Genomic DNA, 57,671 nt, shown 5'->3' on the forward strand with positions numbered 1-57,671 from the left:
CACCACCAGGGCGCTGGCCTTGTGTGGGTGGTCGGGCACGGTGTCGTAGGTCACGGCGCTGATAAAGCCCAGGGTGCCTTCGGAACCCACCAGCAAGTGTTGAAGGATATCCAGCGGCTGGTCGTAATCCACCAGTGCGTTGAGCGACAGACCTGTGGTGTTTTTCAGCCGGTATTTGTGCCGGATGCGCTCGGCCAGTTCGGTGTTGGCGCGGGTCTCGCGGCCCAGGCGGGCCAGCTCGGCGAGCAGCGCCGGGTGGCTGTGCTCGAAGGCGGCGACGCTGGTTGGGTCTTCGGTGTCTAGCCGGGTGCCGTCGGCCAGCACCAGGCGCAGGCCGGCGAGGGTGTGGTAGGTGTTCTGCGCGGTGCCGCAGCACATGCCGCTGGCGTTGTTGGCGACGATGCCGCCGATCTTGCAGGCGTTGATCGAGGCGGGATCGGGACCGATCTTGCGTCCGTAGGGGGCCAGCCAGGCATTGGCCTGGGCGCCGATGACGCCCGGTTGCAGGCGGATCTGTGTGCCTTGGCTGCGGATCTCGCGGCCGTTCCAGTTGTCGCCGAGCACGATCAGCACCGAGTCGCTGATGGCCTGGCCCGAGAGGCTGGTGCCCGCGGCGCGGAAGGTCACCGGCACGCGGTCGCGCTGGGCCAGCTTGAGCAGCGCCACCACTTCGTCCTCGGATTCGACGCGCACCACCAGCTTGGGAATCAGCCGGTAGAAGCTGGCGTCGGTGCCGAAGGCCAGGGTCGAGGTGGCGTCGTCGAAGCGGCGGGCGGCGGGAATCACGTGCGCGGCATCGCGCAGGAACGAGGCGGGCAGGGTCATGCAGTCTCCTCGCGGGCTGCAGCGTCTGACGCGCTGCATGTCCCGACAATCAGGCAGTAAACAGGCGAGCGCCTCAGGCGCTGAGTTCGCGCACCAGCGAGTCGCGGGTGATCTCGCTGACCGATTTGGCGCCGGTCAGCACCATCGCCACACGCATTTCTTTTTCGAACAGTTGCAGCAGGTTGGCGACGCCGGCTTCGCCGTGGGTGGCCAGTGCATAAAGGAAGGCGCGGCCGATCAGCACGCTGTCGGCGCCGAGGGCGATCATGCGCACGACGTCGAGGCCACTGCGAATACCCGAATCCGCCAGAATCTTCAGCTCGCCTTTGACCGCATCGGCAATCGCCGGCAGGGCGCGGGCACTGGACAGCACGCCATCGAGCTGGCGGCCGCCGTGGTTGGAGACGACGATACCATCGGCGCCGAACTTCACCGCATCGCGGGCGTCATCCGGGTCGAGAATGCCCTTGATGATCATCGGGCCGTCCCAGAAGTCGCGAATCCATTCCAGGTCTTTCCACGAGATCGACGGGTCGAAGTTGTTGCCCAGCCAGCCGATGTAGTCGGCAAGGCCGGTGGGGTTGCCGCGGTAAGTGGAAATATTGCCTAGATCGTGCGGGCGGCCCATGACGCCGACGTCCCACGCCCATTGTGGGTGGGTCATGGCTTGCAGCATGCGCCGCAGTGGGCCGTTGCTGCCGCTCATGCCTGAGTGGGCGTCGCGGTAGCGGGCGCCGGGCACTGGCATGTCGACGGTGAACACCAAGGTCTTGACCCCGGCGGCCTTGGCCCGCTCGAGGGCGTTGCGCATGAAGCCGCGGTCCTTGAGCACGTAGAGCTGGAACCACATGGGCCGATTGATGGCCGGGGCCACCTCTTCGATCGGGCACACCGACACTGTCGACATGGTGAACGGAATACCATGCGCAGCCGCAGCGCGTGCGGCCTGCACTTCACCGCGGCGGGCGTACATGCCGGTCAGGCCGACCGGGGCCAGGGCCACGGGCATGCTCAGGGTTTCGCCGAACAGTTGGGTTTCAAGGCTCAGCTCGGACATGTTCTTCAGCACGCGCTGACGCAAGGCAATGCTGGCCAGGTCTTCGACGTTGTGGCGCAGGGTGTACTCGGCGTACGCACCGCCGTCGGCGTAGTGGAAGAGGAAGGGCGGCAGCTTGCGCTGGGCCGCGGCGCGGTAGTCGGTGGAGGCGGAAATGATCATGGTTTCTCGCAGCGTGGGTGGCCGGGACACCGGGCGCTGACGAGCGCCCGGTCCCTTTCACTTTAGTGTTGGACCAGCATGCCGGTCAGCCAATAGGCCTGAACCAGAGTGATCAGGCCAACGATGGTGGCGAAGAACAGGCTGTGCTTGACGGTGAAGCGGAACAGGTCCGATTCCTTGCCGACCAGGCCGGTGGCAGCGCAGGCGACGGCAATCGATTGCGGCGAGATCATCTTGCCGGTCACGCCGCCACTGGTGTTGGCCGCCACCAGCAGGGTATCGCTGACGCCGATCTGGTGCGCGGTGGTGGCCTGCAACGAGCTGAACAGGGCGTTGGACGAGGTATCGGAACCGGTCAGGAACACGCCCAGCCAGCCGAGGAACGGCGAGAAGAACGGGAACGCCGCGCCAGTGCCGGCCAGGACCAGGGCCATGGTCGACGACATGCCGGAGTAGTTGGTGACGAAGGCGAAGGCCAGCACCATGCCGATGGACAGAATAGGCCAGCGCAGCTCCCACAGGGTCTCTTTCAAAGTGGTAAGACCAGTTTTTACACTGACCTTGAGTACCCACATCGACAGCAGCGCGGAAATGAAGATCGCCGTACCGGTGGCCGAGATCGGGTCGAACTTGAACACCGCCGGCATGGCCGTGGCAGTGGTGACGATCGGCGCGGTCTTGATCACCAGTTGATCGAGGTGCGGGATGGCGAAGTTGAACACGAAGTTGTACATCGCCCCGCCCGGTGCGAAAGCCGCCTTGAAGGGCTTGAGGGTCCAGATGGTCACCAGCACGGTGAGGATCAGGAACGGCGACCAGGCTTTGAAGATTGCCCCGAAGCTGTACGGCGTAGGTTGGCTGCCACCGACGCTCAGCACCGCGGCGGCGCTGCTGCCCTGGGCCTGGGTCATCGAGCGCTTGGGCTGCCAGACCTTGAGGAACAGGGTCAGGGCAATCAGGCTGGCCAGGGCCGAGGTGATGTCCGGCAGTTCCGGGCCGATGAAGTTGGAGGTGAAGTACTGGGTCACGGCGAAGCTCAGGCCGGCCACCAGTGCAGCAGGCCAGGTTTCTTTCACGCCGCGAACGCCGTCCATCATGAACACCAGCCAGAACGGCACGAACAGCGACAGCAACGGCAGCTGGCGGCCGGTCATGGCCCCGATGTGGAAGGCGTCGATGCCGGTGACCTGGCCGGCGACGATGATCGGAATGCCCAGGGCGCCGAACGCCACTGGCGCGGTGTTGGCGATCAGGCACAGGCCCGCAGCGTACAGCGGGTTGAAGCCCAGGCCCACCAGCAGGGCGGCGGTGATCGCCACCGGCGCACCGAAGCCGGCGGCGCCTTCAAGGAACGCACCGAAGCAGAAGCCGATCAGCAGCACTTGCAGGCGCTGGTCGTCGGTGATCGACAGCACCGAGCTGCGGATGACCTCGAACTGGCCGCTCTTGACCGTGAGTTTGTAGAGGAACACCGCCGCGACGATGATCCAGGCGATCGGCCACAGGCCATACATGAAACCGTAGCCAGCAGCGGCGAAGGCCATGTCGGCAGGCATGTTGAAGGCAAAGATGGCAATCAGGATCGACAGGCCGAGGGTGATGCTACCGGCCACGTGTCCTTTGAGGCGGAACACCGCCAGCGCCAGGAAGAAGAAGATGATCGGGACGACAGCGGCCAGGGCAGACAGGCCGAGACTGCCCAGTGGGGCGTAGATTTGTTGCCAAGTTTGCATATGGGGAAACCCCTAATTGTTGTTGGTCAGCAATGGCATTGGGTAATTGGTAATACCAATCTACAATGGCTGGTCGCTAGGTTAAAAGCCTCCTCGTGGGTGTGTCAATTTGTCTCGCCGCCAACTTTGGTCGCATGCCGATGAATGGCGCGCTGCCAGGTGCAGAATTTCCTCATCTGCCGAGTGTGGTCAGCCGGCGGATCGGCGAGAATAGAGCGCTTCGGGATCAGCCCGGAGTCTGTGGAGAGCATGTGATGGTTTTTGATCAGGTCCGCCAACGGCGCCTGTCCGACGATATCGTCGAGCGTCTTGAGGGAATGATTCTCGAGGGCACGCTCAGTGCAGGGCAGCGTTTGCCGGCCGAGCGCGCACTGGCCGAGCAGTTCGGCGTATCGCGTCCGTCGCTGCGTGAGGCGATTCAGAAACTGGTGGCGCGGGGGTTGTTGATCAGTCGTCAGGGCGGCGGTAACTACGTCGCTGAATCGCTGGGCTCGACCTTCAGTGACCCGCTGTTGCAACTGCTCGAGCGCAACGGCGATGCCCAGCGCGATTTGCTGGAGTTTCGCCACACCCTTGAGGCGTCATGTGCCTACTACGCCGCGCAGCGGGCCACGGGGCCTGATCGCGAGCGTCTTACTGCCGCCTTTGCCACCTTGCAGGATTGCTACACCCGGGTCGATGAGGTCAGCCGCGCCGAGGAGGGCGTTGCCGATGCGCGGTTCCACCTGGCGATTGCCGAAGCCAGCCATAACGCGGTGCTTTTGCACACCATTCGCGGCCTGTTCGACCTGCTCAAGCGCAACGTGGTGACCAACATCGGTGGCATGTATCAGCAGCGCCCGGAAACCCGCGACATGCTGATCGGGCAGCACCGTGAGTTGTATCAGGCGATCATGGACGGTCGAGCGGATGAGGCGCGGGAGGTGTCGAGTCGGCACATCATGTATGTGCAGGAGGTGCTGGCCGAGGCTCAGCTAGAGGCGCAGCGCGTGGCGCGGGCCGAGCGGCGCAACGGGCGTTGAGGTGAGGGGAATAGGTTGAAGAGCAGGCAAGCCCGCCGGGCGGCGGCAGGCTTTTCAGGCTGACCTTTAGTCTTCCTTGCCCTTGTTGCGCACTGCCCGCTGCAGTTCGCGGTTGGAGTCGCGTTCGCGCACGGTGTCGCGCTTGTCGAACTCCTTCTTGCCTTTACCCAGGGCAATCTCGCACTTGATCAGGTGCTTGCTCCAGAACAGCGCCAAGGCCACGCAGGTGTAGCCTTTCTGCGCCACGGCTGCTTCCAGGCGCTCGAGTTCGCGCTTGTTGAGCAGCAGCTTGCGGGTGCGCATCGGGTCGGCGATGACGTGGGTGCTGGCGGTGGTCAGCGGGGTGATGTGGCTGCCGAACAGCCAGGCTTCGCCATCCTTGAGCAGCACGTAGCTGTCTACCAGATGTGCCTTGCCGGCCCGCAGGCTCTTTACTTCCCAACCGGACAGGACCAGCCCGGCCTCGAATTTGTGTTCGATGAAGTAGTCGTGACGCGCTTTCTTGTTCTGCGCGATGGTCCCGGTCGGATGTTTCTTTTGTTTAGCCATAGGGGCGGCATTATAGGCAAGTCATTGCGCGGTCGGCTACGGGATTTCGGTGTGCTTGAGCCACTGCAATGAATACCGGACAATGCAGGCACTGTTCTCTACGCAGAACCCGTTATCGGCATGCTGCGAAGTGCCGCCGCCCAGCCTTGGAAGTGACGCCTGGATGACTACCCATATTCAACGCTCCGCCCTGCTGCCGTATCCTGCCCAGGCGCTTTACGATCTGGTCAACGATGTCGCCAGCTACCCCGATTTTTTGCCCTGGTGTTCGGCGTCGACAGTGCTCGAAGCCAGCGAAACCCATATGCGCGCCAAGCTGGAAGTGGCCAAGGGCGGAGTCAGCCAGCAGTTCGTGACGCGCAATGTGCTGGTGCCGGGGCAGTCCATCGAAATGAACCTTGAGGAAGGGCCGTTCACCCAGCTGCATGGCGTGTGGGTGTTCAAGGCGTTGGGCGAGAAAGCCTGCAAGATCAGCCTCGATCTGTCGTTCGATTATGCCGGGCCGATCATTCGCGCCACCCTGGGGCCGCTGTTCAACCAGGCTGCCAACACCCTGGTCGATGCGTTCTGCCAGCGGGCCAAGCAACTGCATGGTGCAGGCAGTTGAGCGGGCTTGAGCGATAGCTGATCGCTCACCGTCAAGACGAAAAAAAACCGCTCAAGGAGCGGTTTTTTTGTGCTTACTGCGGCGCTGTTTCCAGCGGCGCCGGAGTCGGCACCGGCGTGGTCTCGACATCGTCGATTTCGCGCTGGATCGACTCTTCCACAGAGCCTGGCTTGGCCGGCCGTTCCTGTGCATCAGGTGCGGATGGCGTCTGCTCGGTGCCTGGGCTGACGCTGGTTTCGCTGCCGCCGCCGAGGATCTCCTGGTCGCGGCTCACGCCTGGCATGAAGTCGCCCGACAGGCTGACGAGTTGATCGCTTTCGTTGAAGAAGATGCTCATGCGCTCTTGCTGGCGCTTACCGCCGCCAGGCTGAAGGCTGTAGAGGTAATCCCAGCGATTGGTATTGAAGGTGTCCTGGAGCAGGGGGTTGCCCATGATAAACCGCACTTGCCGTCGGGTCATTCCCGGCCGCAATTGGTCTATCATGTCCTGCGTGACGACATTGCCCTGCTGGATGTCGATTTTGTAAACCCCGGGAAACGAGCAACCGGCGAGTGCGAGCAGTCCCACGAGGGTGAGGCTGGTTAGCAAGAGCTTGGTGTTTTGCATCGGTGGGCGACTTCCACTATCTTGGCTGGACAACGTAAACCCCGATCATACCCGTATTAAGAGAAGCTGCGAAGCAGCATCGGCGAGAAAGCTGACCATGGTTGAAAATAGCGAATTGCGCAAAGCCGGTCTCAAGGTGACTCTACCTCGAGTGAAGATTCTTCAAATGCTCGACTCCGCCGAGCAGCGTCACATGAGTGCTGAAGACGTTTACAAGGCACTGATGGAGGCTGGCGAGGATGTCGGTCTGGCAACCGTGTATCGCGTCCTGACCCAGTTCGAAGCAGCGGGTCTGGTGGTTCGCCACAACTTCGACGGCGGTCATGCGGTATTCGAGCTGGCGGACGGTGGCCACCACGACCACATGGTCAACGTGGAAACCAGCGAAGTCATCGAGTTCATGGATGCTGAAATCGAGCGTCGTCAACGTGAGATCGTGGCCGAGCATGGCTACGAATTGGTGGACCACAATCTGGTCCTGTACGTACGTAAGAAGAAGTAACGAGCTAGTCGTTACCTGCAAAAACGGCGACCTTCAAGGTCGCCGTTTTTGTTTGTGCGGGTAGGTGGCTGTTCAGGTTTTACCGGTGACCACCATCTTGCGCGCATGGGCCAGGGATTCCTTGGTCAGGTCGATGCCGCCAAGCATGCGCGCCACTTCCTCGACACGCTCACGCCGGCCCAGGTGCGCCACGGCGGTATGGGTGCTGTCATCCTTGCGCACTTTATGCACGAACAGATGGTGATGCCCTTGTGCGGCCACTTGCGGCAGGTGGGTGACGGTCAGCACCTGGCCCCTTTCGCCAAGGCGGCGCAGCAGCTGGCCGACGATTTCGGCGGTAGGCCCGCCAATCCCGACATCCACCTCGTCGAACACCAGGGTCGGGATGCGCGAAGTCTGAGCAGTGATGACCTGGATCGCCAGGCTGATACGCGACAGCTCGCCGCCAGACGCCACCTTGGCCAATGCCTTGAGGGGCTGCCCAGGGTTGGCACTGACCAGAAGTTCGATCTGCTCCAGGCCATGGGGCGACAGATCGTGGTTGCCCAAAGGCGTGAGCTCGATGCGAAAGCGCCCGCCGGGCATGCCCAGGCGCTGAATCTCTTGCTCGACCGCCCCCGCCAGCTGCACCGCTGCAGTGGCACGTAGCTCACTCAGTTGCTTGGCCTTTTCCTGATAGTGCTTGGCGAAGGCTGCGAGTTCTTCGCCCAGGCGCTCGAGGGATTCGTCACTGGCATTGAGCCCCTCGAGTTCCTCCAGCAACCGCTGCTGCAGGTGCGGCAGTTCGGTGGGGTGGACGCGGTGTTTGCGAGCGAGGGTATAAATAGTGTCGAGACGTTCTTCCAGAGACTGTAGCCGCGCAGGATCGGCATCGAAGTTGTCGAGGAAGCGGTTGAGCTCGCCGACGGCTTCTTCGACCTGGATTTGCGCGCTCGACAGCAGATTCACCGCTTCGCCCAGTGCATGCGGCGCGTTGGACACGGCGCCCAGGCGATTGAGGCTGCTGGTCAGTGCGCTGAGCACATTGCCCGAGTCGCTTTCGCTGCACTGGTCGATGACCTGGCGGCAAATACCGAACAGGGCTTCGGCGTTGGTGAGGTTCTTGTGTTCCTGCTCGATTTGCTCGAGCTCGTGTTCACCCAAGCCGAGGTTGTCCAGTTCTTCGAGCTGGTAGCTGAGCAATTGCTGGCGGGCGCGCTGCTCGTCGCCTGAGTTGGACAGGCGCTCGAGCTCCTGGCGAGTCTGGCGCCAGCGTTGCGCGGCCAGCTGAACCTGGCGGGCAAGATCGATGGCGCCGGCATATTCGTCGAGCAGGCGGCGGTGGGTGTCGGCCTTGAGCAGCGACTGGTGTTCGTGCTGGCTGTGGATATCGATGAGCAGCTCGCCCAGGGCCTTGAGATCTGCAAGCGGGCAGGGCGTGCCATTGATATAGCCGCGGCTGCGCCCCTCGGCGGTGATGACCCGGCGCAGAATGCACGGGCCGTCATGCTCGAGGTCACGGTCGGCCAGCCAGCTTGCGGCTTCCGGAATGTCGACCAGGTCGAAGGTGGCGAGGATGTCGGCCTTGTCGGCGCCCGGTCGTACCACGCCGTTGTCGGTACGGTCACCTAGGGCCAGCCCCAGGGCATCGAGCATGATCGACTTGCCCGCGCCGGTTTCGCCGGTGATCACCGACATACCGCGCGCCAGCTCGAGATCGAGGTGTTCGACGATGGCGTAGTTGCGAATGGAAAGATGCACCAGCATGGGGGGCTGCTCCCGAGTGTCAGGTCTGGTTATTTATACAGTGTTATTCCAGGGCCTGACAATGCCCTGTTCGTCGGTGCGCTGGGGCAATCCTGGTAACGTCAGCCCTTGAAGGTGATTTTTCCGGCCCCATATAGCCAGCAGACCGTCGAGCCCTGCTCGAAGAACACAAATTGCCCAGGAGAGAACCGATGGCTGACGAACAGCTGAACGAAAAAGACCTCAACGTCGAGCAGGCCGGTGCAGAAAACACCGCCGATGCCCGAGTGCTGGAGCTCGAGGAGCAGCTGGCCGCCGCCAAGGATCAATCGCTGCGTGCCGTGGCCGACCTGCAGAACGTTCGCCGGCGTGCCGATCAGGATGTCGAGAAGGCGCACAAGTTCGCCCTCGAGAAGTTCGCCGCCGACCTGCTGCCGGTGATCGACAGCCTGGAGCGCGGTCTGGAGTTGTCGAGCGCCAACGATGAAGCCATCAAGCCGATGCGTGACGGCATCGAGCTGACCCTGAAAATGTTCAGCGACACGCTCAAGCGCTATAACCTCGAAACCGTCGACCCGCACGGTGAGCCGTTCAACGCCGAACATCACCAGGCGATGGCCATGGAAGAGAGCGCCGAGGTCGAGCCGAACAGCGTGCTCAAGGTGTTCCAGAAAGGTTACCTGCTCAATGGCCGCCTGCTGCGCCCTGCCATGGTCGTGGTCAGCAAGGCGCCGACAGCCGCTCAACCTTCTATCGATGAAAAGGCTTGAAATCTGTCAGGGCATCCCCATTTAGGTGTCAAGCCTTCAAGTATTTCCGCAGTTGGCCAGAGCTAGTCGCTGCTACCTAATTCAAGTTTCGGGAGAGTAAACATGGGCAAAATCATCGGTATCGACCTGGGGACCACCAACTCGTGCGTCTCCATCCTCGAAAACGGTAAGGTCAAGGTCATCGAAAACGCCGAAGGCGCGCGCACCACGCCGTCGATCGTCGCTTACGCCAATGACGGCGAAATCCTCGTCGGTCAGTCGGCCAAGCGTCAGGCAGTGACCAACCCGCAGAACACCCTGTTCGCGGTCAAGCGTCTGATCGGCCGTCGCTTCGAAGAAGATGTCGTGCAGAAAGACATCAAGCTGGTCCCTTACAAAATCGTCAAGGCCAACAACGGTGACGCCTGGGTCGAAGCCTCCGGTAAGGAAATGGCGCCGCCGCAAATCAGCGCCGAAGTCCTGAAGAAGATGAAGAAGACCGCCGAAGACTACCTCGGCGAGGCTGTTACCGAAGCGGTGATCACCGTTCCGGCCTACTTCAACGACAGCCAGCGTCAGGCCACCAAGGATGCCGGTCGCATCGCCGGTCTCGACGTCAAGCGCATCATCAACGAGCCGACCGCTGCCGCCCTTGCCTACGGCATGGACAAAGCCAAGGGTGACCACACCGTCATCGTCTACGACCTGGGCGGCGGTACCTTCGACGTATCGGTCATCGAAATCGCTGAAGTCGACGGCGAGCACCAGTTCGAAGTACTGGCTACCAACGGCGACACCTTCCTGGGTGGCGAAGACTTCGACATGCGCCTGATCGACTACCTCGTCGACGAGTTCAAGAAAGAGTCCGGCATGGACCTGAAGAACGATCCCCTGGCCCTGCAGCGTCTGAAAGAAGCTGCCGAAAAAGCCAAGATCGAGCTGTCCTCGGCCCAGTCGACCGACGTCAACCTGCCGTACATCACTGCCGATGCAAGCGGTCCGAAGCACTTGAACGTCAAGATCAGCCGCGCCAAGCTCGAATCGCTGGTCGAAGATCTGGTCAAGCGCACCATCGAGCCTTGCCGCATCGCACTGAAAGATGCCGGTATCGACGCCAGCAAGATCAACGACGTGATTCTGGTCGGTGGCCAGACCCGTATGCCGCTGGTGCAGAAATCGGTTGCCGACTTCTTCGGCAAGGAAGCACGCAAGGACGTCAACCCGGACGAAGCCGTGGCCATGGGTGCTGCGATTCAGGGCGCCGTTCTGGCCGGTGATGTCAAAGACGTTCTGCTGCTCGACGTCAGCCCGCTGACCCTGGGTATCGAAACCATGGGCGGTGTGATGACCGCGCTGATCGAGAAGAACACCACCATTCCGACCAAGAAGTCGCAGGTGTTCTCCACGGCCGATGACAACCAAGGCGCGGTGACCATCCACGTGCTGCAGGGTGAGCGCAAGCAAGCGGCGCAGAACAAGTCGCTGGGCAAGTTCGACCTGGCCGATATTCCGCCAGCACCGCGCGGTGTGCCGCAGATCGAAGTGACCTTCGACATCGACGCCAACGGCATTCTGCACGTCGGCGCCAAAGACAAGGCAACCGGCAAGACCCAGTCGATCGTGATCAAGGCCAACTCCGGTCTGTCCGACGACGAAATCGACCGCATGGTGCGTGATGCCGAGGCCAACGCCGAGGAAGACCGCAAGTTCGAAGAACTGGCCGCTGCCCGCAACCAGGGTGATGCGCTGGTGCACTCGACTCGCAAGATGGTCGCTGATGCTGGCGACAAGGTCAGCGCTGACGAGAAGAGCGCCATCGAAGCTGCGGTTGCAGCGCTGGAAGTGGCTGTCAAAGGCACCGACAAGGCAGAGATCGACGCCAAGGTCGAAGAGCTGTCCAAGGTCTCTGCACCTGTCGCTCAGAAGATGTACGCCGAGCAGCAGGGCGAGCAGCCTCAGGGCGGCGCGCAGCAGGCAGAGCCTGAGGCCAAGCATGACGACGTGGTCGACGCCGAGTTCGAAGAAGTGAAAGACAACAACAAGCAGTAATCCCTGCAAGTTGTCGGTCAGCGCACCGCCTGCGGGCGGTGAGCTGATAGGATGTCGCCGCGCGGGGGCTTGCTCCCGCGTTGGCGTGTCTGGAATACGAGAATTTTTTACAGCATCTGTCTGGGCGCTTAAGTACGTGGCGGCAGGTGCTTGCTTGCGGCACGGCGCGATCTGCGCAGAGGTTTGCCGAACGCCCTCAAGAGTGCAAATGACTTATGGCAAAGCGTGATTATTACGAGGTTCTGGGTGTCGAGCGCGGCGCCAGTGAAGCCGATCTCAAGAAGTCCTATCGCCGCCTGGCGATGAAGTTCCACCCCGACCGCAATCCTGGGGACAAAGAAGCTGAAGACTCCTTCAAAGAGGCCAACGAGGCCTACGAAGTGCTGTCCGATGCGAGCAAGCGTGCCGCGTACGATCAGTACGGTCATGCCGGCGTCGATCAGAGCGCGGGCGGTGGCCAGGGCTTTGGCGGCGCCAACTTCTCCGACATCTTCGGCGATGTCTTCAGCGACTTCTTCGGCGGTGGCGGCCGTGGCGGCGGACGCGGTGGCGCACAGCGCGGCAGCGACCTGCGCTACACGCTGGAACTGAACCTGGAAGAAGCCGTGCGCGGCACCACCGTCAGTATCCGTGTGCCGACACTGGTCAACTGCACGCCGTGCGATGGTTCGGGTTCCAAGAAAGGCTCGACGCCAAGCACCTGCCCGACCTGTGGCGGTATTGGTCAGGTACGCATGCAGCAAGGCTTCTTCTCGGTGCAGCAGACCTGCCCGCGCTGCCATGGCCAGGGCAAGATCATCACCGATCCGTGCCCGGCGTGCCACGGCGAAGGCCGTGTCGAAGAATACAAGACGCTGTCGGTCAAAGTGCCGCCAGGGGTCGATACCGGTGACCGCATTCGCTTGTCCGGCGAAGGCGAAGCCGGTGCTCACGGTGGGCCTACCGGTGATCTGTACGTGGTGATCAGTGTGCGCGAGCACGCGATCTTCCAGCGCGACGGCAAGCACCTGTACTGCGAAGTGCCGATCAGCTACACCGAGGCTGCCCTGGGTGGCGAGCTGGAAGTGCCGACCCTCGATGGTCGGGTCAAGCTGCGCATCCCTGAAGGTACGCAAACCGGCAAGCAATTCCGTCTGCGCGGCAAGGGCGTGGCGCCGGTACGCGGTGGTGGTGCGGGCGATCTGTTGTGCCGTGTGGCGGTCGAGACCCCGGTCAACCTCAGTCGTCGCCAGCGCGAACTGCTCGAAGAACTGCGTGATTCGCTGGAAGGCGACAGCTCGCATTCGCCCAAGGCCAGTGGCTGGTTCGAAGGTGTGAAGCGCTTCTTCGGCGACCTCTGACAAAGGAATCAAGCTATGCGACGTATTGCAGTGATGGGCGCCGCCGGGCGCATGGGTAAGGTGCTGGTCGAGGCCGTTCAGCAGCAGGCGCCGAAGGCTGGACTGACCGCCGCCATCGATCGTCCTGACAGCACGTTGGTCAATGCCGACGCTGGTGAGTTGGCGGGCCTGGGCCGTATCGGCGTGCCTGTTTCCGATGATCTGGCCAAGGTGGTGGACGAGTTCGATGTATTGATCGACTTCACCCACCCGTCGGTGACCCTGAAAAACCTGGCCTTCTGCCGCAAGGCCGGCAAGGCCATGGTGATTGGTACCACTGGCTTCAGCGAGCAGGAAAAACAGCTGCTGGTCGAGGCGGGCAAGGACATTCCGATTGTCTTCGCAGCCAACTTCAGCGTGGGCGTGAACCTCTGCCTGAAGCTGCTCGACACCGCTGCGCGGGTGCTGGGCGATGATGTCGACATCGAGATTCTCGAAGCGCATCACCGGCACAAGGTCGACGCGCCGTCCGGTACTGCGCTGCGCATGGGTGAGGTGGTGGCGCAGGCGCTGGGTCGCGATCTGCGCGAGGTGGCGGTGTATGGTCGTGAAGGCCAGACCGGTGCGCGGGAGCGCCAGACCATCGGCTTCGCCACGGTTCGCGCCGGCGACGTGGTGGGCGATCACACCGTGCTGTTCGCTGCCGAGGGTGAGCGGGTCGAGATCACCCACAAGGCCTCGAGCCGCATGACCTTCGCCAAGGGCGCGGTGCGTGCCGCGCTGTGGCTGGATGGGCGTGAGGCGGGGCTGTACGACATGCAGGATGTGCTCGAGCTGCACTGAACGAGCGTTGCAGGGGCGGCCGGCCTGGTCGCTCCTACAACTTTGCATCAGTTTTAGTTCCCCTCCCCGTAGACCAAAAAGCACTTTTTCTGTAAGCTGCAGCTTTAGTGTGTTCACTAAAAGCGCGCAGAATAATTCAGCATAGAAGCGGGGTGACGTGTCCATACGTCACTCCGCTTTTTTGCAACCTGCGATCGCCCTTTCCAGGCTTTTTTTACGGGAGGTCTTCTTGACTAAGCCAGCCATACTCGCCCTTGCCGATGGCAGCATTTTTCGCGGTGAAGCCATCGGTGCCGACGGACAGACCGTCGGAGAGGTGGTGTTCAACACCGCTATGACCGGCTACCAGGAAATTCTTACAGACCCTTCCTACGCCCAGCAGATCGTTACCCTGACCTACCCGCACATTGGCAACACCGGCACTACCCCGGAAGATGCCGAATCCGATCGCGTCTGGTCGGCCGGCCTGGTCATCCGTGACCTGCCACTGCTGGCCAGCAACTGGCGTAACAAGCAGTCGCTGCCTGATTACCTGAAGGCCAACAACGTCGTGGCCATCGCCGGTATCGACACCCGTCGCCTGACCCGAATCCTGCGTGAGAAGGGCGCTCAGAACGGTTGCATCCTGGCCGGTGACAACATCAGCGAAGAAGCCGCCATCGCCGCCGCCCGCAGTTTCCCGGGCCTCAAGGGCATGGACCTGGCCAAAGTGGTGTCCACCAAAGAGCGCTACGAGTGGCGCTCCAGCGTCTGGAGCCTGAAGACCGACAGTCACCCGACCCTGGAAGCCTCCGAGCTGCCGTATCACGTGGTGGCCTTCGACTACGGCGTGAAGCTGAACATCCTGCGCATGCTGGTCGCCCGCGGCTGCCGCGTCACTGTCGTGCCGGCGCAAACCCCGGCCAGTGAAGTGCTCGCGCTCAACCCCGATGGCGTGTTCCTGTCCAACGGCCCTGGTGATCCCGAGCCTTGCGACTATGCCATCCAGGCGATCAAGGACGTGCTGGAAACCGAGATTCCGGTCTTTGGCATCTGCCTCGGTCACCAGCTGTTGGCCCTGGCTTCCGGCGCCAAGACCGTGAAGATGGGTCACGGCCACCACGGCGCCAACCACCCGGTCCAGGACCTGGACACCGGTGTGGTGATGATCACCAGCCAGAACCACGGCTTCGCCGTCGATGAAGCGACCCTGCCGGGCAACGTTCGAGCGATCCACAAATCGCTGTTCGATGGCACCCTGCAAGGCATCGAGCGCACTGACAAGAGCGCTTTCAGCTTCCAGGGTCACCCTGAAGCCAGCCCAGGGCCGACCGACGTCGCGCCGCTGTTCGATCGTTTCATCGATGCCATGGCCAAGCGCCGCTGAGCATCCTGCTTCGAGGCCCCGGACCGACTTGCGTCGTGTCCGGCAGCGCCTGACCCAAGATTGTTCAAGACGGCTTGCCGACTGACCCGCGGATTTGAGTGACAACCATGCCAAAACGTACAGACATCAAAAGCATCCTGATTCTCGGCGCTGGCCCGATCGTGATCGGCCAGGCCTGCGAATTCGACTATTCCGGCGCCCAGGCCTGCAAGGCCCTGCGCGAGGAAGGTTTCCGCGTCATCCTGGTGAACTCCAACCCGGCCACCATCATGACCGACCCGGCCATGGCCGACGCCACCTACATCGAGCCGATCAAATGGCAGTCGGTGGCCAAGATCATCGAGAAAGAACGCCCCGACGCCGTGCTGCCGACCATGGGCGGCCAGACCGCACTGAACTGTGCGCTCGATCTCGAGCGCCATGGCGTGCTCGAGAAGTTCGGTGTGGAAATGATCGGCGCCAATGCCGACACCATCGACAAGGCCGAAGACCGCTCGCGCTTCGACAAGGCCATGAAGGACATCGGTCTGGAATGCCCGCGCTCCGGCATCGCCCACAGCATGGAAGAGGCCAACGCGGTGCTCGAGAAGCTCGGCTTCCCGTGCATCATCCGTCCGTCCTTCACCATGGGCGGCACCGGCGGCGGCATCGCTTACAACCGTGAAGAATTCGAAGAAATCTGCGCCCGTGGCCTGGACCTGTCGCCGACCAAGGAGCTGCTGATCGACGAATCTTTGATCGGTTGGAAGGAATACGAGATGGAGGTGGTCCGCGACAAGAAGGACAACTGCATCATCGTCTGCTCCATCGAGAACTTCGACCCGATGGGTGTGCACACCGGTGACTCGATCACCGTGGCTCCTGCCCAGACCCTGACCGACAAGGAATACCAGATCATGCGCAACGCCTCGCTGGCGGTGCTGCGTGAAATCGGTGTGGAAACAGGCGGCTCCAACGTCCAGTTCGGCATCTGCCCGGACACCGGGCGGATGGTCGTCATCGAGATGAACCCCCGCGTGTCGCGTTCCTCGGCGCTGGCCTCCAAGGCCACCGGCTTCCCGATCGCCAAGATCGCCGCCAAGCTGGCCGTTGGTTACACCCTCGACGAGCTGCAGAACGACATCACCGGCGGCCGTACGCCGGCGTCCTTCGAACCGTCCATCGACTACGTGGTCACCAAGCTGCCACGCTTCGCCTTCGAGAAATTCCCCAAGGCCGACGCGCGTCTGACCACGCAGATGAAATCCGTGGGCGAAGTCATGGCCATTGGCCGGACCTTCCAGGAATCGCTGCAGAAAGCCCTGCGTGGCCTGGAAGTCGGCGCCTGCGGCCTCGACCCGAAAGTCGACCTGGCCAGCCCGGAAGCTGCCAGCATCCTCAAGCGCGAACTGACCGTACCGGGCGCCGAGCGTATCTGGTACGTCGCCGACGCCATGCGTTCGGGCATGACCTGCGAAGAGATCTTCGACCTCACCGGCATCGACATGTGGTTCCTGGTGCAGATGGAAGACCTGATCAAGGATGAAGAGAAGGTCAAGACCCTGGCCCTCACCGCCATCGACAAAGACCTGATGCTGCGCCTCAAGCGCAAGGGTTTCTCTGACCAGCGTCTGGCCAAGCTGCTCGGCATCACCGACAAGAACCTGCGTCGTCACCGCCACAAGCTGGAAGTGTTCCCGGTGTACAAGCGCGTCGACACTTGCGCCGCCGAGTTCGCCACCGACACCGCCTACCTGTACTCGACCTACGAGGAAGAGTGCGAGGCCAAGCCGACCGGCCGTGACAAGATCATGATCCTCGGCGGTGGTCCGAACCGTATCGGCCAAGGTATCGAGTTCGACTACTGCTGCGTGCACGCTGCGCTGGCGCTGCGTGAAGACGGCTACGAGACCATCATGGTCAACTGCAACCCGGAAACCGTTTCCACCGACTACGATACCTCCGACCGTCTGTACTTCGAGCCGCTGACCCTGGAAGACGTGCTGGAAGTGTGCCGCGTCGAGCAGCCCAAGGGCGTTATCGTCCACTACGGCGGCCAGACTCCGCTGAAGCTGGCCCGTGCTCTGGAAGAAGCAGGCGTGCCGATCATCGGTACCAGCCCTGACGCCATCGACCGTGCTGAAGACCGCGAGCGTTTCCAGCAGATGGTGCAGCGCCTGAACCTGCTGCAGCCGCCAAACGCCACTGTTCGCAGTGAAGAAGAAGCCATTCGCGCTGCCGGTGGCATCGGCTACCCGCTGGTGGTGCGTCCTTCGTACGTGCTGGGCGGTCGCGCCATGGAAATCGTCTACGAACTGGACGAACTCAAGCGCTACCTGCGCGAAGCGGTCCAGGTGTCGAACGACAGCCCGGTCCTGCTCGACCACTTCCTCAATTGCGCCATCGAGATGGACGTGGACGCTGTCTGCGACGGTACCGACGTTGTCATCGGCGCGATCATGCAGCATATCGAACAGGCCGGTGTTCACTCCGGTGACTCGGCCTGCTCGCTGCCGCCGTACTCGCTGCCGGCCCATGTGCAGGACGAAGTCCGCGACCAGGTCAAGAAAATGGCCCTGGAGCTGGGCGTGGTCGGCTTGATGAACGTCCAGTTGGCGCTGCAAGGCGACAAGATCTACGTGATCGAAGTCAACCCGCGTGCCTCGCGGACCGTGCCGTTCGTGTCCAAGTGCATCGGTACCTCGCTGGCGATGATTGCTGCCCGCGTCATGGCCGGCAAAACCCTCAAGGAAATCGGCTTCACCGAAGAAATCATCCCGAACTTCTACAGCGTCAAGGAAGCCGTCTTCCCGTTCGCCAAGTTCCCAGGGGTCGACCCGATCCTCGGCCCAGAGATGAAATCGACCGGTGAAGTGATGGGCGTTGGCGACAGCTTCGGTGAAGCGTTCGCCAAGGCCCAGATGGGTGCCAGCGAAGTGCTGCCCACCGGCGGTACCGCGTTCATCAGCGTGCGCGACGACGACAAGCCACAAGTGGCCGCCGTTGCCGGTGATCTGATCGCGCTGGGCTTCGATGTGGTCGCCACTGCCGGTACCGCCAAGGTCATCGAGGCTGCTGGCCTGAAGGTGCGTCGTGTCAACAAGGTCACCGAAGGGCGTCCGCATGTGGTCGACATGATCAAGAACGACGAAGTGTCGCTGATCATCAACACCACCGAAGGTCGCCAGTCGATTGCCGATTCCTACTCGATTCGTCGCAATGCGTTGCAGCACAAGATCTACTGCACGACTACCATCGCGGCGGGTGAAGCCATCTGTGAAGCGCTGAAGTTTGGTCCTGAAAAGACCGTTCGCCGCTTGCAGGATCTGCATGCAGGATTGAAAGCATGAGCATTACCAAATATCCAATGACCGTCCAGGGCGCTCGCGCCCTGGAAGCGGAGCACCTTCATCTGACCAAGACCGAGCGTCCTCGTCTGAGTCAGGCGATTGGTGAAGCCCGCGAGCTGGGCGATCTCAAGGAAAACGCCGAGTACCATTCTGCCCGTGAAGAGCAGGGCATGGTCGAGGCGCGCATTCGTGATATCGAAGGTCGCCTGCAGAACTCTGTAGTAATCGACGTGACCACCATCGCTCATACCGGCAAGGTCATTTTCGGCACCACCGTCGAGTTGGAAAACACCGAAACCGGTGATCAGGTGACTTATCAGATCGTTGGCGAGGATGAAGCTGACGTGAAGAAAGGCAAGCTGTCGAGCGGTGCACCGATCGCCCGCGCCATCATTGGCAAGGAAGAAGGTGACACGGTTGTCGTGAAGACGCCGAACGGTACGGTCGAGTACGAGATTGTCGAAGTCAAACACATCTGACCGGCGCCTGCGGGCGCCTTCCCTCGAGGGGATCCTCTGGCAGCTGGCCCAGGTATTCTGGGTCGGCGGCTTGTGGGTGTTCCACGTCGGGCTGGTGCCTGCGCTCAAGGTGTCGGGCTTGGCGCCGTTGCTGGTGCAGGACATCGCTGCGCAGATCGACCGCTGGTTGATCGGCGTGGCGCTGCTCGGGCTGCTCACGCAGCTGGCTGTATTGGCGAGGGTAGAGGGACTGAGCGCCTGGTGGCGACAGTTTCGCGGGCAGATGCTACTGCTGGGGCTGGGGGCGTGCGTGAGTTACTACACGTTGCGCTACGGCATCTCGGTGGGTGAACGCTGGCAGATGTTCTGCTTTTTGGTGCTGGGCTTCTCCGGCATCGTGCTGGTGGCCCAGCCGGTCCCGGTCAGGGCGCAGATTCTGCGCCGCTGACCGTCATCACCGTTACTTGTAGCGGTGAATGTTGGACAGCTGTTTGTTCGGCTGCGGGTTCTTGCGGTAGATCAGGGCTTTCTTGCCGATGGTCTGCACCAGTTCGGCCCGGCCTACCTTGCACAGCTCGGCGATGGTGGCCGCGCGCTCTTCACGATCTTCCGAGCGAATTTCCACTTTGATCAACTCGTGGTCAGCCAGGGCGCGTTCCAGCTCGGCGGCTACGCCTTCATTCAGGCCATTGCCGGCGATGATCAAAACCGGCTTGAGGTCATGACCAATGGATTTGTACTGCTTCTTCTGCTCGTTATTGAGCGGCATAATCTGACCCTTTTCGTCTGATTCTGTAAAATTGACCGGCATTTTACCCGAGGGCCCGTAGCTGCGCCCAGTCAATCACGACGCATATCATCGAGGTGCCCCGTGGCGCAACGTTCCAAAAGCAGCCAGAACTGGCTGAGAGAGCATTTCAACGATCCTTTCGTCAAACAGGCGCAGAAAGACGGTTACCGTTCGCGCGCCAGTTACAAACTGCTGGAGATCCAGGAAAAGGACCGTCTCATTCGCCCCGGCATGAGCGTGATCGACCTGGGCGCTGCGCCAGGTGGCTGGTCGCAGGTGACCAGTCGTCTGATTGGTGGGCAAGGCCGGCTGATTGCTTCTGACATTCTGGAGATGGACTCCATCCCTGACGTCACCTTCATCCAGGGCGACTTCACCCAGGATGCGGTGCTTCAGCAAATTCTCGAGGCGGTCGGTGATTCGCACGTCGACCTTGTGATTTCCGATATGGCCCCCAACATGAGTGGTACGCCGGAAGTCGATATGCCGCGGGCCATGTTCCTTTGCGAGCTGGCACTGGACCTGGCGGGCCGGGTACTGCGCCCGGGTGGTGACTTCCTGATCAAGATCTTCCAGGGCGAAGGCTTCGATGCCTACCTCAAGGACGTGCGCAGCAAGTTCGACAAAGTGCAGATGCGCAAGCCGTCTTCATCGCGGGATCGCTCCCGCGAGCAATACCTGCTTGGCAAGGGTTTCAAAGGGGCGTGAGCAGGCGCCCTGCGCGGTTGACGATAGTTTTTTCCAATCGGCCGCTGCGTCAGGAATGTCCGAACTTCGTGTAGTCTTGAGTTCACAAAGGGTTACAGACGGCACCTGCGGATGCGTAGGTAATGTAGTAAGTTAGGGCGCTGTATATCATGCGAGGCACGGCTGCGTCGTGCGCCGACCTCAGAGGGTAGCTAATTGAACGACATGGCAAAGAATCTGATCCTGTGGTTGATCATCGCCGCCGTTTTGGTAACGGTGATGAACAACTTCTCCAGCCCGAACGAGCCGCAGACCCTCAACTATTCCGACTTCATCCAGCAGGTCAAGGACGGTAAGGTCGAGCGCGTCACCGTAGATGGCGCAGTCATCAGCGGCAAGCGTTCTGACGGCGATACCTTCAAGACCATCCGTCCGGCCATCGCCGACAATGGCCTGATCGGTGATCTGGTCGACAACAACGTGGTCATCGAAGGCAAGCAGCCAGAGCAGCAGAGCATCTGGACGCAATTGCTGGTTGCCAGCTTCCCGATCCTGGTCATCATCGCGGTGTTCATGTTCTTCATGCGCCAGATGCAGGGTGGCGCTGGCGGCAAGGGCGGGCCGATGAGCTTCGGCAAGAGCAAGGCGCGCCTGTTGTCGGAGGATCAGGTGAAGACGACCCTGTCCGACGTGGCCGGTTGCGACGAAGCCAAGGAAGAAGTGGGCGAGCTGGTCGAGTTCCTGCGTGATCCTGGCAAGTTCCAGCGCCTGGGCGGTCGCATCCCTCGCGGCGTGCTGATGGTCGGCCCGCCCGGTACCGGTAAAACCCTGCTGGCCAAGGCCATCGCGGGTGAAGCCAAGGTGCCGTTCTTCACCATTTCCGGTTCTGACTTCGTCGAAATGTTCGTCGGTGTCGGCGCCAGCCGTGTCCGCGACATGTTCGAACAAGCCAAGAAGCACGCCCCGTGCATCATCTTCATCGACGAAATCGATGCGGTCGGCCGTCACCGCGGCGCCGGCATGGGTGGTGGTCACGACGAGCGTGAACAAACCCTCAACCAGTTGCTGGTAGAGATGGACGGCTTCGAGATGAACGATGGCATCATCGTCATCGCCGCGACCAACCGTCCCGATGTGCTCGATCCGGCGCTGCTGCGTCCCGGCCGCTTCGACCGCCAGGTGGTGGTCGGTCTGCCGGATATCCGTGGCCGCGAACAGATCCTCAAGGTGCACATGCGCAAGGTGCCGGCGGGTGAGAACGTCAACCCTGCCGTGATTGCACGCGGCACGCCCGGTTTCTCCGGTGCCGACCTTGCCAACCTGGTCAACGAGGCGTCGCTGTTCGCAGCGCGAAATGGCAAGCGCCTCGTGGAAATGAAGGAATTCGAACTGGCCAAAGACAAGATCATGATGGGCGCCGAGCGCAAGACCATGGTCATGTCCGAGAAGGAAAAACGTAACACCGCCTATCACGAGGCAGGCCATGCCATCGTCGGTCGTGTCGTTCCTGAGCACGACCCGGTGTACAAGGTATCCATCATTCCTCGTGGGCGTGCCTTGGGTGTCACCATGTTCCTGCCCGAGGAAGACCGCTACAGCCTGTCCAAGCGCGCACTGATCAGCCAGATCTGCTCGCTGTACGGCGGCCGTATCGCTGAAGAAATGACCCTCGGCTTCGACGGTGTCACCACCGGCGCATCCAACGACATCATGCGTGCCAGCCAGATCGCCCGAAACATGGTCACCAAGTGGGGTCTGTCGGAGAAGCTCGGTCCTTTGATGTACGCAGAGGAAGAGGGCGAGGTGTTCCTCGGTCGCAGTGCCGGTTCGCAGCAGGCCAGCGTCTCTGGCGATACCGCCAAGCTGATCGACCTGGAAGTGCGCAGCATCATCGACCAGTGCTACGCCACGGCGCAGCAGATTCTTATCGAGAATCGCGACAAGCTCGATGCCATGGCCGATGCCTTGATGAAGTACGAGACCATCGACTCGGATCAGATCGACGACATCATGTCCGGTCGCACTCCTCGCGAACCGCGGGACTGGGACAACGATGCCGGTGATTCGGGCAGCGCGGCGCCCCAGGGCGATCGTCCGGAGTCTCCGATTGGCGGCCCTGCTGCCCACCACTAAGGTTCACTATGACCTCCAAGCAGTACCCGACCCGGTTGCCTTGCGGCAACCGGGTTCTTGATTTATCACGTACCCACGTCATGGGCATTCTTAACGTCACGCCCGACTCGTTCTCTGACGGCGGCCGGTTCGGTCAGCTGGATCAAGCGTTGTTCCATGCCCAGGCCATGGTCGAGGCTGGCGCAACGTTGATCGATGTCGGCGGTGAATCGACCCGTCCCGGCGCGCGTGCAGTCTCGGTCACCGAGGAGTTGGAGCGCGTTGCGCCCATCGTCGAAGCGATCAACAGCCGTCTCGACGTGGTGATCTCGGTCGACACCTCTACCCCTGCCGTCATGCGCGAATCGGCCCGTCTCGGGGCCGGCTTGATCAACGATGTGCGTGCGCTCGAGCGCGAGGGTGCGCTGGATGCCGCCGCCGCCACCGGATTGCCGGTGTGCCTCATGCACATGCGCGGTGACCCTGGCACCATGCAGGACGACCCTCATTACGCTAATGTGACTGACGAAGTTGCCGTGTACCTGCAGCAGCGGATGGATGCGTGCGTCGCAGCGGGCATCGATGAGCAGCGCATCGTTCTCGATCCTGGGTTCGGTTTCGCCAAGACCTTGGCGCACAACCTCAGCCTGTTCAAGCACATGCAGCGCCTGGCTCGATTGGGCCGGCCCTTGCTGGTCGGTGTGTCGCGCAAGAGCATGATCGGCCTGACTCTGGAAAAGCCCGTGGACCAGCGGCTCTATGGCAGCCTGGCTCTGGCAGGGCTGGCCATGACCAAAGGTGCCAGCATTCTGCGGGTGCATGACGTGGCGCAAACCGTCGATGTGGTGCGAATGATCGCCGCGGTGCAAGGCGCCGAATAGAACACAGTGGAGTGACACATGAGCAGAAAGTATTTCGGCACCGACGGTATCCGCGGTCGCGTCGGCCAGTTCCCCATTACCCCGGATTTCATGCTCAAGCTCGGCTGGGCCGCGGGCATGGCCTTCCGCAAGCTCGGTCACTGTCGGGTGCTGGTGGGCAAGGACACGCGCATTTCCGGATACATGTTCGAGTCGGCGCTGGAAGCCGGGCTTTCCGCGGCGGGTGCCGATGTGATGTTGCTTGGCCCGATGCCGACCCCGGCCATCGCGTACCTGACCCGCACCTTCCATGCAGAGGCGGGCATCGTCATCAGTGCTTCGCACAATCCGCATGACGACAACGGCATCAAATTCTTCTCCGGCAAGGGCACGAAGCTGCCTGATGACGTCGAGCTGATGATCGAAGAATTGCTCGACCAGCCGATGACGGTGGTGGAATCGAGCAAGCTGGGCAAGGTGTCACGCATCAACGACGCAGCTGGGCGCTATATCGAATTCTGCAAGGGCAGCGTGCCGACCGGCACCAGCTTCGACAGCCTCAAGCTGGTGGTGGACTGCGCCCACGGTGCGACCTACAAGGTTGCTCCCAGCGTATTCAGCGAGCTGGGAGCGGATGTGACCGTGCTGCACGCACAGCCCGACGGCCTGAACATCAACGAGGGCTGTGGCTCGACGCATATCGAATCGCTGCAGGCAGCGGTGCTGGACGGTCATGCCGATCTGGGTATCGCCTTCGATGGCGATGGCGACCGTGTGCTGATGGTCGATCACACCGGAACCGTGGTCGAGGGCGATGAGCTGCTGTTCCTCATCGCCCGTGACCTGCAGGATCGCGGCAAGCTGCAGGGCGGCGTCGTCGGTACGTTGATGAGCAACCTGGGGCTGGAGCTGGCCCTCAAGGATCTGGACATTCCCTTCGCCCGGGCCAAGGTCGGTGATCGCTACGTGATGGCTGAACTGCTCGAGCGTGAGTGGTTGCTGGGGGGAGAGAATTCCGGGCATGTCGTGTGCGGCAACTACACCACCACAGGCGATGCGATCATCGCGGCGCTGCAAGTGCTGATGGCCCTCAAGCGCCGTGGCGAAACCCTCGCTCAGGCGCGTCAAGGCCTGCGCAAGTGTCCCCAGGTGCTGATCAACGTGCGCTACAGCGCAGGTCAGGACGACCCGCTGGAAAACCCTGCGGTGCAGCAGGCCAGCGCAGAAGCGACCGAAGCGATGGCCGGGCGAGGCCGGGTACTGTTGCGCAAGTCTGGCACTGAGCCATTGGTGCGGGTCATGGTCGAGGGCGATGACGAAGATCAGGTTCGTGGTCATGCGCAAACCCTGGCCAAGGTAGTCGAGCAAGTTTGTGCTTGAAAGTTGCTTGCCAGCGCGTTTCTGGTTGGGTAAGATCTGCGCCCACTTCGACCTACGAGGTAGAGCATGCGTCACCCCATGGTAGCTGGTAACTGGAAAATGCACGGTAACCGCGCCGGTGTCGCAGAGCTGCTCGAAGGGCTGCGAAACATGCCCTTGCCACGTGGTGTGGAAGTTGCGATTTTTCCGCCAGAGTTATTCATCGAGCGTGCGATTGCAGCGCTTGAAGAGGGCGGAATCAGCGTAGGTGCACAGAATTCTGCAATACAGCCCGAGCAGGGCGCGCTGACCGGGGAAGTTGCTCCCGAGCAGTTGGCTGAAGTCGGTTGCAAGTTGGTGTTGGTTGGGCATTCCGAGCGTCGTCAGATTCTGGGCGAGAGTGAAGAAGTTCTTCAGCGCAAGTTTGCAGCGGCCCAGGCCAGTGGTTTGATGCCAGTGCTGTGTATTGGGGAAACCCTTGAAGAGCGCGAGGCGGGCAAGACGCTGGAAGTGGTAGGGCGTCAACTCGGTAGTATCGTCGATGAGTTCGGTGCTGCAGTGTTTGCCAATGCGGTAATTGCCTATGAGCCTGTATGGGCCATCGGTACTGGCCTTACGGCCACGCCACAGCAAGCGCAGGATGTGCACGCCGCCATCCGCGCCCAGCTGGCGGCGAAGGATGCCGAAGTGGCCGCCAACGTGCGGTTGCTCTACGGCGGCAGCGTTAAGGCGGCCAATGCCGCTGAACTGTTCGGCATGCCGGATATCGATGGGGGGCTCATTGGTGGAGCGTCCTTGAACGCAGACGAATTCGGTGCAATTTGTCGCGCCGCAGGAAACTGAAATGCTGGAAACAGTCGTAGTTGTGTTTCATCTGTTGGCTGCACTGGCGCTCGTGGCGCTGGTATTGATGCAACAGGGTAAAGGTGCGGAAGCAGGGGCATCTTTCGGCGCAGGGGCTTCAAATACTGTGTTCGGAAGTCAAGGTTCTGCTACCTTCCTAAGTAAATTTACTGCTATACTTGCTGCCACTTTCTTTCTGACTGCACTTGGGTTAGGATACTTCGCAAAGGAACAGGCTCACCAGCTGTCCCAAGCAGGTTTGCCAGATCCAGCAGTTCTTGAAGTTAAAGAACAGAAGTCTGAAGTAAATGATGATGTCCCAATGCTCCAAGAGCAGAAGAGCGAAACCACCCAGCAAGGTGATGTACCTCCTCCGGTTGAAGAGCAGAAGTAACGGGTTTCATTGAGTCGTATTGCCGAGGTGGTGGAATTGGTAGACACGCAACCTTGAGGTGGTTGTGCCCATAGGGTGTAGGGGTTCGAGTCCCCTTCTCGGTACCAATTGAAGCTTGAGAGCCCGCTTTAGCGGGCTTTCTTGCAGGTGGAGGTTGGATTGACCCTGCAAGGGGTTCGGTCTTATACTTTCGCCCCAGCTTTGTCGCGGGGTGGAGCAGCTTGGTAGCTCGTCGGGCTCATAACCCGAAGGTCGTTGGTTCAAATCCAGCCCCCGCAACCAGCTTTGGCTAAGCCCCTTTTCAGGGGCTTTTTGCTAACCGAACAGTTTTCGGCGTCGTTGTCCAACGGCGCTTTCAGGGATGGGCGTTTCGCCCATTTTTTATTTGCACAGCATGCACGAGGGGGTTCAGGTGTCGAGCAAGCTAGAACAGTTGCAGGCCTTGTTGGCCCCGGTTGTCGAGGGTCTGGGCTATCAATGCTGGGGGATCGAATACGTTTCCCAGGGTAAGCATTCGGTATTGCGCATCTACATCGACAAGGAAGGCGGCATTCTGGTGGACGACTGTGAATCGGTCAGTCGCCAGGCCAGCGCCATCCTCGATGTGGAAGATCCTATCAGCAGCGAATACACCCTCGAGGTGTCTTCTCCTGGCATGGATCGCCCACTGTTCACCTTGGAACAGTTTGCCTCGCATGCCGGCGAACAAGTGAAGATCAAGCTGCGTATCCCTTTCGAGGGCCGACGCAACTTCCAAGGCCTGCTCCGTGGTGTGGAGGATCAGGATGTGGTCGTCCAGGTGGATGACAACGAGTTCCTGTTGCCGATCGATTCGATCGACAAGGCCAATATTATTCCCAGTTTTGACTGAGACGTGCCGGGCCCGCCGGATTATCCGGGTCCAATGGCTTGCGCAAGGCGAGGCGTACGATGAGCAAAGAAGTATTGCTGGTTGTTGAATCGGTATCCAACGAAAAGGGTGTACCCCCTGGCGTCATTTTCGAGGCGCTGGAAGTGGCTTTGGCCACTGCAACCAAGAAACGTTTTGAAGACGAAGTCGATCTGCGTGTGGAAATCAACCGCCACACCGGTAGCTACGAGACTTTCCGTCGCTGGACCGTCGTGGACGAAGATGCCCTGGACGATCCGGCCATCGAGACCTGGCCGAGCAAGATCCACCTGACCCACCCTGAAGCCCAGGTTGGTGATGTGATCGAGGAAAAGATCGAGTCGATCGAGTTCGGTCGTATCGCTGCACAGACCGCCAAGCAGGTGATCGTGCAGAAAGTTCGTGAAGCCGAGCGCGCCCAAGTGGTCGACGCCTATCGCGAGCGGGTCAACGAGATCATCTCCGGTACCGTCAAGAAGGTCACCCGCGACAATGTCATCGTCGACCTTGGCAACAATGCCGAGGCGCTGCTGGCGCGCGAAGACATCATTCCACGTGAGACTTTCCGGGTAGGCGTGCGTCTACGTGCCCTGCTCAAGGAAATCCGCAGCGAAAACCGCGGCCCGCAGCTGATTCTGTCGCGCACTGCGCCGCAGATGCTGATCGAGCTGTTCCGCATCGAAGTGCCGGAAATCGCTGAAGGTCTCATCGAAGTCATGGCCGCCTCCCGTGATCCGGGTTCGCGTGCCAAGATCGCCGTCCGCTCCAAGGACAAGCGCATCGATCCGCAAGGTGCCTGTATCGGCATGCGTGGTTCGCGTGTACAAGCCGTGTCCGGCGAGCTGGGTGGTGAGCGTGTCGATATCGTCCTCTGGGACGATAACCCGGCACAGTTCGTCATCAACGCCATGTCGCCGGCTGAGGTCGCGGCGATCATCGTTGATGAAGATGCCCATGCCATGGACATCGCTGTCGCCGAAGACAACCTCGCCCAGGCCATCGGTCGTGGCGGGCAGAACGTTCGTCTTGCCAGTCAACTGACCGGCTGGACCCTGAACGTGATGACCGAGAAGGATATCCAGGCCAAGCAGCAAGCAGAAACTGGCGACATCCTGCGTAATTTCGTTGAAGAACTGGAAGTCGACGAGGAGCTGGCACAAGTGCTGGTCGACGAAGGCTTCACCAGCCTTGAAGAAATTGCCTACGTACCGTTGGAAGAAATGCTCAACATCGATGGCTTCGACGAGGAAATCGTCAACGAGCTTCGCGCTCGTGCCAAGGACCGCTTGTTGACCAAAGCCATCGCTACCGAAGAAAAACTGGCAGACGCCCATCCGGCCGAAGACCTGCTCTCCCTTGAGGGTATGGATCCGGACCTGGCAGCGGAACTGGCGGTGCGCGGCGTGGTTAACCGCGAAGACCTGGCCGAGCAGTCGATTGACGACCTGCTCGACATCGACGGCATCGACCAAGAGCGTGCCGGCAAGTTGATCATGGCCGCGCGAGCCCACTGGTTCGAGTAATTAGGCGTGGCCTGAGGAGAGAAGTGCATGACGCAAGTCACGGTGAAAGAACTGGCCCAAGAGGTCGAGGCACCGGTAGAGCGCCTGCTGCAGCAGATGCGTGAGGCAGGTCTGCCACACACCGACGCCGGTCAGATAGTGACCGACAACGAGAAGCAGGTACTGCTGAGCCATCTGAAAAGCAGCCACAAGAGCAAGGCGGAAGAGCCGCGCAAGATTACCTTGCAGCGCAAGACCACCAGCACCCTGCGTGTCGCCGGTAGCAAAAGCATCAGCGTAGAAGTACGCAAGAAGAAAGTATTCGTTCAGCGCAGCGCGGAAGAAATCCAGGCTGAGCAGAAGCGTGAGCTCGAAGAGCGTCGCGCGGCGGAAAACGCCGAGCGTGCCAAGAGCGAGGCGGACACCCGTCAGCGCGCCGAAGAGCAAACCCGTCGCGAAGCGCCCGCTGCAGCAGCTCCGGCAGCCGCAGCGTCGCCTGCCGCAGGATCGCCTGCCGCAGGTTCGCCTGCCGCAGCACCCGCTCCGGCAGCTGCGCCGGCTGTTGCCGACGCGCCGATGGCCGATGACGCCGCAGCCCGTGCTGCCGAGCGCAAGAAAGACGAGACTCGCCGTAACGAGACCCGCACCCGTGAAGACGATCGTCGTGGCGGCGAGCGTCGTGGCGAAGCGCCGCGCGTGTCGATCAAGGTCAAGGTGAAGGAAAAAGAGAAGGCGCCGACGCCGCGTGCCGCGCCGCGCACTACCGACGAAGAGAGCGATGGCGCTCGTCGTGGTCGTGGTGGCAAAGGCAAGCTGAAGAAGCGTAACCAGCACGGCTTCCAGAGCCCGACTGGCCCGCTGGTGCGTGATGTCACCATTGGCGAGACCATCACCGTCTCCGAGCTGGCGCAGCAGATGTCGGTCAAAGGCGCTGAAGTCGTCAAGTTCATGTTCAAGATGGGCACCCCGGTGACCATCAACCAGGTGCTGGACCAGGAAACTGCCCAGTTGATCGCCGAAGAGCTGGGCCACAAGGTCACGCTGATCAGCGATTCCGCCCTGGAAGACTCCCTGGCCGAGTCGCTGAAGTTCGAAGGCGTGGTCGAGTCGCGTGCTCCGGTCGTCACCGTCATGGGTCACGTCGACCACGGCAAGACTTCCCTGCTCGACTACATCCGTCGTGCCAAGGTCGCTGCTGGCGAGGCCGGTGGTATCACCCAGCACATCGGTGCCTACCACGTGGAAACCGACCGCGGCATGGTCACCTTCCTCGATACCCCGGGTCACGCTGCGTTCACCCAGATGCGCGCCCGTGGTGCCAAGGCTACCGACATCGTCATCCTGGTGGTGGCTGCGGACGACGGCGTGATGCCGCAGACCCGTGAAGCCGTTCAGCATGCCAAGGCAGCTGGCGTTCCACTGGTGGTGGCAGTCAACAAGATCGACAAGCCGGGTGCCGACCTCGATCGCATTCGCAACGAACTGTCTGTCGAAGGCGTGACTTCCGAGGACTGGGGTGGAGACACGCCATTCGTCAAGGTCTCGGCGAAAATGGGTACCGGTGTCGACGAACTGCTCGAAGCCGTGCTGCTGCAAGCCGAGATCCTCGAGCTGACCGCCACGCCGACCGCACCAGGTCGTGGTGTCGTGGTCGAGTCGCGTCTGGACAAGGGTCGTGGCCCGGTTGCCACCATCCTGGTTCAGGACGGCACACTGCGTCAGGGCGACATGGTCCTGTGCGGCTCCAACTATGGCCGCGTGCGTGCCATGCTCGACGAGAACGGCAAGCCTGTGAAGGAAGCTGGTCCGTCGATTCCGGTCGAGATTCTCGGCCTGGACGGCACCCCGGAAGCCGGTGACGAGCTGTCGGTGGTGGCTGACGAGAAGAAAGCCCGTGAAGTGGCGATGTTCCGTCAAGGCAAGTACCGCGAGGTCAAGCTGGCCCGTGCTCACGCCGGCAAGCTGGAAAACATCTTCGAGACCATGGGTCAGGAAGAGAAGAAGACCCTCAACATCGTGCTCAAGACCGATGTTCGTGGTTCGCTCGAGGCCCTGCAGGGTTCGCTCGGCGGCCTGGGCAACGACGAAGTGCAGGTCCGTGTGATTGGTGGCGGTGTCGGTGGTATCACCGAGAGCGATGCCAACCTGGCCCTGGCCTCGAACGCGGTGCTGTTCGGCTTCAACGTGCGTGCCGATGCCGGTGCGCGCAAGATCGTCGAGCAGGAAGGTCTGGATATGCGTTATTACAACGTGATCTACGACATCATCGAGGACGTCAAGAAAGCCCTGACCGGCATGCTCGGCAGCGATGTTCGCGAGAACATCCTGGGTGTGGCCGAAGTGCGTGACGTGTTCCGTTCGCCGAAGTTCGGCGCCATCGCTGGCTGCATGGTCATCGAGGGTACTGTGTACCGCAACCGTCCGATCCGCGTTCTGCGCGAGGACGTGGTGATCTTCGAAGGCGAGCTGGAATCGCTGCGTCGCTTCAAGGACGATGCTGCCGAAGTGCGTAACGGCATGGAGTGCGGTATTGGCGTCAAGAGCTACAACGACGTCAAGGTCGGCGACAAGATCGAGGTCTTCGAGAAAGTCCAGGTGGCACGTACCCTGTAAGGGTCGTGCCGGGCGCAGCCCCATCCCGTCGGGGATGGCCGCGCCTCACAAGGTAACGCCCGGTCAGGCACACGCCTCGCCGGGCGTTTGCCGCTTGAGAAACAGGTAGTAAGAATGGCAAAAGAATATAGCCGTACCCAACGCATTGGCGATCAGATGCAGCGCGAGCTGGCCGAGCTGATCCGCCGTGAAGTCAAGGACCCGCGCGTCGGCCTGGTGACCATCACCGCCGTCGACGTCAGTCGCGACGTTGGCCATGCCAAGGTATTCATCACCGTCATGGGCGGCGATGATGCCGACGCCGTGCCGCAAACCCTCAAGGCATTGAACAATGCCGCGAGCTTCCTGCGCTTGCACCTGGGTCGTGCCATGCAATTGCGCAGTGTGCCGCAGCTGCACTTCCACTACGACGAAAGCGTCAGCCGCGGTGTGCACCTGTCGGCGCTGATCGAGCGTGCGGTGGCTGAAGATCGCCTGCATCAGCAGGGCGATGAGTCGGACACCAAGGAGTAAGCCGGTGGCGCAGGTCAAACGTATCCGCCGCAACGTCAGCGGCATCATCCTGCTCGACAAGCCATTGGGGTTCACCTCCAATGCCGCGTTGCAGAAAGTGCGCTGGTTGCTCAACGCGGAGAAGGCCGGCCACACCGGCAGCCTCGATCCGCTGGCCACCGGCGTGCTGCCGCTGTGCTTCGGCGAGGCGACCAAGTTTTCCCAGTACCTGCTCGATTCCGACAAGGGTTACGAGACGGTCATGCAGCTTGGGCAAACCACCAACACCGCCGATGCCGAAGGCGAAGTGCTGCGAACCCGCGAAGTGACCGTCGGTCGCGCCGACATCGAAGCGGCATTGCCGGCGTTTCGCGGCCCGATCAGCCAGGTACCGCCGATGTACTCGGCGCTCAAGCGCGATGGCCAGCCACTGTACAAGCTCGCCCGTGCAGGAGAGGTAGTGGAGCGCGAGGCGCGTTCTGTTACTATTACGCGCCTGGAACTGCTGCACAGTGAAGGTACTCGCGCACGCTTGTCGGTTGGCTGCAGCAAAGGCACCTATATCCGCACGCTGGTGGAAGATATCGGCGAGGTTCTGGGCTGCGGCGCGTATGTCGCCGAGCTGCGTCGGACACAGGCAGGGCCCTTCGAACTGGCCCAGACGGTGACCCTCGAAGCGCTGGAGCAGGCCCACGCGGAAGGTGGCAACGAGGCGCTCGATCGCTTCCTGTTGCCCGCTGATAGTGGTTTGCTCGACTGGCCGCTGGTGTGCCTGTCGGCCAACAGTGCGTTCTACTGGCTGCACGGCCAAGCGGTAAGAGCTCCGGATGCGCCACAGTTCGGCATGGTCCGGGTGCAGGATGACAACGGCCGCTTCATCGGTATCGGTGAAGTGAGCGAAGACGGGCGCATTGCGCCGCGTCGACTGATTCGGTCGGAATGACCGAACACCACAGGCAAGGGCCTTGGTCCGAGCCTGTGGATAAAAGGGTGGCTGTTATTAGGCGCGGTCACGCCTTCTTACTTACAGCGGGGTCTTCCCCGGCCTATTGGAACGCGCTTGCGGGTTCCGTTTATCAGGAGAAGCCAAATGGCACTCAGCGTTGAACAGAAAGCTCAGATCGTTGCCGATTATCAGCAAGCCGCCGGTGACACCGGTAGCCCGGAAGTACAGGTTGCTCTGCTGACCGCCAACATCAACAAGCTGCAAGGCCACTTCAAGGCCAACGACAAAGACCACCACTCCCGTCGTGGTCTGATTCGTATGGTCAACCAGCGTCGTAAGCTGCTGGACTACCTGAAGGGCAAAGACGCCACGCGTTATAGCGCCCTGATCGGTCGCCTGGGCCTGCGTCGCTAATAGCGGCCCGGCCAGTGGTGTGCATGGCGTGTCGCAGGCTTCGGCAAGGCTGCTGGTCAGCAGTGCCGTCGGACACGCCAGGCGTATTTTCGAGGTTGGCAGCCTGACAGCGCCTGGCGGTTCTACCGCTGGGCAGTCAGGCTCCCAGCCTCGTGTTGTATCTGGACGGTCGTTGGGGCCGATTCCCCATGCTGCCCAAGCATTCGCAAGAAACCAGTTCCCCCAGAGCCATAGAGAAGGTAGGAAACCGTGAACCCGGTAATCAAGACATTCCAGTTCGGTCAGTCGACCGTCACGCTAGAAACCGGCCGTATTGCCCGTCAGGCAAGCGGCGCTGTGCTGGTCACCGTCGATAACGATGTCACCGTGCTGGTGACCGTGGTCGGTGCCAAGCATGCCGACCCAAGCAAGGGCTTCTTCCCGCTGTCGGTGCACTACCAGGAAAAAACCTACGCCGCGGGCAAGATTCCCGGTGGCTTCTTCAAGCGCGAAGGCCGTCCTTCGGAAAAAGAGACGCTGACCTCGCGCCTGATCGACCGTCCGATCCGTCCGCTGTTCCCGGAAGGCTTCATGAACGAAGTGCAGGTCGTCTGCACCGTGGTCTCCACCAGCAAGAAGACCGATCCGGACATCGCTGCGATGATCGGTACCTCGGCCGCCCTGGCCATCTCCGGCATTCCTTTCGAAGGCCCGATCGGCGCAGCCCGCGTTGCCTTCCATGAGAGCACCGGCTACTTGCTCAACCCGACCTACGAGCAACTGGCTGCCTCCAGCCTGGACATGGTCGTGGCCGGTACCGCCGATGCCGTACTGATGGTCGAGTCGGAAGCCGAAGAGCTGACCGAAGACCAGATGCTGGGCGCCGTGCTGTTCGCCCATGACGAGTTCCAGGCCGTGATCAAGGCCGTCAAGGAGCTGGCTGCCGAAGCCGCCAAACCGACCTGGGACTGGAAACCCGCGGTAGCCAACACCGCGCTGTTCGACGCCATCCGCGCCGAATTCGGCGAAGCCGTTTCCCAGGGCTACACCGTCACCGTCAAGGCCGACCGCTACGCGCGCCTGGGCGAGCTGCGTGATCAGGCGATCGCCAAGTTCTCCGGCGAAGAAGGCCAGCCGACCGCCGCTCAGGTCAAAGAGATCTTCGGTGAAATCGAATACCGCACCGTTCGCGAAAATATCGTCAACGGCAAGCCGCGTATCGACGGTCGTGATACCAAGACCGTGCGTCCGCTGAACATCGAAGTCGGCGTTCTGCCAAAGACCCACGGTTCGGCACTGTTCACCCGTGGCGAAACCCAGGCCCTGGTCGTCGCGACCCTGGGTACTGCCCGTGACGCGCAGCTGCTCGATACCCTCGAAGGCGAGAAGAAGGACCCCTTCATGCTGCACTACAACTTCCCGCCGTTCTCGGTCGGTGAGTGTGGTCGCATGGGCGGCGCTGGCCGTCGTGAAATCGGTCACGGCCGTCTGGCTCGTCGGTCCGTCCAGGCCATGCTGCCGGCTGCCGACGTGTTCCCGTACACCATCCGCGTGGTGTCGGAAATCACCGAGTCCAACGGTTCCAGCTCCATGGCTTCGGTCTGCGGTGCTTCCCTGGCCCTGATGGACGCCGGTGTGCCGATGAAGGCGCCGGTTGCCGGTATCGCCATGGGTCTGGTCAAGGAAGGTGAGAAGTTCGCCATCCTGACCGACATCCTCGGTGACGAAGACCACCTGGGCGACATGGACTTCAAGGTTGCCGGTACCGCCAAGGGCGTTACCGCACTGCAGATGGACATCAAGATCAACGGCATCACCGAAGAGATCATGGAAATCGCTCTGGGCCAGGCCCTGGAAGCGCGCCTGAACATCCTCGGCCAGATGAACCAGATCATCGCCACCTCGCGTACCGAGCTGTCGGCCAACGCACCGACCATGATCGCGATGAAGATCGACACCGACAAGATTCGTGACGTCATCGGCAAAGGCGGCGCAACCATTCGCGCCATCTGCGAAGAGACCAAAGCGTCGATCGACATCGAAGACGACGGCTCGATCAAGATCTTCGGCGAGACCAAGGACGCTGCAGAGGCGGCGCGTCAGCGCGTGCTGAGCATCACTGCCGAAGCCGAGATCGGCAAGATCTACGTCGGCAAAGTAGAGCGCATCGTCGACTTCGGCGCCTTCGTCAACATCCTGCCTGGCAAGGATGGCCTGGTGCACATCTCGATGCTCAGCAACGAGCGCGTCGAGAAGGTCACCGACATTCTCAAGGAAGGTCAGGAAGTCGAAGTGCTGGTACTGGACGTGGACAACCGCGGCCGTATCAAGCTGTCAATCAAGGACGTAGCGGCGGCGAAAGCTTCCGGCGTCTGAGTCTGATCAGGCAGTGAACGGAAAGGGCCCCTCGGGGCCCTTTCTTTTTGCCTGCGATATTCATTGGTGGACTTGCATCTTGCATGCAGGATTTGAGGTTGGCTTGCAAAATGCACGAAGCGTCAAACGCTCTGTTTATTTAAGCTATTGATATTAAAGGATTTTATTTATGGGTCTGAGCTGGCACAGGCCGTGCAATATCACTACTACCTGCTGCCGGAGACTACGGTGCAGACCTTTCGAAAAACAGGAGTGTCTTGTATGAAGAAGTTCGCTATCGCTGCTGCCGCCGCCGCTATGACTCTGACTATGACCAACGCTGCCTTCGCGGCTCAGCAGACTTCGCAGGCACCAATGGTGCTTGCAGCTGGCGAGGTTACCAAGGCCAAGGAAGAAACTAGCGATACCTGGATCACCACCAAGGTCAAAGCTGACCTGCTGACTGAAAAAGGCATTCCAGGTTCCGACATCAAAGTTGAAACCAGCAAGGGTGTAGTTGCCCTCTCCTCGAAAGACGGCGTCACCTTGACTTCGGCTCAGAAAGAGACCGCAGTCGCTATCGCCAAGAAGATCAAAGGCGTTAAGAGCGTCACCGCCGAAGCCCTGAAAACTCAGTAAGCTTCTGCATGGGCCCGAAGGAACGGGCTAAGTCCAAAAAAAGCCCCGGCGTAGAGCTGGGGCTTTTTGCATTCAGAGCATCAGTGAAATTCAGTAGCGCTCAGCGCTTATCCCGCATCCAGGTGCAACGGGGTAATGACCTTGCCGTCCTTCTCCGCCTTGCCCAGCGTGGTGTCGATGAAGTACACGCGATCATCGGCAAGCCCGCCCTTGTCTACCAGATAATCCTTGATGCTGCTGGCCCGGTCCTGCCCCAGTTGCCGTTGCAATGCGGCACTTTCGGTCCAGGACTTGAGCACCGCATCGCGCAGGTTGCGGGTGCGTTCTTCGCGGCTCAGTTGCTCCCACTCGGCGGGCGGCTGCTGTTTCAGACGGCTGCGGTAGATGCCTTCGAGCATCGCGGGCTTGTCGTCGTCAGCCACTGCGATCATCGACGCGTTGGCGGGAACCTTGTCGCCACGGCGTTGCAGAATCTTGTACCAGGTGGCCTGGTATTCGCGGTCCAGGCGCTGCTGGGCGAGCAACGGCCCATCGCTGGACTGGGCACTGGTGCCTTCGATTTCCAGACGCAGTTGCGGGCGCTGCTTGAGGCCGGTGGCCAGGGTGTCGAGCGCCGCCCGCGCATCGCTGCTCAGCTCGCTGGAACCGGGGGCGAAGGCCACCGTGCTGAGGTCTTGCGAGTGTCCGCCAGACACCAGCCCGCCGATGAACTTGAACGGCGACTGCGCGGCGCGCAGGACCAGGTTGCGCAGGGTCTGCCAGACGATGGGCATGACGCTGAATTGTGGATTGTTGAGATCGCCAGTGACCGGCAACTCCAGGGAAATCCGTCCTTGAGTGTCCTTGAGCAGCGCCACCGCCAGCCGCACTGGCAGGTTGAGCGCGTCCGGGCTGTCGACGCGGTCACCTAGCTGCAACTGCTCGACCAATACGGTGTTTTCGGCCTTGAGCTGGCCATTGCTGATCAGGTAGTGCAGGTCGAGGTTCAGGCGTCCCTTGCGAATGCGATACCCGGCGAACTTGCCAGAGTAGGGCGTCAGGGTGGTCAGCTCGACGCGGCGGAAGCTGGCGGCGATATCCAGGCTCTCCATGAAGTTGAACGGGTTGAGCGCGCCATGAATGATCACTGGCGCGTAGCGGTCGACTTTACCTTGAATGTCGACCTTGGCAGGTGTTGGCTGGCGGTTGTCGATGGTGCCGACGCTGCCATTCAACTGCTGCGCTGCGGTGGCGAAGTTGGGGGTCAAGGTCAGGTCGGCGAAGTTGGCCGAGCCATCGACGATATCGATCTGGCCGATGCGAATGCCCAGAGGCCGTTCGTTGCTCGGGGCTTTGCTACTGGTTGGCGCGGCTGCAGGGCTATTGGCCGGCTGCGGGATGACCAGGTCATCGATGTTGGTGCTGCGGTCTTCGTTGATGATGAAGCGCGCGTAGGGCTGGGTGAGCGTTAGCTTGGCGATCGAGACGGCGTCACCGTGCACATAGCGAATGCCGTCGGCACTGACCCGCTGCCACTTGAGCAAGTCGCGGTTCTTGATGGTATCGAGGGTGTGCAACTGATCCACCTGGGCGTTGCCGGTCACGTTCAAGGCCAGGGGCGCAGTACCTTGCAGATCGAGCTTGAGCTGGCTGGCGAGCATGCCGCTGCGCAGCTCCAGCAGGATGTAGGGGTTTATGTAGGCCTGGGCGATGCGCAGGTCGATGTCCTGGGTGTTGATGTCGAGCTTGGCGCTGACCGGTGCCAGGTTCACTTGCCCGCTGGCCTGCAACTTGCCCTGCTTGCCCACCCCGGTGTCGAGCTTGAGGTCGAAGGGCGAGCGGTTGAGGCTGTCGTAGCCGGTCATGTTCAGATTCAGCGGGCCGAGCTCTAGCGTTACCGGCTCTTTCTGGCTGCGGTCGGCGAGGTGGATCATGGCATTGCGCGTCTGCACGTCCTTGAGCAGCACCTGCCAGGGCTTGCCCGGCGCAGCGTCTGCCTTGGGCTTGGCTTTGGCTTTCGGTGCCGCGGTGGCCGGCGCGGCTTTCTCTTTGGCGCTGGGGGTGCCGGGCTGGCTGGCGAACAGCACCTGCCAGTCGAGCTGGCCGTCGCGCTCCAGCGCCGCCCAGGTTTCCAGCTTCTGGCTGCGAATTTTGCCGATCACTACACGTTGTTTGGCCAGGTCCAGCGAGGCATCGCTGACTTGAAGGCTCGCCAACCTCGCCAGTTGACGGCCATCGGGTGCCTTGATGGCGAACGGCGCAACCTTCAGCGAGGTTTTGTCGAGCAGCAGCTCGGTGTCCTTGGCGAGGTTCAGGCGGTAGTGGGTGTCGAAGCTCATCACGCCATCCTGCAACACCAGCGGCAGTGCGTCGCGCACGTAGGGCCACCACAGTTTCATCTTGGCGTCGGTGATCTTCAGCGTGCCTTCGGAGGCGATCGGCGCCAGGCTCAGGCTACCGGCCCAGTCGATACGTCCGCCGGCCGGGCTTTTCGCCACCAGGGTCATGTCGGCGTTGTCGTTGGCCAGGGTGCTGAGGTTCTTCAGCTCAAGATTCATCGAGTCGTAGAGGAACTCGATCGGCTCGCTGGGACGCAAGTCACGAAAGTGCAGGTAGCCTTCGTTGAGCTTGAGGCTGGCGATGCGCAGTGGGAAGGGGTCGCTCGGGGGCTGTTCAGGTTGTGCTTCGCTCGGCGGCAGGGTGAACAACTGGGTCAGGTTCAACTGGCCATTCTTGGCGAACAGCAGCTCCGTGCGCGGCTTGTCCAGCTCCACGGCCTGCAGCTGCAAAGTGCGCTTCCACAGGCTGTCGAGTTGCAGATTGGCATACAGGCGTTCGAAGCCGACCTGTGGCTTGCCCGGCTCACCGATCTCCAGCCCCCACAGGGTCAGTTCGAGGCTGAACGGGTTGAATTCGATACGCTGCAGGTGCGCAGGGGCGTTGGCGTACTGGGCCAGTTGCTGGTTGGCGATACGCAGCGCGACGCCGGGCAGCACCAGAAAACCGAGCAGGCTATACAGAGCCACAAGGGCGACCAAGGCGCAGAGGGCGCGGAACAATCCTTTGAGCATGGAGAGGCGTCGTCAGTCGCGAGCGGGAGAGGTTGGAGTATGGCACGGGACAACGGTTCCGCTGTACCTGTGGAAAACCCAAGCCGCTCCCGGCTGTGTCGACTCAGCGGTTCAGGCGCTGATCGATCAACCCCTGGACCACGCTGGGGTCGGCCAGGGTCGAGGTATCACCGAGCGTGTCCAGTTCATTGCAGGCGATCTTGCGCAAAATCCGTCGCATGATCTTGCCTGAGCGGGTCTTGGGCAGCGCCGGGGCCCACTGGACCAACTCGGGTTTGGCGAAGCTGCCGATTTCCTTGCTCACCAGGCTCAGCAACTCGGCCTTGAGCGTATCGTCCGCCGTCACCCCATCCATGGGCGTGACGAAGGCATATACGCCTTGGCCCTTGAGGTCGTGCGGGTAGCCCACCACCGCAGCCTCGGCCACGCGCGGGTGCAGCACCAGTGCGCTCTCGACCTCTGCGGTACCGATGCGGTGCCCGGAGACATTGATGACGTCATCGACCCGTCCGGTGATCCAGTAATCGCCCTGTTCATCGCGACGCGCACCGTCGCCGGTGAAGTAGTAGCCGGCGAACGGCTTGAAGTAGGTGTCGACCATACGCTGCTGGTCACCGTAGACACTACGGATCTGCCCCGGCCAACTGGCCTTGATCGCCAGCAGCCCTGCGCCCGGGCTGTCGATGACTTGGCCTTGCTCGTCGAGCAGCACCGGTTGCACGCCGAACAGCGGTTGCGTCGCGCAACCGGGCTTGAGCTGTCGGGCGCCGGGCAGTGGGCTGAGCATGATGCCGCCGGTTTCGGTCTGCCACCAGGTATCGACGATCGGGCAGCGTTGTTTGCCGACCTCATCGAAATACCATTGCCAGGCTTCCGGGTTGATCGGCTCGCCGACACTGCCGAGCAGGCGCAGGCTTTCGCGTGAGGTGCTGCGCAGCGGCTGCGCTCCTTCGCGCATCAGTGCGCGCAGGGCGGTGGGGGCGGTGTAGAAGATATTCACCTGATGCTTGTCGACGACCTGCCAGAAGCGCGAACTGTCCGGGTAGTTGGGCACACCCTCGAACATCAGCGACGTAGCGCCGTTGGCCAGCGGGCCGTAGACGATGTAGCTGTGTCCGGTGACCCAGCCGACATCGGCGGTGCACCAGAACACCTCGCCTTGGCGGTAATCGAACACCACCTCGAAGGTCAGCGCCGCCTGCAACAGGTAGCCGCCGGTGCTGTGCAGCACGCCTTTGGGTTTGCCGGTGCTGCCTGAGGTGTAGAGGATGAACAGCGGATCTTCCGCGCCCATGGCTTCAGCTGGGCAGTCGTCCGAAGCTTGCGCCGTGGCGGCGGCGTAGCAGACATCGCGCGCATCATTCCAGTCCACCTCGGCGCCGGTGCGCCTGACCACCAGCACGCTCGATACCTGCGGACAACTGGCAAGGGCTTTGTCGACATTGTGTTTCAGCGCAATGCGTTTGCCGCCGCGCACGCCCTCGTCGGCTGTGATGACGGTGCGGCAGTCGGCGTCGAGAATGCGGTCGCGCAGGGCATCGGGCGAGAAGCCACCGAACACCACCGAATGCACGGCGCCGATGCGCGTGCAGGCGAGCATGGCGTAGGCAGCCTCGGGCACCATCGGCATGTAGATGCACACGCGGTCGCCCTTGCCGACGCCGCGGGCCTTGAGCACGTTGGCCAGGCGACAGACCTGGCGATGCAGTTCGCGGTAACTGATGGCCTTGCTGTCACTGGGTTCATCGCCTTCCCACAGCAGCGCGGTCTGCTCGCCACGGCTGGGCAGGTGGCGGTCGATGCAGTTATAGCTGACGTTGAGCTGGCCGTCCTCGAACCAGCGCGCCTCGCCGGTGTGGATATCGCACTCTTGCACCTGAGTGAAAGGCTTGGACCACTCCAGGCGCTTGGCCTGTTCGCTCCAGAAGGTATCGGGGTCGTCCACCGACTGGCGGTAAAGACGCTGGTACTCGGCCTGACTGAGGCGGGCGTTCTGGCTGGTGGCGAAGGCATGGGGATAGCGACTGAGATCGAACATGGCGGGTGGTCCTGCTCTTGTAGGTCGTCAGGACAGTCTAGTGCCTATGCCGCCAAGGCAAGGGTCAATGCAAAGCGGGCGCCGAAGCGCCCGCAGAGAGCAGCTCTACGATCAGCCGCGGTGACGGCTGCGGAAGTAGTTGATCAGGCCCTGGGTCGAGCCATCCTCGGCGCTGTCTTCCTGAGCGCCGACCAGGCGCTGGTAGACCCCTTTGCCCAGTTCCTTGCCCAGCTCGACGCCCCATTGGTCGAAGGCGTTGATGCCCCAGACCACGCTCTGCACGAACACTTTGTGCTCGTACATGGCCACCAGCGCGCCGAGGCGCCGCGGGCTGATGCGCTCGACCACCAGGGTGTTGCTCGGCCGGTTGCCCGGAATCACCTTGTGCGGAGCGAGCTGTGCGATGTCGGCCTCGTTGAGGCCCTTGGCGCGCAGTTCGGCCTCGGCTTCTGCCAGGGTCTTGCCCTGCATCAGCGCCTGGCTCTGCGACAGGCAGTTGGCATACAGCCACTGGTGGTGGTCGGCGACCGGGTTGAAGCTCACCACCGGCACGATGAAGTCAGCCGGAATCAGATGCGTGCCTTGGTGCAGCAACTGGTGGTAGGCATGCTGACCATTGCAGCCGACACCGCCCCAGATCACCGGGCCGGTGCTTACCGGAACCGGGCTGCCGTCTTGCAGGACGCTCTTGCCATTGGATTCCATGTCCAGCTGCTGCAGGTGCTTGGTGATGTTTCGCAGGTAGTGGTCGTACGGCAGGATGGCGTGGCTGTGGGCATTCCAGAAATTGCCGTACCACACGCCGAGCAGCGCCAGCAGCACCGGCATGTTCTGTTCGAACGGCGCGGTCTGGAAGTGTTGGTCCATGGTGTAGGCGCCGGACAGCAACTCCTTGAAGTTAGCCATGCCGATGGCCAGGGCGATCGGCAGACCGATTGCCGACCACAGCGAATAGCGCCCGCCGACCCAGTCCCACATCGGGAAGATGTTTTCCTCGCGCATGCCGAACGCCACGGCCGCGCTCTTGTTGCTCGACACTGCGATGAAGTGGCGATACAGCTCGGCCTCCGAGCCGCCCTGGGCCAGGTACCAGGTGCGCGCTGCGGTGGCGTTCTTCAGGGTTTCGAGGGTGTTGAACGATTTCGAGGAAACGATGAACAGCGTGGTTTCGGCACGCAGCTTGGCCGACAGCTCGTGGAATTCGCTGCCGTCGATGTTCGCCAGGTAATGGCAGCGCACGCCGCGGTGGGCATACGGCAACAGCGCCTCGGAGACCAGCTCGGGCCCCAGGAACGAGCCGCCGATGCCGATGTTGACCACATCGGTGATGGGCTTTTCGCTGTAGCCACGCCACAGGCCGTCGTGAATGCGTGTCACCAGCTCGGTGATCTGGTTGAGCACCTTGTGCACTTCCGGCATCACGTTGACGCCGTTGACGTTGAGCTTGTCGCCCACCGGGCGACGCAGCGCGGTGTGCAAGACCGGACGACCTTCGGAGGTGTTGATGATCTCGCCGCTGAACATTGCCTTGATGGCGTCGGCCAGACCGACCTGATTGGCCAGCTCGACCAAGTGCGCACGGGTCTGCTCGGTGATCAGGTTCTTCGAGTAATCGAGAAACAGGCCGCAGCTGCTCAAGGAAAACTGTTCGAAGCGCTGCGGCTCGGCGCTGAAGGCTTCGCGCATGCTGAACTGCTGCAGGGTATCGCGGTGCTGCTGGAGCGCCTGCCAGGCGGGCAGTGCCGTTACATCATGGGGAGTCCGGTAATACGCCATTAAGAAAGATTTCCTTGATGCATGTTCGAGTCTTTGACCTTCTTGGTCGCCAGCAGTTGCGGGGCGTTTGGCAGTATAGGCAAACCCCGCGGCAACGATCATGAAAAGCGCTGAAGCGGTTCAGGCGGTGGGCTCGTCAAGGTGCAGGTAGAGGTTGTCGATCAGGCGGGTATTACCCAGATAGGCAGCGAGCAGAATCACCAGGTCGCGGTCATCGAGCATCGCCGGTTGCAGCGAAAGCGCGTGACGCAGTTCCAGGTAGTCGGTGCGCAGTCCAGCGCTTTGCAGTTGCGCCTTGCCTTCGTCGAGCAGGGCCGGGTAATCGCGGCGGCCACGACGCAGGCCGTCGGCCAGCTGGCACAACGTGCGATAGACCACCGGGGCGATCTGGCGCTGCTCGGGGCTTAGGTAGCCATTGCGCGAGGACAGCGCCAGGCCATCGTCGGCGCGCACGGTGGGCTCGCCGAAAATCTGGATAGGCATGTTCAGGTCGCGGACCATCGTGCGGATGACGGCCAGTTGCTGGTAGTCCTTTTCGCCAAACACTGCCAGGTCCGGCTGGACCATGTTGAACAACTTGTTGACCACGGTGGCCACACCCTCGAAGTGCCCGGGACGGCTGGCGCCGCACAGACCTTCTGATAGCTGGCCGACGCTGACCCGCGTCTGCGCTGCGGTACCGCTGGGGTACATTTCCTCGACGGTCGGTGCGAACAGCAGGTTGCAGCCCGCTTCCAGCAGGCGCGCCTGGTCGGCGGCGAGGGTCCGCGGGTAGGTGGCGAGGTCTTCGTTGGCGCCGAACTGCAGCGGGTTGACGAAAATACTCGCCACCACGAAATCGGCCCGTTGCGCCGCTTTGGTCACCAAGGCGGCATGACCACTGTGCAGGTTGCCCATGGTCGGTACGAAGCCGATACGTTTGCCTTCACCGCGGGCGCGTGCGACGGCGGCGCGCAGTTCGCGGACGGTCTTGACTGTATTCATGCGCTGAACCCATGTTCGCTGGCGGGGAAACTGACGTCCTTGACCGCTTTGACATAAGCGGCCAGGGCGCCATGAATATCATTCTGGCCGATCATGAAGTTCTTCACGAAGCGCGCCACCCGACCGCTGAGCGACAACCCCAGCATGTCGTGCAGCACCAGCACCTGGCCATCCGTGTCGCCGCCGGCGCCAATACCGATCACCGGGATGCTCACCGCCTGGCTGATTTCGCGGGCCAGCGCGCTGGGCACGCATTCGAGCAACAGCATCGCCGCCCCGGCCTGTTCGAGGGCCACGGCGTCGGCGCGCATTTGTTCGGCCTGAGCTTGCTGGCGGCCCTGGACCTTGTAGCCGCCCAGGACGTTGACCGTCTGCGGCGTCAGGCCAAGGTGGGCGCAGACCGGTACGCCGCGCTGGCTCAGTTGGCTGATGGTGTCGGCCAGCCAGGCCGCGCCTTCGATCTTCACCATGTGCGCGCCAGCCTGCATCAACAGGGCGCTGTTGGCGAAGGCCTGTTCGGGTGTGGCATGGGCCATGAAGGGCAGGTCGGCAAGGATCAGCGCACCGTGGTTGCCGCGCTTGACGCAGGCAGTGTGGTAGGCCATTTCGGCAGTGGTCACCGGCAAGGTGCTGTCGTGCCCCTGCAGCACCATGCCCAGCGAATCACCCACCAGCAGCACTTCGACCCCGGCCTGGCTGGCCGCCTTGGCGAAGGTGGCGTCGTAACAGGTCAGCATGGTGATCTTTTCCCCTTTGGCCTTGAGGCCATTGAGGGTCGTCAGGGTAACGTCAGGCATGTACAAATCCTCTTTCAGGCGCTGTGAAGACGCTGCGCAGGGCGCATGCATTCATCATCCAGGGCGGCACATCATCGGGTGTGATGTTCGGGCTCAGGCCGTCCGGGCCTAACAGGTCAGTGTGGCGCCTGGTGGCACCACGGGACGCCTATAGTCGTGAGCGAAAAGAGGGAAGTCAATCACCTGTTACCGCAATGTTACGGCGCCGGTGTTACCGCCGTTACCGTCGCGAAACGCCCGTATTACAGGCGTTCGAGGCCGACGAAGGGGCAGTCTGCGAGTAACTGTGCCAGTGCCCGCCCATCAGCCAGGCGGTAGTCGGCCGGCACCAGTTCGGCAAGCGGGTAAAGGACGAAGGCGCGCAGGTGCAACTGCGAGTGCGGCACCTGCAGGCGAGGGATGTCGATGAGCTGGTCGCCGAACAGCAGGATATCCAGATCGAGGGTGCGTGGGCCCCAGCGCTCGGCACGCACACGGCCGTGCTGGTTTTCGATGGCCTGCAGGGCGTCGAGCAGCGCCAGCGGCTCAAGGCCGGTGTCCAGCGCTGCCACCGCATTGGTGTAGCGCGGCTGGCCGGGCAGCAACGAGTCGCTGGCATAAAAGGCCGAGGTACTCACCAGCTCGGTCTGGGCGATCTGCGCCATGGCCTGCAAGGCGCTGCGCAGCTGCTCGGCCGGCTCGGCCAGGTTGCTGCCCAGGCCGATATGGACGCGGCTGCTCATGCTCAGTCGAAGGCCTCGTCGCCACCGCGTTTGCGCTTGCTGCTGGTGCGCTTGCGCTTGCGCGGTGCGGCGCCGTCATCACGGCTGCCCAGATCACGGATCATCTCCCGACGCTCACCGTCGTGGGCTTCCTGGTAGTCGGTCCACCACTGGCCAAGCTCGTCGGTCTGCTCGCCTGCGCTCTCGCGCAGCAGGAGGAAGTCATAGCCAGCGCGGAATCGCGGGTTGTCCAGCAACTGATCGGCGCGCTTGCCGCTGCGCCGTGGCAGGCGCTCCTGCATGTCCCAGATCTCGCGGATAGGCAAGGTGAAGCGCTTGGGTACGGCAACCCGTTGGCACTGTTCGGCGATCAGCTCGTGGGCGGCGCCGTTCATGGCCGGAATCGGCGGCACACCCTGGTTTTGCAGGTGCAGCACACGTGCTGGCAGGGCGGGCCACAGCAGCGCGGCGAAGAGGAACGCCGGGGTCACCGGTTTGCCCTGCTTGATGCGCAGGTCGGTGTTGCTCAGCGCCTGGCTGATCAGCGTGTGGGTGTAGGTGGGGCGATCGTCCAGAGCCTGGGCGCTGGCCGGGAACAACGGAGCGAACAGCTCGAGGTCGACCAGCATCTCGAAGACCATCGCGCCCTGGCCAGAGAGGAACAGCTTGAGGCTTTCTTCGAACAGCCGTGCAGGCGGAATCTCGCGCAGCAGCGGCGCCAGCTCACGAATGGGTGCAACGGTGTGTTTTTCGATGCCGAAGTCGAGCTTGGCGGCGAAGCGCACCGCGCGCAGCATGCGCACCGGGTCTTCCTGATAACGATGGGTCGGATCGCCGATCAGGCGCAGCAGGCGATTACGGATGTCGTGCACGCCGTTGGCGTAATCGAGAATGCGCTCGCTTACCGGATCGTAGTACAGCGCATTGATGGTGAAATCGCGGCGCTGGGCGTCTTCTTCCAAGGTGCCATAGACGTTGTCGCGCAGGATTCGCCCGTTGGCGTGATGCGACGAACGGTGTTTGTCGTCCTGGTCTTCATCCGAGTGCGGCGCACGGAATGTGGCGACTTCGATGATCTCGCGACCGAACTGGATGTGCACCAGCTTGAAACGACGACCGATGATGCGCGCGTTACGAAACTCTGCGCGGACCTGTTCTGGGGTGGCGCTGGTGGCGACGTCGAAGTCCTTGGGGGCGATCCCCAGGAGCATGTCGCGGACACAGCCGCCTACCAGGTACGCCTGATAGCCCGCGCTTTGCAGGCGCTCTACGATGCCCACCGCATGGCGACTGAACTGGCTGCGCTGCAGCGAGTGCTGGCTCTTGTTGATCACCTCGGGCGTGGTGCGCCGATGATGCTGAGCATGGACGGGAGGGCGGAAAGACTGGAACAACTTCTTCAGCATGGGATGCACTGTTTGAAGGAATGTTCGGCCAGTGATAGAGGAATGGCCGCATGATGGGCGGGGATTCTAGCATTTACTCAGGGAATGGTGTAGGCAGTCGCGGAAGGAGCTGAGGGGAGAAACGACATGGGGAGCCTAAGCTCCCCATCAAGTCGTTGCGTGCTCTTATTGTTATTGTGACGGGCTTCTTGTTTTTGTTGAGTGCCCTGCCTGCAAGCTTCGCTGCAGGCGGCCCCTACATCAGGGGCAAAGAGCAAACGGATTGCTTTGATCGTTGGGTCGTGCTGATCGATTGATCCAACCAGTTCAGGCGCTGCTTTTTAGTGCAGTTTTTGTTGTTCTCTGCCTGGTTTCGGGGCGAGCCCCTCACACAACGCGTCTCCAAAAGAATCAGTTAGCTGCGCCTCCGCCGTGTTGTTCTTGTTATGCGTGAGCCGTTTCGTATTGTTCTTATTCTGAGTTGCCGTGCTTCTTATTGTTCTTGTACGAAAGATATAGCAGGTGCCGTGCCAACTTTGCCAAACCCTGTGAATCCGGGGGTTTGCCAGGGTAAGACGGCTTTGCGCACATTTTGGAATATGGTTATTCGTTACCGTTCGCCCCGGCAGATGTTACGGGCGCTCAGGGAGGTAACAGGTTTTTTCAGAGGATAGGCATCGGGGGGGGGGGGCCAGGTGCGGAAGCTCCGCACCTGGAGGGGATCAATTCTCGCTGGTGGCGCTGGTCTTGCGCCGCGGAATGCCCAGGCGCTGACGACGCTCCCACAGGCATTTGCGGCTGACGCCGAGCTTGCGCGCCAGCTCGGTCTCGGTCATGTGGTCCTGATGTTCGAGGACGAAATGGTGGAAGTAGTCTTCGAGTGAGAGGGCCTCGGTCGGGTCCTGGCTGGCACTGCCGCCTACGGCAGAGGAGGAGGGCAGGTGGTCGAGCGGATCACCGTCTTCCAGGTCGCTCAGCTCGATGTCGATGCCCAGCAGCTCGGCAGAGATTTCCGGGCTCTCGCTCAGAATCACCGCACGCTCCACCGCGTTCTCCAGTTCGCGGACGTTGCCGGGCCAGCTGTAGTGACGAATCGCTTGCACGGCATCGGCCGAGAAGCACAGGTCGTCACGGCCGATGCGCGCGCTCTGGCGAGCGAGGAAAGCGTCCGCAATCTGATTGACGTCACTGCCGCGCTCGCGCAACGCCGGAAGCTTCAGGGCGATCACGTGCAGGCGGTAGTAGAGGTCTTCGCGGAACTGTCCGGCCTTGGCCAGGCTCTTGAGGTCACGGTGGGTGGCGGCGATCAGGCGGACATCGACCTTCTGCGACTGCACCGAGCCTACGCGGCGAATCTCGCCCTCCTGCAAGACGCGCAGCAGACGGGCCTGCGCCTCAAGCGGCAGTTCACCGATTTCATCGAGGAACAGCGTGCCACCGTCGGCCGCCTCGACCAGCCCGGCGCGACCTGCGCTGGCCCCGGTGAAGGCGCCTTTCTCGTGGCCGAACAGTTCCGATTCGATCAAGGTTTCCGGAATGGCTGCACAGTTGACGGAAATCATCGGTGCCTTGGCGCGTCGCGACAGGTTGTGCAGCGCTCGCGCGACCAGCTCCTTGCCGGTGCCCGATTCGCCCTGGATCAGGACATTCGAATCGGTCGGGGCGACCTTGCGGATCTTGCTGAACATATCGAGCATCGGTGCACACGCGCCGATGATGCCGATTTCCCCGTTGGCTGCCGTGGCTGCGGCCTTGTCGGCATTCGCAGCCTTGCCGGGTGCACGGACCTCGGCGGCGCCGGTTTCGGGCGCGGCGGTCTTGGGTCGATCGCGCAGGATGCGCGCCACCGCCTGGAGCATTTCATCGTGATCGAAGGGCTTGGCGATGTAGTCGACCGCGCCCATCTTCATCGAGTCCACCGCCGAGCGCAGGCTGGCGTAGCTGGTCATGATCAGCACCGGGGTACCTTCACCGAGCCTGATGAGCTCGGTGCCAGGTGCGCCCGGCAGGCGCAGGTCACTGACGATCAGGTCGAACGTGGTGATGCTGAACCGCTCCTGGGCCTCCTGCACCGACCCGGCTTCGCTGACCTGGTACTGATTTCGTTCCAGCAGGCGGCGAAGGGCGGAGCGGATGATGGTTTCGTCTTCGACGATCAGAATATGCGGCATTGATTCAGTTCTCTCGACGGTCTCGAATGTCTGGGGACGTCGCTACGACATGCCGTGGCAAAGTAACGCGGATCCGGGTGCCTCGTTGCCGTTCGATGTCGGCGGGGCTGTCGATGGTGATTTGCCCATAATGCTCTTCCACGATGGAATAGACCAGAGCGAGACCCAGGCCGGTGCCTTCACCCGGGTCCTTGGTGGTGAAGAACGGCTCGAACAGACGATCCATGATGTTCTTCGGAATGCCGCTGCCTTCGTCTTCGACGATCAGGTCGAGCATGTGTTCGCTGCTGTCGCTAAGGGCACTGCGCACGCGCACCGCACTTCCCGGTGGAGAAGCGTCGCGGGCGTTGGACAGCAGGTTGATCAACACCTGGGCTAGACGCTGCGGGTCACCCTCGACCCAGTGCTCGGGGTCGCACAGGTTATAGAACTGCACCTCGAAGTTGCGCCGGTTCAGCGCCAGCAGGCCAATCGCATCCTGGGCAACGTCGGCCAGGCAAACGGGCTCTTCGCTGTTCTGCTGACTGCCGCCGGCATGGGCGAAGCTCATCAGCGACTGGACGATCCGCGACACACGTTTGGTCTGTTCAAGAATCTGGCTCGACAACTCGATGATCTCGCCGTCTTCCTCGCGCTCTTCGCGCAGGTTCTGCGCCAGGCAGGCGATGCCGGTAATCGGGTTGCCGATCTCATGGGCCACGCCGGCGGCCAGCCGGCCGATGCTGGCCAGGCGCTCGGAATGCACCAGCTTGTCTTCCAGTGCCTGGGTGTCGGTGAGGTCTTCGACCAGCAGCACCAGGCCGCTGTTGCCCGGTGCCAGCGGCTCGTCGATGGCGGCCTTGTGCAGGTTCAGCCAGCGTGGCTGGCCGTCGAGGGCCAGGCGCTGCTTGTGCAGGTGTTCGTCGGGGATGTTGGTAAAGCCTTGCAGCAGACTGCGCCATGGCTCGGCGATGGTCATCAGGCGTGAGCCGACCACATGCTTGGCGGCGATCCCGGTCAGCTCCTCCATGGCCCGGTTCCACATTAGGATTTCCTGATCCTTGGCAAGCGAGCACACGCCCATGGGCAGTTCCTGCAGGGTTTGCCGGTGATAGCGGCGCAGCGCATCCAGTTCAGCGGCAAGCCCGGTGAGGCGCGAGTGATAGTCCTCCAGGCGGCTCTCGATGAAGTGAATGTCTTCGGTGACGTAATTCTCGTTGCCCGACTTGTAGGGCAGGAAGGTTTCGACCATGTCCTGGGCAACGCTCGGCCCCATCAGCCCCGACAGATTCGCTTCGATGCGGTCGCGCAGGCGGCGCAGGGCATAGGGCCTGCGCTCATCGAAGGGCAAGTACAAGTCGCGCAGCGCCTGCTCCACTTCCTTCTGCGCGGCCTTGGCGCCCAGTGGCTTGGCCAGTTGCGTGGCGAATTCCTGCGGCGAGGCGGCGTGCAGTTCGCGCCGCTGCGGACGGCGTACGTTGTCTACGGCGCAGGCTTCCGCAGCGCTGACCTCTTCGCTGCTGGCGTTGGTGAACAGCGAAATCAGGGTGAACAACAGCACGTTGGCGGCCAGCGAAGCGATGGCTGCCATGTGCCAACTGGTGTCGTCGAGGACGTAGATCATGTCCAGCAGCGGAATGTAGAAACCCTGCACATTGCCCACTAGCGGCAGCAGCATGGTCACCATCCACACCGAGATACCCGCCAGCAGCCCGGCGATGAAGCCGCGGCGGTTGGCCGTCGGCCAGTACAGCACCGAAAGCACCCCCGGGAGGAACTGCAGGGTGGCGACGAAAGCGACGATGCCCAGGTTGGCCAGGCTCTGGTGGTTGTCCTGGGTCAGGTAGAAGACGAACCCGGCGCCGATGATGGCGACGATCAGCGCGCGGCGGGTCCACTTCAGCCAGCGGTAGATGTTGCCTTCCGCAGGTGGTTGGTAGAGCGGTAGCACCAGGTGGTTCAGGGCCATTCCCGAGAGCGACAGGGTGGTGACGATGATCAGCCCGCTGGAGGCCGACAGCCCACCGATGTAAGCCAGCAACGCCAGCGCCTGGTTGTTGGCAGCCATGCCCAGGCCCAAAGTGAAGTACTCCGGGTTGGTGCTGGCGCCCAGGCGCAGGCCGGCCCAGAGAATCAGCGGCACGGCCAGGCTCATCAGCAGCAGGAACAGCGGCAGGCCCCAGCTGGCGCTGACCAGCGAGCGCGGATTGAGGTTCTCGGTGAAGGCCATGTGGTACATGTGCGGCATGACGATGGCCGAGGCGAAGAACACCAGCAGCAAGGTGCGCCATGGGCCTTCCTGCAGCGGCGTGTGCAGCGCAGCCAGGGCGGTCTGGTTCTGCAGCAGCCACACCTCCAGCTGGTGCGGCCCGCCGAACACGCCATACAGCGCGTATAGGCCGATGCCGCCCACCGCCAGCAGCTTGATCACCGATTCGAAGGCGATGGCGAACACCAGGCCTTCGTGCTTTTCGCGGGTGGCGATGTGCCGTGAGCCGAAGAAGATGGTGAACAGGCTGATCAGCACGCAGAAGGCCAGCGCCACCCGCGCCTTGACCGGCTCGCCGGTGAGGATGTTGATCGAGTCGGCGACCGCCTGGATTTGCAGCGCCAGCAACGGCAGCACGCCGATCAGCATGAAGATGGTGGTCAGCGCACCGGCCCAGGTGCTGCGAAAGCGAAAGGCCAGCAGGTCGGCCAGCGACGACAACTGGTAAGTGCGGGTGATCTTCAGGATCGGGTACAGCAGCACCGGCGCCAGCAGGAAGGCTCCGGATACACCCAGGTAGCAGGCCAGGAAGCCATAGCCATACTGATACGCCAGGCCCACCGAGCCGTAGAAGGCCCAGGCACTGGCATAAACGCCCAGCGACAGGGTGTAGGTCAGCGGATGGCGGATCACCGAACGCGGAATCAGGCCCCGCTCGCTGATCCAGGCCACGCCGAACAGCACCAGCAGATAACCAGCGCTGATCAGGATCATCTGGGTCAGGCTAAAGCTCATCGGCATCTCGCTGGCTCTGCAGAATGAAGGTCACGACGATCAGGATCAGCCACAACAGATAAGGCCGATACCAGGCGCCGGTGGGGTCGATCCACCAGTCCATGATGGCTGGGGAGAACAGGTAGATCCCCACCACCAGGAGCAGGACCAAACGATAGATGTACATGCTGGCCTCGATGAGTGGCGGCGCTAGGGCAGGCCGGGCCGGATCGGTGCGCACGCCGTGTGCAGCCGTTCCCTATGGCTCGCTAGGACGCAGAATCTATTGGGCTTTGGCCGGCGGGGCAAGTGCCTCACCGCAGATCGGCCTCGGCCAGGGAGGCGCAGCGTGGGATGCTCGCCACCTGCCAGCGCTGCCGAGCGATGTCCAGCAGCTCATGCGGGGTGGCGTTGTGCATGCTCGTCTCCAGCGTCTGGCCCAGCGCCCGTAGCGCGCGCAGCAGCAGCGCGGTGGCTTGTTCGGCCTGCAACGGCGGCGAACGGTACGACTTGCCCAGCTTGTGGCCATCGGGCTGGACGATCAGCGGGATGTGCAGGTAGCGCGGCTGGGAAAAACCGAGCAGTTCTTGCAGGTACAGTTGCCGCGGGGTGTTGTCGAGCAGGTCGGCGCCGCGCACCACATCGGTCACTCCCTGCCAGGCGTCGTCGAGCACCACTGCCAGCTGGTAGGCGTACAAGCCATCACGCCGCTGGATGACGAAGTCGCCCAGTTCGCGGCCCAGGTGCTGGCTGAACTGCCCCTGCACGCGATCCTCGAAACGGTAGGTCAGTTCTGGCACGCGCAGGCGAATGGCGGCGCCTTCGCGGGGATGTCCGGCATTGCGGCAAAACCCCGGATACAGCCCGCCGTAGCCTTCCAGTTGCTTGCGCGAACAGGTACAGGCGTACGCCAGGCCCATGTTGAACAAGCGTTCGACCACCTCGGCATAGGCTGCGTGGCGCTCGCTCTGCACCAGCACTTCGCCGTCCCAGGTCAAGCCGTAGCTTTCCAGGGTGCGCAGAATCGCATCACGGGCGCCGGGCATTTCGCGCGGCGGGTCGGTGTCTTCCATGCGCAGTAACCAACGTCCGCCCACCGCGCGGGCGTCGAGCCAGGAGGCCAGCGCGGCGACCAGAGAACCAAAGTGCAGAAGCCCGCTGGGGGTCGGGGCGAAGCGCCCAACGTAGGGTGCGTTGTTCATGGAAGTGGCCAGCTACACAAATGAAAAGGGGCGCATCGAGCGCCCCGTCATGCCGGTAGGAGAGATCATCCCTTACCGTTGGTCTTTTCCTTCTTCTCGGCAATTTCCTTGCAGTCGAAGCACAGGTCGGCAGTCGGACGGGCTTCAAGACGGCGCAGGCCGATCTCGATACCGCAGCTTTCACACCAGCCGTAATCTTCTTCCTGGATCTTCTGCAACGTCTTGTCGATCTTCTTGATCAGCTTGCGCTCGCGGTCGCGGTTACGCAGCTCCAGGGCGAACTCTTCTTCCTGGCTGGCACGGTCGGCCGGGTCAGGGAAGTTCGCAGCTTCATCCTTCATATGGTCCATGGTGCGGTCCACACTGGTCATCAGCTCCTGTTTCCAGGCACCGAGCAATTTGACGAAATGCTTGCGCATGGGCTCGCCCATGTACTCCTCGCCCTTTGCTTCTTTATAAGGCTCCAGGCCAAACATGCTCTGACCGGTTTTTTGCTTTTCTGGGGTGGACATGAATAGACCGCCTCTCACTCATCTGATCCAATGCGCAGGCTGCTCCTTCTCCGGCACCCGCCGGCCCTGCGACTGCGAGCCGCCGAACTTACCAGATAGATCGGGGGTGCGCTACCCTGCCCGATCCTGCGTGTAGACAGCAGCGTGCGCGGCACGTTCGGTCTCGGGCAGCGAGAGATTATTCCGTTCAGTCACAAGCGAGAACAGGCCATGACTCAGCACTACAGTGCACGCAGTCGCGCAATCGAACCTTTCCACGTCATGGCCTTGCTGGCCCGCGCCAATGAGCTGCAGGCGGCAGGCCATGATGTCATTCATCTGGAAATCGGCGAGCCGGACTTCACCACCGCCGCGCCGATCGTCGCCGCGGGTCAGGCCGCGCTGGCCGCAGGTCATACCCGCTATACCGCAGCGCGCGGTCTGCCGGCGCTGCGTGAGGCGATCGCAGGTTTCTATGCCCAGCGCTACGGCCTGAACATCGACCCCCAGCGCATCCTCATCACCCCGGGCGGTTCCGGGGCGCTGTTGCTGGCCAGCAGCCTGCTGGTCGATCCGGGCAAGCACTGGTTGCTGGCCGACCCGGGTTATCCGTGCAACCGGCACTTCCTGCGCCTAGTCGAGGGCGCCGCGCAACTGGTGCCCGTCGGGCCGGACACCAGTTATCAGCTGACCGCCGGTCTGGTCGAGCGCCATTGGAACCAAGACAGCGTCGGTGCGCTGGTCGCCTCGCCGGCCAACCCCACCGGCACCGTACTTGATCGTCAGCAATTGGCCAGCCTGTCGCAGGCGGTCACTGCACGTCAGGGCCATCTGGTGGTGGATGAGATCTATCACGGCCTGACCTACGGCATGGACGCGCCGAGCGTACTGGAGGTCGACGACCACGCCTTCGTGCTCAACAGTTTCTCGAAGTATTTCGGCATGACCGGTTGGCGGCTGGGCTGGCTGGTGGCGCCGCCCGAGGCGGTGGCCGACTTGGAGAAACTGGCACAGAACCTCTATATCAGTGCCCCGAGCATGGCCCAGCACGCCGCGCTGGCGTGCTTCGAGCCGCAGACCCTGGAGATTCTCGAACAGCGCCGCCAGGCATTCGCCCGCCGCCGCGATTTCCTCCTGCCTGCATTGCGCGAACTGGGCTTTGGTATCGCCGTCGAGCCACAGGGCGCTTTCTATCTATATGCCGACATCAGCGCCTTTGGTGGCGATGCCTTCGCCTTCTGTCAGCACTTCCTCGAGACCGAGCACGTGGCCTTTACCCCAGGCCTGGATTTCGGTCGCTATCAGGCCGGGCATCACGTGCGCTTCGCTTACACTCAGGACCTGCCGCGCTTGCAACAGGCCGTCGAGCGGATCGAGCGTGGCCTGCGGAGCTGGCAGGGCTGATGCGCTTTCAACCTGCACTGGAACACGGGCGACTGCTGCGCCGCTATAAACGCTTCCTCGCTGATATTGAACTGCCTTCAGGCGAACAGTTGACCATTCACTGCCCCAACACCGGATCGATGCTCAACTGCATGGCTGAGGGTGGGGCGGTCTGGTTCAGTCGCTCCAACGACCCCAAGCGCAAGCTGCCGGGCACCTGGGAGCTTGGCGAAACGCCCCAGGGGCGCCTGGCCTGTATCAATACCGGGCGTGCCAACGCGTTGGTCGAGGAGGCCCTGCGCGCCGGTCTGATCAGCGAGCTGCGTGGGTTCACCGGGCTGCGCCGTGAGGTCGCCTATGGTGAGGAGCGCAGTCGCATCGATTTTCGCCTGGAGTTTGCCGAAGGGCCGGCGTACGTCGAGGTCAAGAGCGTGACCCTCGGCTATGCCGACTCCCCAGTCGCGGCCTTTCCTGATGCCGTGACCCAGCGCGGCGCCAAGCACCTGCGTGAGCTGGCCGCCTTGGCGCGCCAAGGGGTACGGGCGGTGCAGCTGTATTGCGTCAACCTCACTGGCATCGAGGCGGTGCGCCCCGCCGAGGAAATCGACCCAGGGTATGCGCACGCCTTGCGCGCGGCGGTGGCTGACGGCGTCGAGGTGCTGGCCTACGGCACGCAGCTCGATGCCGAGCGAATTTTCATCGATCGACCTTTGCCCGTGCTGCTCACGCCGTGAGCCAGATACCCCTGGCGTTTTCTTCGCAGCCCAGCGCCTGCAAGGTCTCGCCTTCACAAGGGCCGGCCACGCACTCGCCGCTTTCGATGAGAAACAGTGCGCCGTGATGGGCGCACTGAATGAGGCTGGCGCTGGCATCGAGCACCGTGTGCTCTTGCCAGTTCAGCGCGATGCCCCGGTGCGGGCAGCGGTTGCGGTACAGGTAGACCTTGCCGTGGCGTCGCACGCCCAGCAGACTCATGCCGTCGATGTCGAAGACGCGGCTGCTGCCTTCGGCAAGGGCAGAGCTTGGGCAGAGAAAATCCATGGATTTGGCGGACACTCGAGGGGTGAGGGCTGACTTGACGCTTCAATGCGAATAATTATCAAATTGCCGCCACGTATCGCGCCGGTTGCACATGGTGCGCAGATCCGCCGTTCGCCACAAGGCGCGCGACTCGCTTTATAGAAGGAAACCCGATGATGCGCCGTCCCTCTGTTCTGATCGCCTTGTGCGCCAGCTTGGTGTTTGCCGCTGTGGCCCAGGCCGAACCCTTGCCGCAACGCTGGGTGAGCGCCGGCGGGGCGCTCAGTGAATGGATCGCGGCGCTGGGCGGCGAGGCGCGGTTGGTCGGCGTCGACACCACCAGCCAGCATCCTGAATCGCTCAAAGCGCTGCCCAGTATCGGTTACCAACGCCAGTTGTCGGCCGAAGGCATTCTCAGTCTGCGCCCTGACGTACTGGTTGGCACCGAGGAGATGGGCCCGCCGCCGGTGCTTGCGCAGGTCAGGCAGGCCGGTGTGCGCGTCGAGCTGTTCTCCAGCAAGGCCGAGCTGACGGCAGTCGACGAAAACCTCAAGCACCTGGGCACGCTGCTGGGCGCCGAGCAACGGGCCAGCACTCTGGCCAGCGACTATCGCCAGCGCATCCAGGCATTGCAGGCGGCGATCGGTCAGGCCAAGACCCATCAGCAAGCACCTGGGGTGTTGTTGCTGGTCGGGCATGGTGGCGGCAAGCCGATGATCGCCGGGCAGGGCACTGCTGGCGACTGGCTGGTGCAGCAGGCCGGCGGGCGTAACCTGGCTGAGCATGACGGCTACAAGAACGTGTCGGTGGAATCGCTGGCCGGGCTCGACCCTGAAGTGCTGGTGGTGTCTGATCGGGCCTTGACCGGCGATGCGGCGGTGCAGGCCATGCTCAAGGAAAACCCAGGGCTTTCGGCGTCGCGCGCCGCCCGCGACGGACGCATCGTCGTGGTCGACCCCACGCTGCTGGTGGGCGGGTTGGGGCCGCGTCTGCCTGAGGTGCTGCAATCGCTGGCGCGGGCGTTCTACCCGCAAGGCAATGTCAGCTTCAAGCCGTGAAGCGACTGCTGGCGCCGCGCACGCTGTTCCTCAGTCTGGGTTTGCTGTGGCTGTTGGCGATCTGGCTGTCGCTGGCCCTGGGGCCGGTCAGCTTGCCGTTCGTCGACACGTTGCGTGCTGGCCTGCGTTTGCTTGGTGCGCCGATCGCCGGCCAGGGGTTGGAGCAGGCAGAGTTGATCGTTGGCCAGATTCGCCTGCCACGGACCCTGCTGGGGCTGCTGGTCGGGGCGGTGCTGGCCCTGTCAGGCGTGGCGATGCAGGGTTTGTTTCGCAATCCACTGGCCGACCCCGGGTTGGTCGGGGTGGCCAGCGGCGCCGCACTAGGGGCAGCCCTGGCGATCGTGCTGGGCAGTGGCTTTGGTGGTCTTCCCGAAGCCTTGGCGCCATATCTGTTATCACTCTGTGCATTTCTGGGCGGGCTTGGCGTCACCGCCCTGGTCTACCGCCTGGGCCGGCATAACGGTCGTACCAGTGTCGCTACCATGCTTCTGGCCGGCATCGCGCTGACCGCGCTGGCCGGGGCCGGCGTCGGCCTGTTCACCTACTTGGCCGACGATGCCACCTTGCGCACCCTGACCTTCTGGAACCTCGGCAGCCTCAATGGCGCAAGCTACCAGCGCCTGTGGCCGCTGCTGCTGGTGGTGTGCGTCGTGGCGCTGTGGCTGCCGCGTCGCGCGCAGGCGCTCAACGCCCTGCTGTTGGGTGAGTCTGAGGCGCGGCATCTTGGTGTGGAGGTGGAAACGCTCAAGCGTGAGCTGGTGTTCTGCACTGCCCTGGGTGTTGGCGCCGCCGTGGCTGCAGCGGGGCTGATCGGCTTCATCGGCCTGGTGGTGCCGCATCTGCTGCGGATGTTGGTCGGGCCTGATCACCGCCTGTT

Annotated in this window: 49 protein-coding genes and 2 tRNA genes (2 of these 51 running past the window's edge); 31 read left to right on the forward strand and 20 right to left on the reverse strand. The window is 62.2% G+C overall.

What is annotated here, in order from left to right:
- The 3 genes from H618_RS0110955 to H618_RS0110965 form a co-directional block, all read right to left on the reverse strand.
- On the reverse strand, positions 1–825 hold the beginning of the coding sequence (locus H618_RS0110955; RefSeq protein ID WP_028695107.1) for an FAD-binding and (Fe-S)-binding domain-containing protein. Its footprint begins 1,989 nt before the window's first position; only the first 825 of its 2,814 coding nucleotides appear in the window; its start codon is at positions 823–825; its stop codon lies off the left edge, out of view.
- A gap of 73 nt (positions 826–898) precedes the next feature.
- Positions 899–2,044: an FMN-dependent L-lactate dehydrogenase LldD gene (gene lldD / locus H618_RS0110960; protein ID WP_028695108.1), complete on the reverse strand. Its 1,146-nt coding sequence runs from the start codon at positions 2,042–2,044 to the stop codon at positions 899–901.
- A 62-nt stretch (positions 2,045–2,106) separates the two neighbouring features.
- Complete coding sequence (locus H618_RS0110965) at positions 2,107–3,777, reverse strand: lactate permease LctP family transporter (protein ID WP_028695109.1); 1,671 nt, start codon at positions 3,775–3,777, stop codon at positions 2,107–2,109.
- Between the two features lie 254 nt (positions 3,778–4,031).
- On the opposite strand from H618_RS0110965, the gene H618_RS0110970 reads away from it, so the two are divergent.
- Positions 4,032–4,799 (forward strand): FCD domain-containing protein, encoded by a 768-nt coding sequence (locus tag H618_RS0110970; RefSeq protein ID WP_028695110.1) that lies wholly within the window; start codon positions 4,032–4,034, stop codon positions 4,797–4,799.
- Positions 4,800–4,865: 66 nt separating this feature from the next.
- Here the strand turns inward: H618_RS0110970 and smpB are convergent, their stop codons facing one another.
- Positions 4,866–5,348: an SsrA-binding protein SmpB gene (gene smpB, locus H618_RS0110975; protein WP_028695111.1), complete on the reverse strand. Its 483-nt coding sequence runs from the start codon at positions 5,346–5,348 to the stop codon at positions 4,866–4,868.
- 163 nt (positions 5,349–5,511) lie between these two features.
- Here smpB and H618_RS0110980 point away from each other — a divergent pair, with 163 nt between their 5' ends.
- The gene (locus H618_RS0110980) at positions 5,512–5,955 is read left to right on the forward strand and encodes a type II toxin-antitoxin system RatA family toxin (RefSeq protein WP_028695112.1); all 444 of its coding nucleotides are present in this window, start codon (positions 5,512–5,514) and stop codon (positions 5,953–5,955) included.
- Between the two features lie 73 nt (positions 5,956–6,028).
- Here H618_RS0110980 and H618_RS0110985 read toward each other — a convergent pair whose 3' ends face one another.
- A complete protein-coding gene (locus H618_RS0110985; protein ID WP_028695113.1) occupies positions 6,029–6,562 on the reverse strand; it encodes an outer membrane protein assembly factor BamE in 534 nt (177 codons plus the stop codon).
- A gap of 97 nt (positions 6,563–6,659) precedes the next feature.
- Between H618_RS0110985 and fur the strand changes: the two genes are divergently transcribed.
- Entirely contained in the window at positions 6,660–7,064 is a 405-nt protein-coding gene (fur, locus tag H618_RS0110990; protein WP_028695114.1) for a ferric iron uptake transcriptional regulator, read from the forward strand.
- 72 nt (positions 7,065–7,136) lie between these two features.
- Here the strand turns inward: fur and recN are convergent, their stop codons facing one another.
- Complete coding sequence (gene recN / locus H618_RS0110995) at positions 7,137–8,810, reverse strand: DNA repair protein RecN (RefSeq protein ID WP_028695115.1); 1,674 nt, start codon at positions 8,808–8,810, stop codon at positions 7,137–7,139.
- 191 nt (positions 8,811–9,001) lie between these two features.
- Between recN and grpE the strand changes: the two genes are divergently transcribed.
- From grpE to H618_RS0111035, 8 genes are all read left to right on the forward strand, one after another.
- The gene (gene grpE, locus H618_RS0111000; protein ID WP_028695116.1) at positions 9,002–9,559 is read left to right on the forward strand and encodes a nucleotide exchange factor GrpE; all 558 of its coding nucleotides are present in this window, start codon (positions 9,002–9,004) and stop codon (positions 9,557–9,559) included.
- Between the two features lie 102 nt (positions 9,560–9,661).
- Positions 9,662–11,587, forward strand: a complete 1,926-nt coding sequence (gene dnaK / locus H618_RS0111005) for a molecular chaperone DnaK (RefSeq protein ID WP_028695117.1) — start codon at positions 9,662–9,664, stop codon at positions 11,585–11,587.
- Between the two features lie 215 nt (positions 11,588–11,802).
- Positions 11,803–12,927, forward strand: coding sequence for a molecular chaperone DnaJ (gene dnaJ / locus H618_RS0111010; RefSeq protein WP_028695118.1), 1,125 nt, complete (start codon positions 11,803–11,805; stop codon positions 12,925–12,927).
- A 15-nt stretch (positions 12,928–12,942) separates the two neighbouring features.
- Positions 12,943–13,749 (forward strand): 4-hydroxy-tetrahydrodipicolinate reductase, encoded by an 807-nt coding sequence (gene dapB, locus H618_RS0111015; RefSeq protein WP_028695119.1) that lies wholly within the window; start codon positions 12,943–12,945, stop codon positions 13,747–13,749.
- A gap of 229 nt (positions 13,750–13,978) precedes the next feature.
- Positions 13,979–15,115 (forward strand): glutamine-hydrolyzing carbamoyl-phosphate synthase small subunit, encoded by a 1,137-nt coding sequence (gene carA / locus H618_RS0111020; RefSeq protein ID WP_028695120.1) that lies wholly within the window; start codon positions 13,979–13,981, stop codon positions 15,113–15,115.
- A 107-nt stretch (positions 15,116–15,222) separates the two neighbouring features.
- Positions 15,223–18,444 carry a carbamoyl-phosphate synthase large subunit gene (gene carB, locus H618_RS0111025; protein WP_028695121.1) on the forward strand — a complete coding sequence of 1,074 codons (3,222 nt, stop codon included), beginning with the start codon at positions 15,223–15,225 and terminating at the stop codon, positions 18,442–18,444.
- Positions 18,441–18,923, forward strand: coding sequence for a transcription elongation factor GreA (greA, locus tag H618_RS0111030; RefSeq protein ID WP_081673761.1), 483 nt, complete (start codon positions 18,441–18,443; stop codon positions 18,921–18,923). Before carB ends, greA begins: the two co-directional genes overlap by 4 nt.
- Positions 18,901–19,350, forward strand: coding sequence for an MFS transporter (locus tag H618_RS0111035; RefSeq protein ID WP_081673762.1), 450 nt, complete (start codon positions 18,901–18,903; stop codon positions 19,348–19,350). Before greA ends, H618_RS0111035 begins: the two co-directional genes overlap by 23 nt.
- Before the next feature lie 12 nt (positions 19,351–19,362).
- On the opposite strand, the gene H618_RS0111040 is transcribed toward H618_RS0111035, so the two are convergent.
- Positions 19,363–19,671 carry a YhbY family RNA-binding protein gene (locus tag H618_RS0111040; RefSeq protein ID WP_028695124.1) on the reverse strand — a complete coding sequence of 103 codons (309 nt, stop codon included), beginning with the start codon at positions 19,669–19,671 and terminating at the stop codon, positions 19,363–19,365.
- Between the two features lie 102 nt (positions 19,672–19,773).
- Here H618_RS0111040 and rlmE point away from each other — a divergent pair, with 102 nt between their 5' ends.
- The 16 genes from rlmE (at position 19,774) to H618_RS0111120 (ending at position 35,776) form a co-directional block, all read left to right on the forward strand.
- Entirely contained in the window at positions 19,774–20,400 is a 627-nt protein-coding gene (rlmE, locus tag H618_RS0111045) for a 23S rRNA (uridine(2552)-2'-O)-methyltransferase RlmE (RefSeq protein ID WP_028695125.1), read from the forward strand.
- Between the two features lie 204 nt (positions 20,401–20,604).
- Positions 20,605–22,512 (forward strand): ATP-dependent zinc metalloprotease FtsH, encoded by a 1,908-nt coding sequence (gene ftsH, locus H618_RS0111050; RefSeq protein WP_028695126.1) that lies wholly within the window; start codon positions 20,605–20,607, stop codon positions 22,510–22,512.
- Positions 22,513–22,520: 8 nt separating this feature from the next.
- The gene (gene folP / locus H618_RS0111055) at positions 22,521–23,372 is read left to right on the forward strand and encodes a dihydropteroate synthase (protein ID WP_028695127.1); all 852 of its coding nucleotides are present in this window, start codon (positions 22,521–22,523) and stop codon (positions 23,370–23,372) included.
- A gap of 18 nt (positions 23,373–23,390) precedes the next feature.
- On the forward strand, positions 23,391–24,731 hold the full coding sequence (gene glmM / locus H618_RS0111060) for a phosphoglucosamine mutase (protein WP_028695128.1): 1,341 nt from the start codon (positions 23,391–23,393) through the stop codon (positions 24,729–24,731).
- 66 nt (positions 24,732–24,797) lie between these two features.
- Positions 24,798–25,553, forward strand: coding sequence for a triose-phosphate isomerase (gene tpiA / locus H618_RS0111065; RefSeq protein WP_028695129.1), 756 nt, complete (start codon positions 24,798–24,800; stop codon positions 25,551–25,553).
- A gap of 1 nt (position 25,554) precedes the next feature.
- Positions 25,555–25,947, forward strand: coding sequence for a preprotein translocase subunit SecG (gene secG / locus H618_RS22470; RefSeq protein WP_081673763.1), 393 nt, complete (start codon positions 25,555–25,557; stop codon positions 25,945–25,947).
- 21 nt (positions 25,948–25,968) lie between these two features.
- Positions 25,969–26,054 (forward strand) — tRNA-Leu (locus H618_RS0111075).
- Between the two features lie 98 nt (positions 26,055–26,152).
- Positions 26,153–26,229 (forward strand) — tRNA-Met (locus tag H618_RS0111080).
- A gap of 130 nt (positions 26,230–26,359) precedes the next feature.
- On the forward strand, positions 26,360–26,818 hold the full coding sequence (gene rimP, locus H618_RS0111085; protein ID WP_028695130.1) for a ribosome maturation factor RimP: 459 nt from the start codon (positions 26,360–26,362) through the stop codon (positions 26,816–26,818).
- A gap of 59 nt (positions 26,819–26,877) precedes the next feature.
- A complete protein-coding gene (nusA, locus tag H618_RS0111090; protein ID WP_028695131.1) occupies positions 26,878–28,359 on the forward strand; it encodes a transcription termination factor NusA in 1,482 nt (493 codons plus the stop codon).
- A 27-nt stretch (positions 28,360–28,386) separates the two neighbouring features.
- Positions 28,387–30,951, forward strand: coding sequence for a translation initiation factor IF-2 (infB, locus tag H618_RS0111095; RefSeq protein ID WP_028695132.1), 2,565 nt, complete (start codon positions 28,387–28,389; stop codon positions 30,949–30,951).
- Between the two features lie 114 nt (positions 30,952–31,065).
- The gene (rbfA, locus tag H618_RS0111100; RefSeq protein WP_028695133.1) at positions 31,066–31,464 is read left to right on the forward strand and encodes a 30S ribosome-binding factor RbfA; all 399 of its coding nucleotides are present in this window, start codon (positions 31,066–31,068) and stop codon (positions 31,462–31,464) included.
- 4 nt (positions 31,465–31,468) lie between these two features.
- A complete protein-coding gene (gene truB / locus H618_RS0111105; RefSeq protein WP_028695134.1) occupies positions 31,469–32,386 on the forward strand; it encodes a tRNA pseudouridine(55) synthase TruB in 918 nt (305 codons plus the stop codon).
- Positions 32,387–32,533: 147 nt separating this feature from the next.
- Entirely contained in the window at positions 32,534–32,803 is a 270-nt protein-coding gene (gene rpsO, locus H618_RS0111110; protein WP_028695135.1) for a 30S ribosomal protein S15, read from the forward strand.
- Positions 32,804–33,052: 249 nt separating this feature from the next.
- Entirely contained in the window at positions 33,053–35,158 is a 2,106-nt protein-coding gene (gene pnp / locus H618_RS0111115) for a polyribonucleotide nucleotidyltransferase (protein ID WP_028695136.1), read from the forward strand.
- Positions 35,159–35,419: 261 nt separating this feature from the next.
- Positions 35,420–35,776 carry a BON domain-containing protein gene (locus H618_RS0111120; protein WP_028695137.1) on the forward strand — a complete coding sequence of 119 codons (357 nt, stop codon included), beginning with the start codon at positions 35,420–35,422 and terminating at the stop codon, positions 35,774–35,776.
- Between the two features lie 107 nt (positions 35,777–35,883).
- On the opposite strand, the gene H618_RS0111125 is transcribed toward H618_RS0111120, so the two are convergent.
- From H618_RS0111125 to dksA, 12 genes are all read right to left on the reverse strand, one after another.
- Positions 35,884–38,826, reverse strand: coding sequence for a DUF748 domain-containing protein (locus H618_RS0111125; protein WP_028695138.1), 2,943 nt, complete (start codon positions 38,824–38,826; stop codon positions 35,884–35,886).
- A 103-nt stretch (positions 38,827–38,929) separates the two neighbouring features.
- Positions 38,930–40,864 carry an acetate--CoA ligase gene (gene acs / locus H618_RS0111130; protein WP_028695139.1) on the reverse strand — a complete coding sequence of 645 codons (1,935 nt, stop codon included), beginning with the start codon at positions 40,862–40,864 and terminating at the stop codon, positions 38,930–38,932.
- Between the two features lie 111 nt (positions 40,865–40,975).
- The gene (gene pgi, locus H618_RS0111135; protein WP_028695140.1) at positions 40,976–42,640 is read right to left on the reverse strand and encodes a glucose-6-phosphate isomerase; all 1,665 of its coding nucleotides are present in this window, start codon (positions 42,638–42,640) and stop codon (positions 40,976–40,978) included.
- A gap of 120 nt (positions 42,641–42,760) precedes the next feature.
- A complete protein-coding gene (gene panC / locus H618_RS0111140) occupies positions 42,761–43,624 on the reverse strand; it encodes a pantoate--beta-alanine ligase (protein WP_028695141.1) in 864 nt (287 codons plus the stop codon).
- On the reverse strand, positions 43,621–44,421 hold the full coding sequence (gene panB / locus H618_RS0111145) for a 3-methyl-2-oxobutanoate hydroxymethyltransferase (RefSeq protein WP_028695142.1): 801 nt from the start codon (positions 44,419–44,421) through the stop codon (positions 43,621–43,623). Before panB ends, panC begins: the two co-directional genes overlap by 4 nt.
- A gap of 242 nt (positions 44,422–44,663) precedes the next feature.
- Positions 44,664–45,143 (reverse strand): 2-amino-4-hydroxy-6-hydroxymethyldihydropteridine diphosphokinase, encoded by a 480-nt coding sequence (folK, locus tag H618_RS0111150; RefSeq protein ID WP_028695143.1) that lies wholly within the window; start codon positions 45,141–45,143, stop codon positions 44,664–44,666.
- 2 nt (positions 45,144–45,145) lie between these two features.
- Positions 45,146–46,528 (reverse strand): polynucleotide adenylyltransferase PcnB, encoded by a 1,383-nt coding sequence (locus H618_RS0111155; protein WP_028695144.1) that lies wholly within the window; start codon positions 46,526–46,528, stop codon positions 45,146–45,148.
- Between the two features lie 701 nt (positions 46,529–47,229).
- On the reverse strand, positions 47,230–48,678 hold the full coding sequence (locus tag H618_RS0111160) for a sigma-54-dependent transcriptional regulator (protein WP_028695145.1): 1,449 nt from the start codon (positions 48,676–48,678) through the stop codon (positions 47,230–47,232).
- Positions 48,679–48,682: 4 nt separating this feature from the next.
- Positions 48,683–51,667 carry a sensor histidine kinase gene (locus H618_RS0111165; RefSeq protein WP_028695146.1) on the reverse strand — a complete coding sequence of 995 codons (2,985 nt, stop codon included), beginning with the start codon at positions 51,665–51,667 and terminating at the stop codon, positions 48,683–48,685.
- Positions 51,651–51,827, reverse strand: coding sequence for a hypothetical protein (locus H618_RS22765; RefSeq protein WP_010796831.1), 177 nt, complete (start codon positions 51,825–51,827; stop codon positions 51,651–51,653). The genes H618_RS0111165 and H618_RS22765 overlap by 17 nt, the downstream gene beginning before the upstream one ends.
- 127 nt (positions 51,828–51,954) lie before the next feature.
- Positions 51,955–52,842 carry a tRNA glutamyl-Q(34) synthetase GluQRS gene (gluQRS, locus tag H618_RS0111175; protein ID WP_028695147.1) on the reverse strand — a complete coding sequence of 296 codons (888 nt, stop codon included), beginning with the start codon at positions 52,840–52,842 and terminating at the stop codon, positions 51,955–51,957.
- 65 nt (positions 52,843–52,907) lie between these two features.
- On the reverse strand, positions 52,908–53,354 hold the full coding sequence (dksA, locus tag H618_RS0111180; RefSeq protein WP_028695148.1) for an RNA polymerase-binding protein DksA: 447 nt from the start codon (positions 53,352–53,354) through the stop codon (positions 52,908–52,910).
- Between the two features lie 210 nt (positions 53,355–53,564).
- Here dksA and H618_RS0111185 point away from each other — a divergent pair, with 210 nt between their 5' ends.
- Together H618_RS0111185 and sfsA are read left to right on the forward strand one after the other, a co-directional pair.
- Positions 53,565–54,737, forward strand: a complete 1,173-nt coding sequence (locus tag H618_RS0111185; protein WP_028695149.1) for a pyridoxal phosphate-dependent aminotransferase — start codon at positions 53,565–53,567, stop codon at positions 54,735–54,737.
- Positions 54,737–55,450: a DNA/RNA nuclease SfsA gene (gene sfsA / locus H618_RS0111190; protein ID WP_028695150.1), complete on the forward strand. Its 714-nt coding sequence runs from the start codon at positions 54,737–54,739 to the stop codon at positions 55,448–55,450. Before H618_RS0111185 ends, sfsA begins: the two co-directional genes overlap by 1 nt.
- Here the strand turns inward: sfsA and H618_RS0111195 are convergent.
- Positions 55,440–55,757 (reverse strand): Rieske (2Fe-2S) protein, encoded by a 318-nt coding sequence (locus H618_RS0111195; RefSeq protein WP_028695151.1) that lies wholly within the window; start codon positions 55,755–55,757, stop codon positions 55,440–55,442. The two genes, sfsA and H618_RS0111195, sit on opposite strands and share 11 nt — an antisense overlap.
- A 152-nt stretch (positions 55,758–55,909) precedes the next feature.
- On the opposite strand from H618_RS0111195, the gene H618_RS0111200 reads away from it, so the two are divergent.
- The gene (locus H618_RS0111200; protein ID WP_028695152.1) at positions 55,910–56,794 is read left to right on the forward strand and encodes a heme/hemin ABC transporter substrate-binding protein; all 885 of its coding nucleotides are present in this window, start codon (positions 55,910–55,912) and stop codon (positions 56,792–56,794) included.
- 50 nt (positions 56,795–56,844) lie between these two features.
- On the forward strand, positions 56,845–57,671 hold the 5' portion of the coding sequence (locus H618_RS0111205) for a FecCD family ABC transporter permease (RefSeq protein WP_161628447.1). 157 nt of this gene lie beyond the right edge of the window; only the first 827 of its 984 coding nucleotides appear in the window; its start codon is at positions 56,845–56,847; its stop codon lies off the right edge, out of view.

The sequence above is a fragment of the Pseudomonas cremoricolorata DSM 17059 = NBRC 16634 genome (assembly GCF_000425745.1).
Lineage (GTDB): Bacteria > Pseudomonadota > Gammaproteobacteria > Pseudomonadales > Pseudomonadaceae > Aquipseudomonas > Aquipseudomonas cremoricolorata.

Coding starts and splice junctions, on each gene's coding strand:
- panC (WP_028695141.1), bottom strand. CDS start 43,624: ATGAATACAGTCAAGACCGTCCGCGAACTGCGCGCCGCCGTCGCACGC.
- acs (WP_028695139.1), bottom strand. CDS start 40,864: ATGTTCGATCTCAGTCGCTATCCCCATGCCTTCGCCACCAGCCAGAAC.
- nusA (WP_028695131.1), top strand. CDS start 26,878: ATGAGCAAAGAAGTATTGCTGGTTGTTGAATCGGTATCCAACGAAAAG.
- pgi (WP_028695140.1), bottom strand. CDS start 42,640: ATGGCGTATTACCGGACTCCCCATGATGTAACGGCACTGCCCGCCTGG.
- H618_RS0110980 (WP_028695112.1), top strand. CDS start 5,512: ATGACTACCCATATTCAACGCTCCGCCCTGCTGCCGTATCCTGCCCAG.
- grpE (WP_028695116.1), top strand. CDS start 9,002: ATGGCTGACGAACAGCTGAACGAAAAAGACCTCAACGTCGAGCAGGCC.
- H618_RS0111160 (WP_028695145.1), bottom strand. CDS start 48,678: ATGCCGCATATTCTGATCGTCGAAGACGAAACCATCATCCGCTCCGCC.
- secG (WP_081673763.1), top strand. CDS start 25,555: ATGCTGGAAACAGTCGTAGTTGTGTTTCATCTGTTGGCTGCACTGGCG.
- H618_RS0110985 (WP_028695113.1), bottom strand. CDS start 6,562: ATGCAAAACACCAAGCTCTTGCTAACCAGCCTCACCCTCGTGGGACTG.
- folK (WP_028695143.1), bottom strand. CDS start 45,143: ATGAGCAGCCGCGTCCATATCGGCCTGGGCAGCAACCTGGCCGAGCCG.
- tpiA (WP_028695129.1), top strand. CDS start 24,798: ATGCGTCACCCCATGGTAGCTGGTAACTGGAAAATGCACGGTAACCGC.
- H618_RS0111165 (WP_028695146.1), bottom strand. CDS start 51,667: ATGCCGATGAGCTTTAGCCTGACCCAGATGATCCTGATCAGCGCTGGT.
- greA (WP_081673761.1), top strand. CDS start 18,441: ATGAGCATTACCAAATATCCAATGACCGTCCAGGGCGCTCGCGCCCTG.
- H618_RS0111200 (WP_028695152.1), top strand. CDS start 55,910: ATGATGCGCCGTCCCTCTGTTCTGATCGCCTTGTGCGCCAGCTTGGTG.
- H618_RS0111155 (WP_028695144.1), bottom strand. CDS start 46,528: ATGCTGAAGAAGTTGTTCCAGTCTTTCCGCCCTCCCGTCCATGCTCAG.
- glmM (WP_028695128.1), top strand. CDS start 23,391: ATGAGCAGAAAGTATTTCGGCACCGACGGTATCCGCGGTCGCGTCGGC.
- rpsO (WP_028695135.1), top strand. CDS start 32,534: ATGGCACTCAGCGTTGAACAGAAAGCTCAGATCGTTGCCGATTATCAG.
- gluQRS (WP_028695147.1), bottom strand. CDS start 52,842: ATGAACAACGCACCCTACGTTGGGCGCTTCGCCCCGACCCCCAGCGGG.
- H618_RS22765 (WP_010796831.1), bottom strand. CDS start 51,827: ATGTACATCTATCGTTTGGTCCTGCTCCTGGTGGTGGGGATCTACCTG.
- H618_RS0111120 (WP_028695137.1), top strand. CDS start 35,420: ATGAAGAAGTTCGCTATCGCTGCTGCCGCCGCCGCTATGACTCTGACT.
- H618_RS0110965 (WP_028695109.1), bottom strand. CDS start 3,777: ATGCAAACTTGGCAACAAATCTACGCCCCACTGGGCAGTCTCGGCCTG.
- dnaK (WP_028695117.1), top strand. CDS start 9,662: ATGGGCAAAATCATCGGTATCGACCTGGGGACCACCAACTCGTGCGTC.
- ftsH (WP_028695126.1), top strand. CDS start 20,605: ATGGCAAAGAATCTGATCCTGTGGTTGATCATCGCCGCCGTTTTGGTA.
- H618_RS0111185 (WP_028695149.1), top strand. CDS start 53,565: ATGACTCAGCACTACAGTGCACGCAGTCGCGCAATCGAACCTTTCCAC.
- recN (WP_028695115.1), bottom strand. CDS start 8,810: ATGCTGGTGCATCTTTCCATTCGCAACTACGCCATCGTCGAACACCTC.
- folP (WP_028695127.1), top strand. CDS start 22,521: ATGACCTCCAAGCAGTACCCGACCCGGTTGCCTTGCGGCAACCGGGTT.
- smpB (WP_028695111.1), bottom strand. CDS start 5,348: ATGGCTAAACAAAAGAAACATCCGACCGGGACCATCGCGCAGAACAAG.
- dapB (WP_028695119.1), top strand. CDS start 12,943: ATGCGACGTATTGCAGTGATGGGCGCCGCCGGGCGCATGGGTAAGGTG.
- H618_RS0111125 (WP_028695138.1), bottom strand. CDS start 38,826: ATGCTCAAAGGATTGTTCCGCGCCCTCTGCGCCTTGGTCGCCCTTGTG.
- dksA (WP_028695148.1), bottom strand. CDS start 53,354: ATGTCCACCCCAGAAAAGCAAAAAACCGGTCAGAGCATGTTTGGCCTG.
- fur (WP_028695114.1), top strand. CDS start 6,660: ATGGTTGAAAATAGCGAATTGCGCAAAGCCGGTCTCAAGGTGACTCTA.
- H618_RS0111040 (WP_028695124.1), bottom strand. CDS start 19,671: ATGCCGCTCAATAACGAGCAGAAGAAGCAGTACAAATCCATTGGTCAT.
- rbfA (WP_028695133.1), top strand. CDS start 31,066: ATGGCAAAAGAATATAGCCGTACCCAACGCATTGGCGATCAGATGCAG.
- sfsA (WP_028695150.1), top strand. CDS start 54,737: ATGCGCTTTCAACCTGCACTGGAACACGGGCGACTGCTGCGCCGCTAT.
- panB (WP_028695142.1), bottom strand. CDS start 44,421: ATGCCTGACGTTACCCTGACGACCCTCAATGGCCTCAAGGCCAAAGGG.
- carB (WP_028695121.1), top strand. CDS start 15,223: ATGCCAAAACGTACAGACATCAAAAGCATCCTGATTCTCGGCGCTGGC.
- H618_RS0111195 (WP_028695151.1), bottom strand. CDS start 55,757: ATGGATTTTCTCTGCCCAAGCTCTGCCCTTGCCGAAGGCAGCAGCCGC.
- lldD (WP_028695108.1), bottom strand. CDS start 2,044: ATGATCATTTCCGCCTCCACCGACTACCGCGCCGCGGCCCAGCGCAAG.
- infB (WP_028695132.1), top strand. CDS start 28,387: ATGACGCAAGTCACGGTGAAAGAACTGGCCCAAGAGGTCGAGGCACCG.
- dnaJ (WP_028695118.1), top strand. CDS start 11,803: ATGGCAAAGCGTGATTATTACGAGGTTCTGGGTGTCGAGCGCGGCGCC.
- H618_RS0110970 (WP_028695110.1), top strand. CDS start 4,032: ATGGTTTTTGATCAGGTCCGCCAACGGCGCCTGTCCGACGATATCGTC.